Genomic DNA, 45735 nt, shown 5'->3' on the forward strand with positions numbered 1-45735 from the left:
ATTGTAAACTATATTGACTATTACAACAACAAACGAATTAAGGTAAAACTAAAAGGACTTAGTCCTGTGCAATACAGGACTAAATCCTTAACTTAAATTATTTGTCTAACTTTTTGGGGTCAGTACACTCTTGCAGTTGACAAAGAGTCCTTTTTACTTATTTTTCAATCATGCTCGAACTTTATCGAACCTTGACCATCCCGTTTTCTTCTAACATTTTTTTCGTTTTAATATAGTCAGTTAAGTCCTTCAATTTATTATTCGACTTAAAAGCTTTGTTCCAAGTTTTTAGGTCCAATTTTGAAAAATCTGTCACTATATGGATCTGCAAATGGCCTGACTTGGACTTTTCAACAGTATAGTCCTTCCCTTGATATGACCATAATTTTCAAGCAAACTATCCTTCGCTGAGTTAAATTCCAATGAATCAGAAGCATCAATATCGGGCAGTTCTTTCCAGAACTCCGTCTTAAGGATCTCATTGTTTTTTACAGTTAGAATAGTCGTCTCATCACCATTTCCATAAGATCCCTGATACTTTTCTTAACGTGTTGATTGACAGGCTGTTAAGAAAACAATGATGAGGCTGGTAAGCAAAAATTTCATCAAAACAGTTATTTTTCGCATATTCCCTACTTCCGTTTCCGCGCAATCAAATGGATTGGAGTTCCTTCAAAAACAAAGGCCTTGCGAATTTGGTTCTCCAAGAAACGGAGGTATGAGAAGTGCATCAGTTCTTCTTCGTTAACAAAGACCACAAAAGTTGGCGGCTTGGTTGCCACTTGTGTCGCATAGAAGATCTTGAGGCGTTTTCCTTTGTCGGTCGGCGTTGGATTAATGGCAATGGCATCCATAATCACATCGTTCAAGACAGCTGAAGGAATCCGTGTATTTTGACTCTCACTGATCTGTTTGATCATCTCTGGCAACTTGTGCAAGCGTTGTTTGGTTAAGGCAGAGACAAAAACAATCGGCGCATAAGAAAGGTATTGGAATTGATCGCGAATGTCATCTTCCCACTGCTTCATGGTATGGTTGTCTTTTTCAATGGTATCCCATTTGTTGACAACAATGATCATACCTTTACCAGCTTCGTGAGCAAAGCCAGCGATCCGCTTGTCATACTCCCGAATCCCTTCTTCGGCATTAATGACCATCAAAACCACATCTGAACGGTCGATGGCACGCATGGCACGCATGACAGAATATTTCTCAGTGTTTTCATAGATTTTACCAGATTTACGCATACCAGCTGTATCGATCATGGTAAATTCTTGGCCATCTGCATCGGTAAAATGGGTATCGATGGCATCCCGTGTAGTTCCAGCAACAGGGCTTGCGATAACTCGGTCTTCTCCAAGGATCGCATTGATCAAGCTTGATTTTCCAACATTTGGACGACCAATCAAGCTAAATTTAATGATATCTGGATTTTCTTCTTCTGTTTCATTCGGGAGATTTTCAATGATGGCATCGAGCACATCCCCAGTTCCGATCCCGTGGACAGAAGAGACCGGTAGTGGCTCACCCAGTCCTAAGGCATAAAAGTCATAGATATCATTGCGCATCTCTGGGTTATCCACCTTGTTGACTGCAAGAATGACCGGTTTATGGGTCTTATACAAGATACGAGTGACATATTCATCAGCGTCCGTGATCCCTTCTTTCCCAGAAACGACAAAGACGATCACATCTGCTTCGTCCATGGCAATTTCTGCCTGATGCTTGATTTGCTCCATAAATGGAGCATCTACGTCATCAATTCCCCCTGTATCAATGATACTAAATTTTCGATTTAACCACTCAGCTGTTGCATAAATGCGGTCACGAGTAACTCCTTCTACATCCTCAACGATGGAAATCCGCTCACCGGCAATCCGGTTAAAGAGTGTAGATTTTCCGACATTGGGACGGCCTACAATCGCAATAGTTGGTAGGGCCATGATTTCCTCTTTTCTAATGAAAGGCATAACTTCGGTTCAAGAACGCCTCTCTTCATTTCATAATAGTTTGTGTTTTTCTAGTAGTTTTTTGGTCTCTTCTTGTTCAGGTTGACCAAATTGAGCTGCAAGGCGCTCGCTCCAGCTATCTGTTGCACGCGCTCCAGCATAATCTGCCTGAACCTTGTCATAGGTAGTCACAACTGATAGGTCTTGTTCTTGGTATACTTCTTCAAAAACAACCTGCTCCAATGGCAAACGTGGTTTCACTGCATGTTGCTGGTTAGGTACTCCGAGAGCAATCCCAAAAACAGGGTAGGTATAGTCTGGCAGACGGAAGAGTTCTGCGACTTCCTCTGAACAATAGCGCAACATGCCGATAATGACTCCACCATAGCCGAGACTTTCAGCTGCCAATAGTGTATTTTGAGCTGCTAGAGCCGCATCCACTGAGGTGATCAGTAAGTTGTCCACCCCTTCAGGATGGAAATCCTGCTCATGAAGTTTGACAGCTTTTCCAGCACGGTTTAAATCCCCAACAAAGAGGAGAAAGACGGCTGATTGGCGAATCGCTTCTTGAGGAAGCAAGTCGTAGAGGGCTTCTTTCTTTTCCTTGCTTTTGACCACAATCACAGAATAAGACTGAAAATTTTTCCAACTTGATGCCATCTGCCCAGCTGATAAAATTTCCTTGAGGTCAGCTTCTTTGATGGCTTCTTTCTTAAAACGGCGAACAGAAAAATGAGATTTCATTAAACGGATGGTTTCATTCATCGGCGATTGACTCCTTCCAGATGGATTTCCTTGGCTAAAAATTTCACGCGCTCCATGACCCGTTTGGCCTGCCAGGTTTCATCCCCATTGCGCGAAGCTGCAAAATGACGTTCCAACTCTTCAAAATTAAAGTTAGAAGTAAAGAAGGTTGGGAGATTTTCCTGCATTCGGTGCTGCAAAATCACTTGTAAGATTTCATCTCGCACCCAGGCTGACATCTGTTCCGCACCGATATCATCGAGAATTAAAATTTCGGCTTTTTTCACCTGATCGACGGTTTCTTTGACCAGGCCTGAACTGATGGCATTTTTAACATCGATCGCAAAACTTGGAAAATGAAGTAGGGTAGTAGAGGCCTGGCGTTTTTCGGATAAATCATGAGCCAAGGCTGCCATCATGTAGCTCTTTCCTACTCCAAAATCACCATAGAGGTAGATCCCCTTTTGATATTCTGGATAGTTGGCCACAAAATTGGCTAATTCCTCAAAGGCCTCAAATCGCCCCTTATCATCGAGCTCTACCTTGGCTAGACTCGCTTCTTTCAAGGTTGAAGGGAGATTGATCAAGTTGAGACGTTGGTTGATCGCAGCTCGTTTTTGGGCTTCGATTAACTCTGGCGTTTCCTCATAAGCGACATCTGCATAGCCTTCATTCATGGTGAGGATGGGCTTATAACCTTTGGCAATATAATCCGGATCTCTCAATAAGAAACGGTTGCGTTCACTAATGTATTGATTAAATTTTGAAATACTCCGTCGAATTTCTTGTTCAGACAAAGACTGGACCTTGATAAAGGCAGCAACTTCTTGGTCTGCCAAGATCTGTGCGACCAAATCCTCATAGTTAAATTGATGCGCACGGTTCATGTGAGACATAGTTTGACCTACACTTTCCATCTACTCACCTCCTTGATTCAGTTTTTCTAACAGGCGTTGTTTCTCTTTAGCAAGATCCACCTTTTCTGCTTGACTGGTTTGATTTTGATAGTTTGGTTGGCTCCACTTGGGAACATTGCTGTTCTTGCCCTTGGCTGATGTAGGACTCGTCCCCTTGTTTCCTTGAGCCTTAGCTTGTTCCTGGCGTTCTCGAACTTTTAAAATCGCTAGTTCTGCACTGTTGACCCCTTGATAAGAAAAATCATTTCCTACCTTCAAAGCATACTTTTCATTGAGATTAGCAGACTGGGTCTTGTTAAAGGTCAACAATAAGATAATATTGATCACCTCATCTAGTAAGCCTAGATCAGCTAACTTGGATAAAGTCTTGCGTTCGCTCTGCGTAATGGTCGCATTGCGTGCCTTCTTAATCTCCGCTAGAAATTGTAGGCTGGATTTTGCCTTAGCTTCTCTCAGAATGGTTTCTTCCTGACGGCTATAGGACATGCGGGGTTGCTCTTGGTTGGCCTGAGCCAACTTTTGCTTCATTCTCTTTGGAGAGACAATCCGGTCTACAGCCGTTTCTTTTGCTAGGAGATAGGTTTCATACCAGGTCCATTGTTGCTCTTCTGCGATGGCAAAGAGAGCTAGGGTTGCTTCTCCTTCATCCGCAAAACGAAGTCCATCACGCACCATCATTCGCTTAAACATCTCCATATCGAACTGCTGTTTCTTACTTGGAAGAACGGTCGTCTCCCCAGCATCTATTCCAAAGACTTGCGAGAAGGAAACTTGCCGTCTAGTCCCTAAAGAGCGTACTGGGAGCAGATCTTCCACGGCCTTTTCCCCAATCTTTTTTTCAAGCAAGCGTTTGAAAACAGCATTCGAAAAAAATTCTCCTGCCTCAAGAGGAGCATGTAACTGAATGGTGATCCCAACTTCTTCCTCATAGAGATCGATCAACCCCATGGCAATTAACCGGTCAAAAGCCAGTAGCAACTGTGGAAATCCTATATTCAAATGATTGAGGATTTGAGCCAGTAAATATTGTTTTTCATCCTGATCATAAGAGGCCAGCAGATAACGATAAACCGTTACCGTTTCCATCTCCAAAATAGGCAGGTAATACTGCTCCAATGCAGCCCCTGCCGGTGGAAGAAGATTATTTTTTAAAAATGCGAAAGGCGTATTGGGCTTCATCTATTTTTCCTTTTTCTTCTTGGTTCCCTTCGTAATTTGTTTCAAGAGGGTTTCTAACTCACCGACATCCTTGAAACTCCGGTAAACACTAGCAAAACGGACATAGGTGATCTCATCTAAATCTGCTAACTCATCCATGACCAACGAACCAATATACTCACTGTTGATTTCATTATCACTTTGGCTGCGAACCTTTTGCTCGATCCGATTCACAATTTCTTCGATTTCATCACTAGAAACAGGCCGTTTTTGAGCTGAGCGGATAATACCATTAAAGATTTTATCACGAGAAAATTGCTCGCGTGTCCCATCCTTTTTGACAACCACTAGGGTCCGCTCTTCCACTCGTTCGTAGGTAGTAAAGCGATAATGGCATTCTTCGCATTCCCTGCGACGACGGATGGTGTTCCCATCTTCAGCTTGTCGACTATCCACCACACTAGACTTACTTCCACCACATTTTGGACAACGCATTTGCTACCTCCTTAAACTGTTTTAACACTTCATTTTACCATAAATTGAATCGTAAAGAAAGCAGAAGAACAGGAGAATCCCCTATGGTTGCTCCTCATTGATCCATAAAAAAGAGTCGAAGGACGATTGAATAAAATCGTTTTCCTTTCGACTCTCCATTTATATTAAAGTGATAATTCAGCTTCTAAGCCATAGTGATCACTGACATGGGGTTTGTTTTGATCATCAAAAATGACATGTAGACGCTGGATGTCCCATTCTGGACTTGCAAAGACGTAATCGATTCGCAATGGAACTTGATTATCCGTCCAGCCATCGATTCCAGGACCTACAGTATAAGTCCCCTTTGTTTCTTTGGCTTCGATAAAACTATCTTGAAGTTTTAGCGAACTGGATAGAATCGTTTCATACCCTTCTTGACCAGCAGGATTATTGAAATCACCAGCTAGAATAAAAGGTTTGCCTACTTGGCTGAAGTAGTTCTCAATGCGTGGCCACTCAAATTGGAAACCTTTGTCCCACCAAGAAAGATGGACGCTGGCAACAGCAATCTCTTTGCCATCTACACTTGTATGGGCAACAGCTACTCGGCGGGTATGGTAGTCCGTTGGATCATCCATATTGGATACCAAAATCTCATCCGCCTTCAAGGGTTGACGCGAAAGAACGGCCACACCCTCATTGAGGTGATCATAGCCAATATGGTTGTAGGCCCAAGTCCAGTAATAGTGAAGACCTTGAGCAGCCAACTCCTCAACCAATACGCGAACAAAGTGATCCTTGTGAATGGCTACAGCTGATGGCAAAGCTTGATAATACTCATCCGTTTTAACTGCTTCTGAGGCCATTTCTTGATTGACCTCTTGGAAACAGATCACATCATATTGTGCTTCTAAAATTTGCTCCTTGAGGGTCTCAAATTTTTGCTGGGCATTCTCTTCCATCCAACTATGGGAATTTAATGTTAAAAATTTCATCCCCTGATTTCTCCTTCTTTTCAAATCAAGAAACGGCAAGAGGCCGGGTACACTGCCCCAACCTCGTTTTCTTTGCCGACATCTCTTATAATTCTACTGTTGCAACAGGCGTATTTGCAGCCAATTTACCAGTATGTTCGACCTTAACTGATTTAATCGCATCTGCATTTGTGAAGACAACAATTGTTGAAGTTTCACGACCAGCTGCACGGATCGCATCAAGGTCTGCTTCTACCAAGAGGTCTCCAGCAGCCACTGTTTGACCTTCAGAAACTTTAACCTCAAATGGTTTTCCTTCAAGACTAACAGTATCTAGACCAATGTGAACCAAGACTTCCAAACCATTATCTGTTACCAAACCAAGGGCATGTTTGGTTGGGAAGACACTAGTAACTTTACCAGCAACTGGTGAAACGATGTGGCCATTTTCAGGCTCAACTGCAAATCCGTCTCCCATCATTTTTTGTGAGAATACAGGATCTTTCACATCTTCGATGTTGATCACTTCACCATCTGCAACAGAGTGAACTTCATCAGTTACCCCTTTAAAGGTTGCTTCAGCCTTTTGAACTGCTGTCATTTGGCTAGGAAGTGTTTCAGGAATGACTTCACCTGAATCAAGAACGTCTTGGATATCAGATTTCAATACGTCAGCTTTAGGTCCGTAGATCGCTTGGACCCCTTGTCCTTTCATGACAAGACCCATAGCGCCTTCAGCTTTCCATTGTTCTTCTGTTCCGACTTTTTCAGCGTCCTTAACGGTTACACGAAGACGAGTCATACATGCGTCAACGTCGACGATGTTAGCACGTCCACCAAGAAGGTTGATAATGTTAATGACTTGTGAGCTTGCTGAGCTTGTAGCAGCACCTGCTGCTGCACCATCTCCTGCAGGGGCATCATCATTTTGTTCATAGTTACCGTTACGTCCTGGAGTCGCATAATTGAATTTCTTAATCATGAAGTTAGCAATGAAGTACATGATAAATCCAAAGAGGACTGTTACCCATACAAAGTTAAAGATATCTAGTGCCAAACCAGCGTTGATGGCCATTGGTGTACGTGTCAAGAACTCGATTGAACCGAATGAGTGAACACGAAGGTGAACCAAGTCAGCCATTGCAAAGGCAGCACCTTGAACAAAGGCGTAGATCAAGTACAATGGTGTTGCAATGAACATGAACATGTATTCAATTGGTTCTGTAACACCTGTCAAGAAGGTTGCAAGAGCAGTCGCAACAAGCATTCCTTTGTATTTTTCTTTTTTATCTGGGTCCACATTGCGGTAGATAGCCACCACGATTCCCATCAAGATACCGAAAGATCCGATCATTTGACCAACTTTGAAACGAGCTGGTACGTATGCTTTAAGCAAGTGTTGATACTGACTAGGATCTGCTTTCTTCAAGTTGACAAGGTCTGTTACCCAAGCCAACCAAAGTGGATCTTGTCCAAATACAGTTGTTCCTTTGGCAGCACCTGTAAGAACTTGGTAGCTACCACCCAATTGAGTATAGTTGATTGGAATGGTCAACATGTGGTGAAGACCAAATGGCAAGAGAAGACGTTCCAAGGTACCAAACAAGAATGGTGCCAATACTGGAGCTGTTGATTGTGAGTTGGCGATCCAAACACCAAATCCATTAATTCCTGATTGAACTACTGGCCACAAGGCTGACAGAACCAAGGCTGTTAGAGCTGAACGAACGATAACAACGAATGGTACAAAGCGTTTCCCGTTGAAGAAAGAAAGGGCTTCTGGGAGTTTACGGTAGTTGTAGTATTTATTGAAGGCAGTTGCTCCAACGAAACCTGAGATAATCCCTACAAATACCCCCATATTAAGAGCTGGAGCTTCAAGAACACTGATAAAGTAGTCCGCAACTTTAATTGATCCACCGAAGATTGTGTGAACCGTAGCAGCCTTATCAGCTAACATTGCAGATGTCACTCCGAAAACTGCACCGGTAATACGGTTAATCAAGATGAAAGAAAGACCAGCTGCAAAGGCACCCCCTGCACGTTCTTTGGCCCAGCTACCACCGATAGCAAGGGCAAAGAGGATGTGAAGGTTTCCGATAACCCCCCAACCGATTTGTTCGAGAATTCCACCTGTAATAACAAGTGGAGATAAATTCGGGTTGATCATAGGGATAGATTTCCCGATTGAAATCATCAACCCAGCCGCTGGCATGACAGCGATAACGACCATCAAGGCCTTACCGAACTTCTGCCAGAATTCAAAGCTAAATAAACTTTTGAATGATCCTTTGTTCATCATTCAACCTCCTTATATTGTTTAAGGCTTTGTTTTAAGAAAACGTTTGCGCTTAATTTGTTTCTAGTATACCATATTTTAAAAATTTGTAAAGCCTTACATTCATTTTTTTCTCCAAATTTTATCTTTTTTTATCTTTTTTAAGCCAAATCCTTTTTAAAACCCATCCTTCCCGAACGCAAACGTTTCCCTTGAAGTATAAAAATATTCGAACCCTCTAAGGGTTCGAATATTTTATTCTAATGCGTCTTGCATGGCATAGCCAATCCCACGAACGGTCTTAATATAGCTTTTTTGACCGGGTAGATCAATTTTCCCACGGAGATAACGGATATAGACGTCCACAATATTAGTCTCACCTGTACTCTCGTACTTCCAGACACTTTCCAACAACTGATCTCGTGTCACCACCCCTTTGCTTCCCATCAGAGTCGCTAAGAGATCATACTCCCTGCGGGTCAAACTAATCATGTCTTTCCCACGATAGACGGTATGGTGTTCCACATCAATGCGCAAATTGCGGTATGATGTTGGGATTTTCATCTGGCTACAATGTTGGTCAATATAATCACGTCCTCTAAAAATGGCTGTGATCTTATCTACCAAATCGCTGATAATAAAGGGTTTGACCATATAGGAAACGGCAAAGCGCTGAATACTCTCTTTGTGCTCAGCAATTTTTTCGCGGCTATCCAAAACAATCAAAACAGAAGCTGGGCGAATCCGACTGATTTCCTCTGCGAATGTTTCACCAGACATATCTGACAAATCGTAATTAAACAAGATCAGATCATATTTGGTCGCAGCAATCAAGGACAGACCCGCTTTTCCATCCTCGACCACATCAACTTGATACCCCTCTTTTTGAAGTTCCAAATCAATGAAACGAGCGATTTGCTTCTCATTTTCTACTAGTAGAACTCGTTTGACCATAGAGCAAGATTATTTTTCGTCGTACCAAGAATAGTGGAAGGTACCTTCTTTGTCTTTACGTTGGTAAGTGTGAGCACCAAAGTAGTCACGTTGTGCTTGGATCAAGTTTGCTGGAAGATCCGCTGAACGGTAGCTATCGAAGTAAGTGATGGCTGCTGAGAAGGTTGGTACAGGTACACCTGCTTGAACAGCAAGAGCTACAATGTCACGAACTGATTGTTGGTACTTAGCAGTGACATCCAAGAAGTACTCATCCAATAGAAGGTTAGCAAGATCTGCATCGCGGTTGTAAGCATCTGTGATCTTTTGCAAGAAACGAGAACGGATGATACATCCATCGCGCCAGATAGATGCGATGTCCGCAAATGGTAAGTTCCAGTTGTTTTCTTTAGAAGCAACACGCAATTGCGCAAAACCTTGTGCGTAAGAGATGATTTTTGAGAAGTAAAGGGCTTGACGAATTTTTTCGATCAACTCAGCCTTGTCTCCTTCAAATTTGAAGGCAGCTGGTTTTGGAAGAACCTTGCTAGCGTGTACACGTTCTTCTTTGTAGGCAGAGATGTAACGAGCAAATACTGACTCAGTGATGAGTGACAATGGTACACCAAGGTCAAGCGCTGATTGGCTCGTCCATTTACCAGTTCCTTTGTTGCCTGCAGCGTCCAAGATGTAGTCTACGATTGGTCCATCTTGACCTTCGTCGTCTTTGCGTTTCAAGATATCAGCAGTGATTTCGATCAAGTAGCTGTCCAATTCACCCTTGTTCCATTCAGTGAAGATTTCAGCCATGTCTTCTGCAGAAAGACCAAGCAAGTGTTGCATGAGGTCATAGCTTTCTGCGATCAATTGCATATCACCGTACTCAATCCCATTGTGGACCATTTTCACGTAGTGACCAGCTCCATCAGGACCGATGTAAGTCACACATGGTTTTCCATCTTCAGGCGCTTTTGCAGAGATTTCTTCAAGAACGTCAGCTACCAAGTCATATGCTTCTTTTTGTCCACCAGGCATGATAGAAGGACCTTCAAGGGCACCTTTTTCACCACCAGATACACCTGTACCGATAAAGTTGATCCCTGAGTTCGCCAACTCTTCATTACGACGGATGGTATCTTTATAGAAAGTGTTTCCTCCGTCGATCAAAATATCACCTTTATCCAAATGTGGAAGAAGTGCTTGGATAGTTGCGTCTGTACCAGGTCCTGCTTGAACCATGAGCATGATACGACGTGGTTTTTCGATTGAGTTTACGAAGCTTTCGATATCATAGCTTGGCACAAAGTTTTTATCAGGATGGCAAGCAATCACATCTTCTGTTTTTTCTTTACTACGGTTAAAAATGGCAACTGTGTAGCCACGAGATTCGATATTAAGGGCAAGGTTACGACCCATTACGGCCATACCAACAACACCAAAGTTTGCTTTAGTCATGTGACACTCCTCTTTATAGTTTGCATTTATTCTACCATTTTTCCTCCTCAAAAGAAAGCAGAAAATAGCTTCCCGCCTTCTCCAAGAAGGAGAAGCTCCTGCAAATCATTTGATCTTCAAAATAAAAGTGCCCGAGAAACAGTTCTCAGACACTTTCTTAAGAATGGTATTAATCTTCTTTAGAAGCTAACTCCTCTGCTTCAATGACCGGTTGTTCTCCTTCTTTGAGTTTATTGACCGTCATATTGACCCCAAGAGCTCCTGCTAGCAATTGACGAATATCAAATCCAGCTCCTTGAGAGACTTGGTCGATACTTTGCATAATATCGCCCACCATCTTAGAAGCATTGCCTTCCCCGTACATGGTGATCTTATCCACCTTGGTTAATGGTTCAGCGACAGCACGCGCAATTTCAGGCAACTTGTCAACGACCATTTCAGTAATGGCTGCTTCTTGCATTTTCTTCATCGCTTCGGCCTTTTGGTCCAAACCTTTGGCTTCAGCTTCCAGTTTCAAGCGAATGGCTTCAGCCTCGGCACGACCTTTAGCCTCAATAGCTTCGGCCTCTTGCAATTGGGCAAATTTCTCAGCTTCGGCTTGGGCTTTTCGAGCTTCGGCTTCTTTTTGTGTTTCGAAGAGTTCTGCTTCCGCCTTGCGTTGGCGTTCAATCAATTCTGCTTCTGCAGCTTGTTGACGCGCATATTTTTCAGCTTCAGCTTGTTTGCGGATGTTGGCATCCAATTCTTGCTCACGAACCTTAACTTCGCGCTCTTTGACTTCCGCTTCTTTTTCCTGTTTCATGATATTAGCTTCGGCTGCCACGCGCTCTTGTTCACGACGTTGCACCTCTGCCTCAATCCCTTTAGCGGCATCCGCTTTTGCTTGGGCAATATCTGCTTCTTGCTTGAGGGCTGCTTGTTTGAGTTTTAATTCGTTTTGTTTTTGCGCAATTTCAAGATCGGCTGCGACGCGTTTGTCGTTGGCCAATTTATCTTGTTCTGCTTCAACTTCCTTGCGTTCGCGTTCTGCTTTGGCTTTGGCAATCAAGGCATCTTTCTTAATGGTTTCAACATTTTCAATCCCGAGGTTATCGATGACTCCCCCTTCATCAGAGAAGGATTGAACCGTAAAGGCGATGACTTCTAGACCCATTTTAGCCAAGTCTGGCGCTACGTTGTCTTGCACTTTTGAGGCAAACTCTTGACGGTCATTGACCATCTTACGGAGCTCCATCTGACCGATCACTTCCCGCAAGTTTCCTTCCAAGACATCTTGGACAGAATTGGAAATATCTGTCGTATTCCAGTTCAAGAAGTTTTCTGCAGCCCGGGCAATCATTTCATCGGTTGTACCGATTTTTAATTTAACAGCTGCATCGGCACGGACGTTAATGAAGTCCAGTGTTGGGACTGCTTCTGACGTCCGAACATCTGTCGAGAATTGCTCAATATCAAGATAAGAGCGTTGTTCGACAAAGGGAATCATAAAGCCTGCTTTCCCACGCAAGTGACGTTGCTTCCGAAGACCGGTAATGACCACGACTTCGTTGGGTTTAGCGTTGACATACCCTTTGACCAATAAGATCAATACAAGAATGGCTACGATTACAAAAGTAATCAACCAACCTGGAATAAATAAAGTATCCATACTTTTTCTCCTTTTTTAGAGGTCTCCCCTCTGTTGTTTATTAATCCTAGTATATCAAAAGAAGGCCTTTCCTCAAAGAAAAGACCTGTATTTATGTCTAAATTTATCAAATGCAATCTCTAGCTTATTCTTCGTCAAACAAGCCATTTAGACCAGCGAAAGGACTGTTTTCTTCTTTCTTAATCGCTTGAGCGGCTTGGTATTCTTCTTCGGATAGGATTTTCCAATCATTGCCTTCGATAAAACCTTGTCCAGCCTCTTCTTCTGGAGTAAGAACCTTGAGGGGAATATTGAGCAGGATATTATCCGCTACACTCTCACTCAGGTCAATCTTCCCACCTTCGATTGGAAGGATCAAGTCTTCCTCTAGGGCCTCGATGTCTGCGTCAGACTGTACATCCTCCGCAAACACCTCTGTTACAGGATAGCTCTCTTGAAGCTCGACAGGCTCCATGCTTCGGCTAGATGCCAAAACGATGGTGTAGCTCAACTGGTAATCCAAGATATAGAGGCCTGTATCATAGGCTACTCGTCCTGTCGCTGTCACATTCTTTAAATCAAGAATTTCTGGATTACGCTTTTGCAATTCCTTGAGCAAATCCAACTCTTGATCAAAAGCTAGTCCTTCAGGATTTTTACGGATTTCTTGTGTAAATAGGTTCATTCTTTTGTCCTCAAATCTTCTAGATACTACTAGTATATCATGAAGCTGCCCCTCAACCAAGAAGTCTCCTCAAAAATTTGTTATAATCATGAAAAAGATACAGTAACTAGGCCAATTGGTGTTGTACACAAGGTCCCACCATCTCTTGGACAAAAGAGGGTCACTGGCTAGGGCATTGAGCAATGTTAGATAGAGGAGAATTCATGAAAGAAATCGGAGCAGTTTTTCGGCAAATACGTGAAAGTCGTCACATCTCTTTAGAGGAAGCTACGGGTGGCGAATTTTCGCGCTCCATGTTATCTCGATTTGAAAGAGGGGAAAATGACCTGACGACCCAACGGTTTTTTCAGGCTTTGCAACAGATCAAAACCAGCCTCAGTGAGTTCTCTCATCTAGCTGGAATCGATCAGCACTCTTTTATTCCCAAATTGTTGAAAGAGCACTATGAAAACATGAGCTTGGAACACGATCAAGCCTTGTACCAAAACTACCAGCTAGCCTATCAGAAACATCACAAAAAAGAAGACCTCTTAGCCAGCATTATTCTCAAGGCCCAAATGCTTGGCTTCTATCCTGAGGTGGAGCTCACCGCTAGCCAAGAGGAACTGGATTTCCTCCATGATTATCTCTTCTCTGTCATGATCTGGGGAAATTTTGAATTGAACCTGTTCTCTCTGACCTCTCCTCTTTTCTCTAGTCAGCTTTATCGACAATACACAGAGGAGTTGGTTCAACGGGAGGATTTCAAACTTCTCCTAGATTCCTCTCGTCCTGCCCTTAACTCTATTTTTCTCAATGGCTTCTTTCTGGCCACTAGTTCGAATGAATTTGAAGACGCGATCTATTTTGATCAGTTGATCAAGGACCACTTTTACTCTGAAAATGAAGCCTACCATCGGACGGTTTATCTCTATGCCAAAGGAGAATTTCTCTATCGAAAGGGAGAAAAAGAAATCGGTCTTGAAAAGATGGAACAGGCCATCCAGGTTCTCTCTATTCTGGATTGTAAGGACAGTGCCAACTACTACAAACAGGGCCTGCAAGAACTGATCAATAAATCCTAAAAACTCACAGATCTACTCTGTGAGTTTTTGTTGAAAATATGCAACATTATTTTTTTCTTGCTTTTTAGGTTTACAATAGGACTATCAAGTAAAGAAAGAAGGTTCTTCCCATGATAACCAAACTAAAAAGCTACTTCCTCCGCTTTCTTCTCTCACATACCAGCATTTATCTGAAGGATCAGGAACTAGCTCTCTCTGAAGATGAGAAAATGGAGCTCTTCAAACAGATCTTTCGATCCATCAAACAAGTCCTACCCACTAATCACGTGAAGGAGGAAGGCTTATGAAACTCTTAGTCCGTAATAAGATTTTTGCCTTACTTAGTCTTTCTCGCTTTTTGAATACCCTGGGTGCTGCCATCTACAATCTGGTCTTTGTGGTCTTTGCTGCCAGCATGCCACAGCCGAGCCTAGCAGTTGGCATTGCCAATCTCATTGTATTTATTCCTAGCCTCTTTACCATTTTTGTCGGGATGAAGGCTGACCGCACGAAGAAAAAAGCTAACTGGTTGATCCGCATTGGCTATCTTCAAGCCATCCTCTTCATCCTTATTGCTCTCATGACCAAGATTCCAGGTTACCTAGCCTTTTCGATTGTTTGCTTTTTAAACATTGTTTCAGATTGTTTGAGCGATTATCGCGGAGGCTTGCAACTCCCCATCATGAAAAAGAACATCCCCGACGAGGATTTGATGGAAGCCTATTCCTTCAACCAACTACTTAGTATGGTCTGTTCGATTTCTGGACAAGCTCTAGGAGTTTGGTTGCTAACCATCAGCCATCAAAATTTTGCCCTGGTCGCTTCGATCAATGCAGTGACTTTTCTCCTGTCTTCTACCTGTCTCTTGATTAGAAAAAAGCAGCTGACACATGATCCCGTCATTGAGCCCAAAAGTAAGAATTCTTTGGTACACGAATGCCAAGAGATGTACCAGAACGCCAAAAGTATTTTTTCAGATGAGGAGGTTCACCACTTTGGCAAGTTGCTCTTCTCATTGGTTCTCATCAATGCCCTTGGGGGATCCATCTCAGGTATCTACAATTTACAACTGCTTCACTCCCCCTTCTTTCAGTTGAGCTTTAGCCAATCCCTCTTGATCTTAGAGGCAGTGACTATTTTAAGCATGGTCTGGGCTAGCCTGACACCCCATGACTATTTTTCCAAGCAATCGCTCCACCATATCCTCCTTTGGATCACAGGTGGGCTGACTATGCTTGGGCTCACAAATATTCTGGTGCACTGGGATTTCCTTTCCCTTCTACTCATCACTTTCCTTGGTTATCTTGTAGCAAAAATCAATCCAAAAGTTTCCAGTCTTTTAATGAGCAAATTACCCGCTGAAAAATTAGCTTCTACCTCTAGCTTTTTGGGACTGATGGTCAGCTTTGCTATGCCACTTGGAACAGCTCTCTTTTCTAGTCTAGCTATCTGGAGCCTTCCCCTAGCTTGGGGGATCTTTGCCATCCTTGGTTTCACTACCCTCCTCTTAACAACCAAATAAAAAATCCACCGTTTGGTGGATTGAGCTTGAGGACAAAGTCATCTTAAAAACTTTCCTTAGGTGAGGACGGACGTCAGCGAACTTCGAAGAAGTTCCATGACTAATTATTGAGTCTAAGGTCTCAATAATTCCGAGTGCCTGAAACTAAATAGCTTCAGGCACTTTTCTCACGGCGGAAAGTTTCAATAGATGAGTTAATAATTCTAAAGAATAAATTTCTTTTATTTGTATAGAATTTATTAGATTTATAAAGAAAAACAGTTTTCCCACACTCTCAATCCTGCTAATGATGGATTTTTTACATTTTTCTTAGGCGAGCCACTCGCTCAGCAATGGGTGGGTGGGTATAAAAGAGTTTTTGCAATCCGGATTCTTTTTTTGGATCGTTGATAAAAAGAGCACTGCTCGCATCATCGACATGTCGTTGCATGGGTTCGCTATTGTCTAGTTTTAACAAAGCATTGATCATCCCTTGAGGATTCCGTGTCAATTCGACACTTGAAGCGTCTGCTAGGAACTCCCGTTGACGAGAAATGGCTAACTGGACCAGGGTCGCTGCTAATGGCGCTAAAACGATGGCAAGCAAGGAAAGGATCAGAATAATAATTTCTAAACCACCGCTACCTTCTCGATCATCGTCCCGGCTACGGCCACCGCCCCACCACATCATCCGGCCACCAATGCTAGAAAGCATGGTGATGGCACTGGCAAGGGCCACTGCAATCGTAGAGATGCGAATATCGTAATTGCGAATGTGGCTGACTTCATGTCCGATGACTCCCTCCAATTCCTCACGGTTCATCACAGCTAGAAGACCTGTCGTTGCTGCAACAGCAGCATTTTGAGGATTGGACCCTGTCGCAAATGCATTCATAGAAGGATCATCTACAATATAGACCCGAGGCATGGGGATCTGGGCTACCATAGCCATATCTTGTACAATATGGTAGAGTTGAGGGGCTTGCTCTTCCGTTACCTCACGCGCCCCATTCATCCGCATGACAACTTCGGTGGATTGAAAAACCATGCTAAAGGCATAGATTCCACCAATAATCAAAGCTAGGATGACGCCACCAAAGGAGGAGCCTAACCAGAGGTAACCAACGGCTGCTCCGATAAGAGCTAAGAGTATGAAAAAAGCAATAAGGAGAATCCAGGTTCTCCTTTTATTGCTTGCAATTTGGTCAAAGAGCATATTAGTCTCCTAATCCGCTAAAGTCCACCTTTGGTACTGCTTTTTCTTCTTCAGGCACTTGAAGAAATTCAGCTTGTCTGAAGCCGAACATTCCAGCAATCACGTTTGTTGGGAAAGTTTCCAACTTGACATTGTAATTGCTTGTGACACTATTGTACAATTGACGAGCATAAGAAATTTTGTTTTCTGTGTTGGTCAATTCTTCTTGCAATTGCATGAAGTTGGTGTTGGCTTTCAAGTCTGGGTAATTTTCAGCCACCGCAAAGATGCCTGCTACTTGGCGTGAAAGAGCATCACTGGCTGCCATTGCTTCTGCAGGTGAAGAAGCTTGCGCTACTTGTTGGCGAAGTTGAGTCACTTTTGCTAGTGTATCTCCTTCGTACTTGGCATAGCCTTTAACGGTTTCGATCAAGTTTGGAATCAAGTCATTCCGACGTTTCAATTGCACATCAATTTGACTCCAAGCTTCGCGAGTCTGCATGCGGCTTTTCACCAAACCGTTGTAAACTCCTACTACAATCAACACAAGGACCACAATGATCCCAAGAATAATCCAAATCATTTTATTGAATTCCTTTCATTTCTTTCTACCAGTATATCAAATTTCCCTTATTTTGTGGTAAAATAAAAGCATGAAACCAGAAGAATTTTATGTCCGTTTAGCCGACCTCGGCTTTCCATTAACTGATCGTCAAAAAGAGCAATACGAACGCTATTTTGAGCTCCTCGTGGAATGGAATGAAAAGATTAATCTCACCGCCATCACCGAAAAAGACGAAGTCTATCTCAAGCATTTTTATGATTCGATCGCACCCATTTTACAGGGCCTGATCGAAAACCAACCCATCCGTCTCCTGGATATCGGAGCTGGCGCTGGCTTTCCCAGCCTACCCATGAAGATCCTTTTCCCTGAGCTGGATGTGACCATCATTGATTCCCTTAATAAGCGGATCAATTTTCTCCACTTGCTGGCTGAAGAGTTGGGCTTAAATGGGGTTCATTTCTACCATGGACGAGCTGAAGACTTTGCACAAGACAAGGCCTTTCGTGCCCAATTTGATATCGTAACTGCCCGCGCTGTTGCCCGCATGCAGGTCCTCTCTGAACTGACCATCCCTTACCTGAAAGTAGGAGGACGGCTTCTTGCTCTCAAGGCCAGCAATGCTCCAGAAGAGTTGGAAGAAGCCAAAAATGCCCTCAACCTGCTCTTTAGCAAGGTTGAAGACAATCTACAGTATGAATTGCCAAACGGGGATCCACGCTTTATCACTCTTGTAGAAAAGAAAAAAGAAACCCCCAATAAATACCCAAGAAAAGCAGGCATGCCCAATAAGCGTCCATTGTAGTAAGATACAAAGGGCTAAGCGGATAAAGTCAAAATAGGGAATTCGACGCAGAATCCAAAAGATTCTAGGAGGATTCATCTTTTTGACACAATCCGCAGCCCGTGTTCATTTCAGTAAGATACAAAGGGCCAAGCGGATAAAGTCAAATAAGAGGCTGGGACAAAAGTCCTAGCCTCTCAATTGTTTTTGGATTGTCGAGCAAGACGCAGTGGTTGAGTGGGCTCTACTACGCTGATTTCATCAGCTTTTACAGCCCTACTCAACTGTGCGGAGGTGGGACGACGAAATCGAATTCTAACGAATTACCGATTTCTGTCCCACTCTCTTTTTTATTTTTGTTTCAATTCTGTTCGCAGGGCTTCTTGTTGCTCTTTTGTCAGATGAACGCCCTTACTTGCAACAATCTGGCTAGAGACTTTGTTAGCAAATCTTAAGGCTTGCGTCATATCTAAACCTTCTAAACGAGCGGATATAAAGGCTCCCACATGGCTATCTCCAGCACCTACTGTATCGACAACTTCTGTTGGAAAACCGTCTGCTTCATACCAGTTGCCATCATAGGCAACCGCTCCGTTTTCACCCAAGGTGACAATGACTAATTGTCCCGTTCTCTGATACAAGTGTTCGATGGCTGGCTGGATCTCTCTACACCCTGAAAAAGCCAGTGCTTCAGCCTCATTAACATGGAGAATTGGATGCAGATCATAAATTGCTTCCAGTCGATCCTTTGGAATCAAGAGTCCGCGTGGCCCTGGTGCAAAAATCACCTGACCTTCTAGTTGCGAAACAGACTGGACCAATGCAAGACCGGTTGGCTCCTCGACTTCAAGGCCACATAAGTAGATGTAATCAAACCGATCTGTCTCGAGCTCTTTTAGCCACTCTGCTTGAAAGCTGTACTCCACTCCGTGATCCGATAAGAAGGTCCTCTCACCATCAGACTCTACAAAGCAGTAACAGCAACCATTGTCCCCTTCTAATGAGATGCTAGAGGAAATCCCTAATTGTTTTAGCTCTCTCCGAATAAAATCACCATATATTCCAGAACCGACTGGCGAGACAAACTGGTAGGGTTGCGACAAAAAATGAAGGATATTAACGACATTAAAGGCACAACCTCCCACAGACCATTGCTGGTGATCAATATGGGCATCTCCTTCACGACTCGGCAAACGATCCAAGTAAATCATCACATCACAAACTGTAGAACCAATAATTAAGGCAGCTGTCATCTTTTTCTCCTTACTTTGCCTTCTATTATACCAGAGGAAAGATAAAAAACAACCAACCCCATGTGGAGTGGTTGCTTCTCTTTTTAGTCACGATAAACAGGTTGAGGGCCAAAGGTTTGGGAAACCGGCATGATTTCAATCCGATTGACATTGACATGCTTAGGCTGTTGGATCAACCAAGCTACGGTGTTGGCAATGTCTTCCGGCTGAATGGCATGGGCACCTCGATAGAGGGCCTCTACCCGTTTTTCGTCTCCTTTAAAGCGAATAGAAGAGAACTCTGTCCCTTCGCAAAGACCAGGTTCAATATTGCTGACACGAATCTTCTTGCCAGCTAGATCCGCCCGAAGATTGAGGGAGAATTGCTTGACAAAAGCCTTGGATGCCCCGTAAACATTGGCCCCTGGATAAGGCACAGTCCCTGCTGTAGAGCCCAAATTGATAATATAGCCATCATTTCGTTCCACCATCTGGGGCAAGATTTTCCTTGTCAGATAGGTCAAACCAACAATATTGGTCTGAATCATGGTCAGCCAGTCTGCGACCTCTGCTTCATAAGCTGGGGCGAGGCCTAGAGCCAAGCCAGCATTATTGACCAAAACATCCACTTTCTCCCAATCTTTTGGCAAACTGGCAAGTGCATGATCTACCTGAGAAAGATCCGTCACATCCATTTGCAGGGGATAAAAGTCTTCTCCCAACTCTTCTTGGAGGGCCTGTAATTTATCGATGCGTCTAGCTGACCCGATCACACGGTATCCATCTGCTACTAAGCGACGGCAGATTGCTTGACCAAAACCAGCTGAAGCTCCTGTTACTAAAATCGTTTCTGACATGACATTACCTCCATGGATTGTAAAAAAATTCAGATTGAGCAGATCCATCAGGTTCTGTCTCTAATTAGAATCTAGATGAACCATCCCTCTCTTGCAAAATTACTTCTTGTATTGGAAGGAAAAATCCTTCAGTTCAATCATTGCTTCTTTCATTTAGTTTGCCTTTTCCCAAAAGAGCGCAAATTGGATGGCTAACTCCGCGATGCGATCCTTGCTATCTAAATCCTCATGACTAGATAAGGTTCGGATATCCCATTTTTCTTCCGAGAGGTGGTCTGCTGCATAGAAGAAATGGCAGAGCTCAAAGCCCCTATAAGCTGCTAAGGCTGCCACTGCCGAACATTCCATATCCACACAGATGGCTCCCGCTTCCTTTCGTCGCTTCATCTTGTCGATGGTTTCCCGGTAGGGTGCATCTGTCGTCCACACTTTTCCTGACTGATAGGAAACCTTGTGGCTTTCAAGAAAGGCTTGGAAGAGAGGAAGGGTTTTCTTGTTTACTTCCACTTCATCACTAGCCGGAAGATAGTGGTAACTGGTCCCCTCGTCGCGAAGAGCAGCCGTTGGAATGATGATGGAAGTCGCTTCGATATCACGGTCTAAAACCCCACAGGTTCCAAAGAGCACCAGTTTTTCCATCCCAAATTGAATCAGGTCCTCTATAATCCCCACACAGGAAGCAGCCCCAACTGGTGCATTAAAGGCACCAATCTGTTGGTCTCCAATAGTGATCCCATAGACCACGACTTCAAAATTGGCCATGGAGGTTCTTGCAATGACCTCATGTTCATAATTTTCAAGGAGGCGAGCAAAAGTTACTCTTGAAAAGCAAGAGATGACTACTTTGGGAAATCCTTCAATTGGTTGGTGTAAGTCTTGTGGATTGATAATCGCCTGTCGATTGGCATCAAATTCTTCTAACAGCATTTCGTGCACCTCTTTCATTCTACTTCTAGGCCCCTATTATACCACAATTAGCCTAGTCATTGGTTTTTGATCAAAGGAAGGGCATAAAAAAGAACTGCTCCCAGACGTTAGATTTTTCGGATCAAACGTCGGAGGGACAGTTCACTATGATATTTTTTACTTGTTCTCCAATTGCGCTAATTCTAGCAAGCGTTCTTTGGATAATTTTTTAATTTCAATTTGACTAGCATCAAGCAACTGGAATTCATCTGGCTCTAAGGCCTCCAGTAAGTCCTTCAGAGCAAGAGAACCAATTGGATGGTAATTTTCTGGCTTACCCGGATCTCCCTCGATCGCTACCAATAGCACCCGCCAATCAATGATACCCGCTAAGCCCACGATTTCTACATATTCTGCAGGAACATGTGGCACCCGTGGCAAGACTGTATCCGTATCTTCTGTCAAGCTATAGCTGGCTAAGAAGGCTCCTGTCTCCTCCTGTTGATAAAAACGGACTTGACTGAAATAAGCTGCACTATATTGAATCTTCTTGATAAAGGCAGAGTAGGCTTCTAGTGGATGGACATGGTTCAAGACTTCCTGCACTGTATCCCGATCCAAATAGACTGGATGAGCGAAGCCTTGTACTTCAAACTCTTTTAGATCTTTTTCTTTCGTCACATTACCCAGCGTTTCTAGGATGACGACTTCATAATCAAAATGGAAAACAGAATCTGGAGTATAGCTTACGCCGTCACTGGCCACAATCTCCGTTCCTAATACTTCTCCTAGGCGACTGATCCATCGAAGGGCCAACTGCCAATCTTCTTCTATCGCAAAAGAGGGCACCTGAATCTGATAAGACTCTTCCTCATCAAAATAGCGTAACTGCAGAGGAAGACCGCTCTTACCAAATACGATACAGTTCAAGCCTTCAAAATCATTTAAGGGACGATGAAGGGTGGCAGGACCATAGTTGTAGGTCATCAACCCTTCTACTAATTTAAGAACTTCCTGTGCCGCGAGTACTTTCTGATAGCCAAATAAGCTCTTTTTATTTTTGATTGAAAACACGATACTCATTTGTTTTCTCCTTTGTGAAATCGCTTACCTAAAGTATAGCACAATTTTCAATCAATTTCCATATAAAAACAGCCTGAGCTTTCAGACTGTTTGTTTCCATTATGCAGGTGCTCCATCAAGCGTCTCACCGATAAGGGCTAAACGCTCACGAACTTCTGCTTGTGACAAGTTGTGTTCTTCTACATAGCGATTGCGAGGGTGAACCCGGCACTCATGCGAACATCCGCGAAGGTACTTGTCTTCATTTTCTTCTGAAGTCAAGATCCGACGGTTACAGAAAGGATTTCCACAGTTGACATAACGTTCACATGGTGTTCCATCAAACCAGTCTTTTCCGACAACGCTTGGATCGACATGGTTGACGTCGACTGCAATCCGCTCGTCAAAGACGTACATTTTCCCATCCCACAGTTCGCCTTGAACTTCTGGATCTTTCCCGTAGGTTGCAATTCCGCCATGCAATTGACCAACATCTTTGTAGCCCTCACGCACCATCCAGCCTGAGAATTTCTCACAGCGGACTCCACCAGTACAGTAGACGACAACGCGTTTGTCCATGAATTTTTCCTTGTTATCACGGACCCATTGTGGCAATTCACGGAAGTTGCGGATGTCTGGACGAATAGCTCCACGGAAGTGACCAAGATCGTACTCGTAGTCATTCCGAGTATCAAGGACAACGGTATCTTCGTCGAGAAGAGCTTCTTTAAACTCTTTTGGTGACAAGTAAGCACCTGTTGTTTCAAGAGGATTGATGTCATTATCGAAATTATCATCTTCTAAACCAAGGTGGACAATCTCTTTCTTATAACGGACAAACATCTTCTTGAAAGCTTGCTCTTCTTCCTCATCGATCTTGAACCAGAGGTCTTCCATCCCTGGAAGGCTGTGAACGTAGTCCATGTATTTTTGCGTTGTTTCGTAGTCACCAGATACGGTTCCGTTGATTCCTTCATCAGCGACTAAGATACGACCTTTAAGGCCGATTGATTTACAGAAGGCCAAGTGATCAGCCGCAAATTGTTCCGCGTTTTCGATGGGAACATATTTATAGTAAAGTAATACACGAATAGGTTTTGCCATGTCATTCTCTTTTCTAAGATTAAATTATCAGAATTTTTCATTCAACTATACCAGTATACTCTCCCAAGAAAACGAATGCAATTTATTTGACTGAAAAATAAAAGCCTGGTTTCCCAGACTTTTATAGGACGAAACCAGGGTTTCAACTTTCTACTCTTCCTTTTCCAACTGGTCCAGATAGGCTTCATAGCGTTTTTTCTCTACTTTTGCAAGAAGCATCACAAGAGAATTCAGCCCCCATACAATCGGAAGATTCAGGAGAAAGGTGATGGGAAGCACTAGCAAGAATTTTGAATGGAAGGGATTTGAGTGATAGACAGCCTGGTTTAATTGAAAATTTTGAGCCCAGATGAACAAGGAAAGAACAAGGGTTACTGCTACAATTCCCGTCACATTTAGATAGCTATAACTGATAAATTTCACACCCAATCGTTGACAACGAACAGAGTAATACAATCCTGAGACGATGAGTAAGGCTACCACCATGATTGGACTGAGCCCCACCTTAGATGTAAAAATGGATCCCACACTAAAAACAGTTAAGGCAAGGAACAGGAAACCAGCCGTCTCAGCACCAGCCTTATTAGCTAAGCCTTCTTCTCGTTCATCTATGATCTGTTTGTTCAGCAATTGTAATCTCATCTCTTCCTCCTTATTCTTCATCCTCTAATTCTGCCTCGATCTTCTCTTGTTTTTTCCGATTGATAAGAGCAAGTGGTTTTTCAAGAAGATCTGTCAGGATGGCAAAGACTAGAATTTCTAATAGAATTTTGACCAGATACTTGGGACTCAAGATAAAGCTCATTGCTTCTCTCTTTCCAATCACATCCATAGCTGTCACAAGCACAGCAAAGAATAGACCTGACCCAAGGCGACTCAACCAGCTATCTTTTTCTAACATATCTCGGATATCAATCCCTGAACTGATCCTTCTTAGCAGAGCATAAATCCCCATGGCAATCAGAAGGAACATCTCAGGTAGATAAGCGACTAGATCTAAGTCCAGGATACTGGATTTCACAAAGGCAGATAGGGCAATAAAGCAGGTCATACCAAGGACAAGCTCTCCTGCGATTTTTCCATCAAGTAGCATGGTCCGTTCATCTTTTACAATTGGTTCTTTCTTTTGTTTCATATTCTTCCTCTTTCTATTATTAAAACTGTTACTCCCAGAACAGTTGATCCAGCGTCTTATCCAAGGTCTTACAGATGGCAAGACAGAGACTGAGGGTTGGGTTATACTTTCCCGCCTCAATCAGACCGATGGTCTGGCGCGTCACTCCAATGGCATCTGCAAGATCCCCCTGGGTCATATCATGCTCGACCCGGGCCATTTTTAATTTGAGATTTTTCGCCACATGATTTTCCTTTCTTGTTTTTATAGTTTTATTATACACTATATTTTCTATTTTGCAATATATATCTTACATTTTGTAAAAAATATTTTTGATAAAACAAAAAAAGCCTGGTTTCCCAGGCTTTCTTAGTTTCCTCTTCTTTTTGTTAGAAATGACTGTAGGATATATGATAGTCCCCATCCTAATCCAGCACCCAGTATGACCGTGAGGACAAACCAAGTGATGGTCGCTAGATCTGGTGATACCATCACCCGATTGACATAGTCTATCGATTTACCACGATCCAGTAACGACATGCGGTAACTGGCTGGATAGAACCACATCATAAGAATGGGCCCTGTTGTCGCAAAGGCAAAAATAACAAAAGACAAGACATTTCGTAAATTCGAGCGAAAACGACCACTTGAGGCGACCATCTCCGCAAAACTTCCGGCGATCAAGGCTGGAATAAAGGCCCCTGCACCATGACGCGAAAAGAGGAAGAAGGATCCGATCACGCAGCCAACTATAAAGATAGATCCAACTCCTTTTATTTTTTCTAGATAATAGCGGTAGATCGTCCCGCCAAACAGGGCTGAAAAGGCAGGAGCATAAAACATATTTCCTTGATGATCGACCAGATTTCCAACTAAGACCCCCAGTCCAATCGCAAGAAAATAGAGGAAAATGAAGGCTCCAACTTGTTTTATTTGATTCACATTTATTCTATTCATTGGACACTGATCCTAACGGTGGCTAATTTTCTTCGAAAGGAAGTCCCCGATAAATTGGACCAGAACGATCAGAATCAGGATCAATAAGGTCGCCACAAAGATGACATCATTGTTAAACATGTTTTTCCCGTAGTTGATGGCCAAGGTTCCTAATCCTCCAGCACCAACGGCACCTGCCATGGCGGTTTCTCCAATCAAGGAAATGATGGTCACCGTTGTTACACGGATCAAATCAGGAAGCCCTTCACGAAGGTAGACACCAACAATATCCCAGAAGGTTGCCCCACTTGCTTGTGCTGCTTCAATCACGCCTCCATCCAACTCGGACAAGACTACTTGGACTTGGCGGGCAAAGAATGGAAAGACAGCCAAAGACAGCGGAACAAGGGCTGCTGTAGGACCAATGGTATTTTTCAAGAGCAAGTAGGTCAAGGGATTAATAAAGGCCAACAAGATAATGAAAGGAATGGCGCGGAACAAGGAAGTAATCTTATCCAAAATTTGGAAAACGATTCTATTTTCGATGACACCACCTGGACGGGTCAAGACTAACAAAAGTCCTGTCATCAAACCTAAAAATCCACCAATAATGAAGGAAATAACGGTCATGTAAAGAGTCAAGTAAATAGCGGTTCCCCATCCATACTGGCCAGACCACCCTAATTTATAGACATTTGGTAAATATGTTTGAATTAACTGGATCATGCTTTTCTCCCATCTTTCACAATAGTCACGGAAACTCCTGCATTTTCTAACTCAGCTTTGGCCGTTTCCAGATTTTGAGTCTCACCTGATAAGATGACCACCAACTCTCCGACAGGCGTGTGATCAAGGATCTCGATGTTCCCAAATAAAATGTTGGCAGATACTTGGTACTGCTTGTAAATATCATTGATGATGGCTGTATCTGTCACAGAACCTGCATACTTGAGATGCGCCAACATCGAATCATCAGGCAAGTTCTTCACAATCGCTTGTTGGTTGATTTTCACCATGGCTTCATCGATACCTGTTGCAACAGTGATAAAGTCTTGGGTCAAGGCATTTTTCGGATTCGAGAAGATATCTAAAACAGATCCTTCTTCGATCAATTCGCCATTTTGCATGACAGCTACTCGGTTCGCTATATCTTTGACAATTTGCATCTCATGGGTAATCAAGACAATGGTTAAACCAAGTTTCTTGTTCAATTCTTGCAACAGAGCTAGAATTTGTTTGGTCGTCTTTGGATCCAAGGCTGAAGTTGACTCATCTGAGATCAAAATCTTTGGATCATTGGCAAGGGCACGCGCAATCGCTACCCGCTGCTTTTGTCCACCAGACAATTGGGCTGGGTAATTCTCTGCACGGTCAGCTAGACCAACTAGTTCCAACAATTTCGCCACTTTCTCATTCTTTTGTTCTTTGTTTAATTTAGAATGCTTGAGGGCGAAAGCAACATTTTCTGCGACAGTCATTTGAGCCATCAGGTTAAAGTGTTGGAAGATCATCCCGATATCCCGACGTTTCTCTCTTAGGGCAGCTGGTTTTAAGGTCACCTGATCTTGATAAATCACATCTCCATCCACAGTAATGGTTCCGGCGCTAGGCACTTGCAAGAGATTGATCACCCGAACCAAGGTCGATTTTCCGGCTCCGGAATAACCCACAATCCCATAGATATCGCCTTCATTGATCTGAATGGTCACATCTTTGACAGCTTGAATCTGACGTTTCTTTTGCTGGAAGGTCACATCAATGTGGTCCAGCTGAATCATTGCTTTACTCATAACTTGCTATTAACTCCTTTATCAATTCAATATGGGTGTAATAATCGGCGATTTTCACATTTTCATCGCCCCCATGGTCACGGCTATTGGCATTGCCAATTCCAAAGGCTGCCATCGGTACCTGCAAAGCCTCAAATACCGTATGCATTGGTCCTGTTCCCGCTGTTGTAGGAAGAACTGAAACCCCTTCTCTATAGAAATCTTTGGCCAGCTGAATAACATTTAAAATCGATGGGGCACTCATATCACTTCGGTAACTCATTTCACCGAGAGTGTAGACCAATTCGACCTGATCATAGCCATTTTTCTTCAATTGCTGCTTGATCTTTTCTAAGACATCTTTGGGATCTAGTCCTGGAACCAAGCGCACCTCCATCTTAGCACGTGCCTCTGCTGGAAGAATGGTCTTGACACCTTGACCTTGGTAACCAGAACCAAAACCTTCAATATTCAAGGCTGGTTCAAAATAGAAACGGCGCAGGAATTCTTTTCGATCTTCCTTCAAGATTGGAAGGGTTAGACCATAGGTTTCCGCTACATCTTCTGGTCCTTTGTTGGCATATTGCTCAATCAAAGCTAGCTCGCGTTCATTGGGTTCTTGGATCTGATCATAAATCCCATCCACCAAGATTCGGCCTTCTTTGTCACGAAGACTGGCGATAGCATTTAACAAATACCAAGAAGCAGAGTCCACCACGCCACCATAGCTGGAATGGATATCCACTTCTGCACTCTTCACCACCATATCAAATGTGACGATCCCTTTGCTACCACCGGAAATTTCCAACTGACCCTGATTATTTCGGGTACCTTGTTCCCAAACTAGGAGGTCCGCCCCACGCAAGTGTTTCTTATGTTTGGCCAAGTATTTATCCAAGTCAGTCGATGCGGACTCCTCTGCCCCTTCGATGATAAAGGTGATATTGACTGGCAAATCGCCACTTTCACGAATGTATTTTCGAAGAGCTGTGAGACGAGCTGTGATATGTCCCTTGTCATCATCAACCCCTCGACCGTACATGGTCCCGTAATGAACCGATAAGGTAAAAGGATCTCCCGTCCAAGGTTGGTCTCCATCCGCTGGTACTGTATCATAGTGGTTATAGAAGATGATGGTTTTTGCGTCTGGATTTGGGGAGAAAAATTTGGCAATCACAAAAGGGGCTGTGTAGCTATCATCAACTTCGACTTTGGCTCCTGCAGCTGTAAAAATTTCCCCCAAATAGTTGGCCACTTCCTTGAGACCTACTTGTTGAGCAAAGATGGATTTTTTTGAAATCAAGGTTCGCAACACTTCAAAATAATGTTGTGCGACCTCATCATTTTCAAATTTTCGAATTTGTTCCGCTTCTGTTGCAAAAGGCATGCATTCCTCCTAATACACGATAAGAGGTAGAGAATTGCTTCTCCACCTCCTTCATACACTTGAGATCGAATCTTAAAAGACTGGTTGGTCCATTCCTTCTGAAGATTCTTCGATCACTTTCTTCACATTGTCTTTGTGATAGGCTTTGATGATTTCTTTGATAGCTTTTGCTTTATCAGATTTTTCCCAATCTTTCTTAGCAGCGATCAAATTGTACCATTGTTTTGAGTTGTTGTCTTTCTTTTCAACATAGATAGCTTTTTTGAAATCAACGCCTGCTTCACGAACGAAGGTATTGTTGATGACAGCAGCATCTACTGATGGAAGAGCAGATGGTGTTTGTGAAGCATCCAATTCAGAGATCTTCAAATCTTTTGAATTTTCTTTGATATTTGATACGTTTGCCAATTGTCCATCTTTGGTATCCAATTTAATCAAACCTGCTGATTGCAAGACATACAAGGCACGGCTTTCATTTGTTGGGTCATTTGGTACAGCGATTGTTCCACCTTTAGGAATTTCTTTGATAGAAGTGTATTTGTTTTTACCGTTTTCTGTACCAGAGTAAAGACGGATTGGAGCGATGTAAGTATCTGCTACTGCAACAAGGGCTTTGTCGTTTTTAGAATTCCAGTTATCAAGGAAGTTGTAGTGTTGGAATGCATTGATATCTACGCTACCATCTTTTACAGCCACGTTTGGTTGTGAGTAATCTGTAAATTGAGTGAATTCCAATTTGATCCCTGTTTTAGCGTCATCCAAGTTCTTTTGAACTTGATCCCAACGAGCTTTTTCAGTGTCGCTCAAAGTCATGACACCCACTTTAACTGTTGTTTCACCATCTTTGCTAGATGAGTTTGAAGAACCACATGCTGCAAGAGCAAACGTTGCGATAGCTGCAAGAGCTGTTAAACCAAGAATTTTTTTCAATTTCATTTTAAAATCTCCTTTAAATAAATATTATTCTTTAATATCTTTTGCTTCTGGTAGGTAAGAACCACCGAAGTATTTTTTAGACAATTTTTCAAGGGTTCCATTGTCATAGAGTTCCTTGATGCGTTTGTTGACAAATTTTTGAAGGTCTTTATCCTCTTTTGCAATAATTGGATAAACATAAGGTTGTTGGTCGCTTGGAAGCTCAATGACTTTCAAGTTGTCATAGCCTTGATCACGAATGATGGTATCTACAGAAATCCGTTCGAAGATCTTGTAATCGGTACGACCATCCGCTAGATTGGCCATGATGGTTTGAATCGTTCCATCTGTGTATTGCAAGTCGGTTGGATTATCTGAATGTTTTTTATTGTAATCTTCTAATTGTTTAGCAGTAGATGTTCCTTGAACAACTTCTGTTTTCTTGCCACCAATGTCATCCAAAGATTTAATAGAAGAATCTTTTGGTACGACCAATACTAGTGGATTACGAGCATATGGATTTGGATAGAGGTATTTTTCTTCCCGCTCTTTTGAGTAGCTGATGTTGTTGGCACCGATTTGGAAACGGTCACTATCTAATCCAGCAAAGACTGAAGACCACTCTGTCTTGTTAAAGTTCACTTCGTATTTGTCTGAACCTTTAAAGATTTCACGCAAAACTTCGATTTCATAACCGGTTAGCTTGCCGTCTTTTTCTTCATAAGAGAAGGGTTTGGTTGTTCCAACCGTCCCAACTTCAATGGTTTTCTTCCCACTGGCTGATTTGCCAGATGAACATGCTACTAAAGCACTGGTTGCAAGGACTGCAACTAATCCTAAAGCAGAATACTTAATCATTTTTTTTAGATTCATAGGATCTCCTTTTTGGTTTCAGGCACATAAAACGCCATTTTAAAAGTATTTTTTAATTTTATCAAAAAAGCATTTACTTGCCTAATATATATTTTTTATGGAGGTGATAGTTTTTCTTTATCACACTTATTTTTCTTTAAAATACCGCAATAAAGCTTGCGCATTTTCAACATAATAGGGAACCGAAACCTCAAAGGCTGCATCATCGATGGTCATGTGATCATGATGGAGGTCTGGCGCATCCGGCTCTCCATTCGAACCAATAAAGGCAAAGACTCCAGGAATTCGCTCTTGGTAAAAGGCGAAGTCTTCTCCAGCTGTAGAAGGATTTGCTGGAATCACTTCAGCCAAGCCTTGTGAAGCTTCCCAAACCACTTTCGTCAATTCCTCATCATTAAAGGTAACGGGCGGTGTCACACCCCACTCAAAAGCCACATCTACTTCCAGACTTTCTGCAATGTGTCGAATGATGGAAATAAAATGTGCCTTCAAGTCTCTTTGCACACTTGGATTAAAAGAACGAATGGTTCCTTCAAAATAGCCTGATTTTGGGAGCACATTCCAGGTTGAGCCCACATCCAGGTGCGTAATGGACAAAACAGCTGTTTCAAAGGGAGAAACGGTCCGTGAAATTAATAATTGTACATTCTGAACCATGGTTGTGACGGCCGTTACAGTGTCAACTCCCAAATCTGGTCTTGCGGCATGACTACTAACCCCTGTCACGGTAACCTTGAATTTCTCAACCCCTGCCATCATAGCTCCAGCATTCAAAGCAAGTTGCCCTGCTTTTAGCTGAGGAATGTTGTGAAAACCAATAATTCCTTGAACATCCTCCAACAGTCCTGTTGCCAAAACATCAGAAGCACCTTCTGAGATTTCTTCTGCTGGCTGAAAGATCAAGCGTACAGTTCCTTCAAGCTGGTCTTCTTTTTCCTTGAGAAGAGCTGCTGCTCCCAGAAGACTGGTTTGATGAAAATCATGGCCACATGCATGCATGACTCCTGGATTCTGACTTTGGTAGGGCAGATTCGTTTGTTCCAAAATTGGAAGGGCATCGATATCTGCTCGAAGTGCCACCACCGGTTGGCCGGAACCAATTTCTGCAATCAGACCAGTTTTTAGTCCGCTCTCTAAAATACGGATCCCCAACTCTTCTAAACGCTCTTTTAGAAAGGCGGTTGTCTGGTATTCTTGACCAGACAATTCTGGGTGTTGGTGGATATAGTGGCGAATCTCTGCTAACTCTTCATAAGAAAAAGCCACAAGCCTTCATCTCCTTTCAAACTTAAAATTATTTTATCACTAATAGGTGTTTCCGTCTAATTCTTGTTTCTTGGGTTTTGATATAGTTTCAAACTATAGATAAAAACACTCCTAGATACATGTCCTTGGAGTGCCAACTTCCGCATTAAGAAAGATTTCCCTCGAATTTTTCCATTAAGCTATCACTATTATAGGCTTTTTCTACTTCCCATTTGCCATCTTTCTTAACAAAGGTCAACTGGTAGTCGTACCGATCCGGCGTCGTCAAGGGGCGATCTGCAAGAGAAGCCATCATTTCCTCTCTATAGGCTTTGTTTTGAGCCTGATTCGCCTCGATAATCCCTGGATAGTCTTTTCGATGTTCCTGATAGAAGGTCTGCATGTGGTTTAAGATCGTCTTTTCCATGCTGACCGTCTCAGGATTTAGACTAATGACCACCTTGTCCGGGAGATATTGTTTAACCTTATAGGTTAATTTCGCACGCTTAGCATTTTCTTTTTCGTAAGCATCGATAAACTGGTTCACTTCTTCTTCAGAGAATTGGTAATCATGTAGTTTACGAGTAAAGTCAGCGGCAAATTTCGCATGGAAATCACTGGCTTCCTTTTTCAAATCAGTTCCCAAAACAAAAGCATCGTCCTTTTTGACCTTTCGTTGGCCACTGAAGTAAACTTGATTGATGTATTCATCTGCTAGAATAGTGGAAGCTTCCACCTTATCCTCATACTGAGAAGAATCCACCGCAAATTTTAAAGGTTTGGATTTTTTATCAGAGCTATAGGTTTTTCGTTCATACTGCACTTCATATTTTTTACCTTTTTCGACTGGAAAAACGATATAGCCGGTTAATTTTTTATCCTGGGCCAACTGATCACTCTTGAGCAATTGGAAGGCTTCACTTTGGTCATAAATTCCTGACTGCAATTTGACCTTGTTATTATCCGCATCGTAAATGGTGATATCTGAATCTGACACGTTGATAGATTCTTTGGCAACATTTTTAAATTCTAATTGAAGGGCTAAATAGCTTCCGTCTTCTGAGTCATTGAGGACAGGTGGTTTGATGTATTGCCCTCCTTTTAAACTCACCTCGACTTGACCGTCAGATGCAGAGCTTTTCGCTGCTTTTTCTGTCTTTGCTTGCTGCGAATTTGTCTTTTGAGCACTGATTCCACAAGCCGCTAAACTCAAGGTCGCTACAGCAAATAGGGTCCATTTAAAAATCTTTTTCATCCTCATCTCCTTAAAAAAGTTTTGTTCTATTTTAACATCTTTTTCTAGCGATGTATACGCTATATAGTGATAACTCTCCCTCAGAGGGCGAGGATTACAAAAAGGCCAAGACCTTCGTCTCAACCTTTTAACTAAAATATGATTGGTTTTGGTTTTACAAGATTCCTTTTTCTTTTTGAATCATGAAATCCTTGAGGGAAATCAAGAGAACTGCAAGGAGGATCATGGCCATCCCAATCACATCAACCATAAAAAAATGCTCCTTCATAATGACAAAGGCAAAGAAAACTGCCGAAACAGGCTCAAAGGACGCCAGCAAGCTTCCTTTAACGGCTCCTACCAAAGAGGTTCCTTTCAGAAAGGCTGTATAGGCAAAAATCGTCCCAATCACCACCAAGCCAAAAAGGGCCATCCAGGTATCGAGTCTGTAGTTTCCAGAAGAAGAGAGAAGACCACTAAAAGGGAGCATTAGGATTCCTGGAATAGTCATCCCAACTCCAATCACCAGCATGCTTCCCCATTTTTGAATTAAGTTCAGAGGTAGAATGATGTAAAGGGCATAGGCAAATGCTGACACCACTCCCCAAGCCAAACCTTTGGGATTGATGGCCAATTGATTGAGTTGACCATGGGTTGCTATTAAGAATGTGCCACCAATCGCTAGAAGCATCGAAAACACTTCTGCTAGTGTAGGGGCCACCTTATCAATGATACAGGTATAGGCTAAAATTCCCACTGGACAGAGATACTGTAACACCGTAGCAGTCCCAGCATTGGTTTCAGCAATCGCCTCTAAATAGGTCAACTGAGTCAATAACAATCCTAAAAAGGCAAAAATAAGAAGGGGAAGGTAGGAAGATTTATCTTTGGCAAAGGCCAAAAACTTCTCCTTATCTGCAACGTAGGAAAGAAGAATAAGGACAATTCCAGAAAAAAGCAAACGGAGATTTGTTAACTCAATAGCCGAAAATCCATGAACCATTAAATATTGCCCGCTAACTCCGGATAGTCCCCAAGCGATCCCGGCGATCAAGGTCATGAGTGTTCCTTTCATCGTCTTTGACATAGTCCCCTCCTAAATCTGTTCCTTACTTTTATTGTATCATAAAAGGCCGAAACGAAACGTTTCAGCCTCATATATTTCATATAAATTTATTCGCTTATTCAGGTTGAACCAAAATCTTGATTTGAGATTTATCTTGTGTTAATTCAATAAATCCTTCTTCAACGATATTTTCCAATTTAATTTTCTTGGTAACCAATTTTTCAGCAGAGAAGTAGCCTTGTTCCATCAATTCCAATACTTTAGGGAAAATATGACGGTAGGCAATAATTCCTTTGAGAGATTTTTCTTGGATAGCGAATTCATTTGGATTGATGCTAGCTTCACGTTCCCAGATAGATACGACCATACATTCCCCAGCTTTATGAACAGCTGCAAGGGCTTGACCTAAAACAACTGGAACTCCAGTCACTTCATAAGAAACATCTGCTCCACCACCTGTCAAGCGATGGATGGCTTCGACGATTGTTTCTCCTTCTTCTGGGCGAACAACGATTGCTCCCAATTCTTCCGCTTTCGCTTGGCGTTCAGGAGACAATTCAACAGCATAGATTTTTGATGCTCCTGCTGCACGAAGGGCTTCAACGATCAAAAGACCAATTGGACCCAAGCCAAAGATAACAGCTGTATCTCCAGTTTTCAATGCAGATTGACGAACTGCATAAACAGCTACAGCAGCAGGTTCTGTGAGAGCGGCTTGTTCATAGCTCAAGCTGTCTGGAATCACATGAACCAAATCCCCATCAAGAACACAATATTTAGCAAAACCACCATCTGCAGCGAGGCCGACGAAGTTCAAGTTTGGATCGAGGTTATAGTCACCAATTAAGTTGTGCTCTGCAAGAATTGGTTCGATAGTGACACGATCGCCAACTTTGACACGAGTCACATCACTTCCGACTTCTACAATCTCACCAGAGAATTCATGTCCCAAAGTGACCGGTGCTTTTTGACCAGAATACACATGTTCTTCAGTTGGGATGAAGATCGGTCCATCCAAATATTCATGCAAGTCCGTACCACAGATCCCTGTGAACTTAACTGCCACTTTTACTTGATGTGGTTGTACTTCAGGTACTTCCACTTCTTCGATACGAACGTCTTTTGCTGCATGCCAGCGAGCTGCTTTCATAGTAGCCATATGATGATCTCCTTGTTTTCACCTTTTTTGTTTTCTTTTCAGGAAACTTTATATTTAAAATTGTAAACGTTTTCCTTTTGTTTGTCAAGGAAAAACTGAAGATGAAAAAGAGCAGCCCTTTGACTGCTCCTTCTTATTTCTTCTTGATACGAGAAGATTCCAATCTCCACCCAACAATCCAACCAAGGACTAGGAGATAATTTTCAAGCGCCCCGATCCCATTGACCGGCAGATGATAGTGAAAGTAACTGAAGAGATGATTAGTACCGATCCCAATCCCACCTAGGATCAAAACCAATAGAACCGTACGAAGATAAAACCAATCGTATTTAAGATTGACAGCAATCAAGATCACAAGAACCGCCACATTCCAAATCCCAATCTCCCGTTGCCAACCGACAGAAACACCATATCCTGAATGACTTCCCATATAAGATGGAAAGAATAACTGGAAAATAATCGCTCCAGTCATGGCGATGATAACTAGGACAAATAAGGCTCTTAAAAACTTGTTCATGTAACTCCTCCTAATGTCAGTTGATATGTAATGGTCTTTCCTATTCTAACACAATTTTATGGATAGTAAAAACCAACCTCTCGGCTGGTTTTTTATCTATTATTCTTCTTTCAACTTCGCCAATTCTTGGGCAAGTAACTTGAGGGCTACTTGTGGGTTGGCTTGGCCTTTGGTTGCTTTCATGAGGAAACCTGTGAAGGCCTTGTCTGCATTCCGTTTTCCTGACTTGAAGTCAGCTACGGCTGCTTCGTTGTCTGCAAAGACTTGGTGGATGATTGGGATCAAGACTTCAGGATCTGAAATCTGTACCAAGCCAGCTTTTTCAACGTATTCACGCGCTCCACCACCGTTTTTCGCCAAGTGAACGAAGACTTTCTTGGCAATCTTAGATGAAATCGTTCCATCTTCGATGATGGCAATCATTTCGACCAAGTTTTCTGGTGTCAATTGGATTTCTTCCAGCGTTTTGCCTTCTGCGTTCAAGAATTGCGCGACTTCCCCTTGGAGCCAGTTAGAGACTTGTTTTGCATCTCCGCCAAGGGCTACAGCTGCTTCAAAGAAGTCAGAAGTGACTTTCGTCGCTGTCAATTGGTTGGCATCATAGTCAGACAAGCCAAGCTCTGCCACATAGCGAGCACGACGGTCTTTTGGAAACTCTGGCAACTCTGTGCGCATTTCCTCGATCCACTCATCTGAGATTTCAAACAAGGGAAGGTCTGGTTCTGGGAAGTAACGGTAATCCGCAGCTCCTTCTTTGACACGCATAAGAATCGTGCTCTTGTTGGCTTCATCGTAACGACGTGTTTCTTGACGAATGACCCCACCTGAACGCAAGATTTTCGCTTGACGCTCAACTTCGTATTCAAGACCTTTACGGACGTTTGAGAAAGAGTTCAAGTTCTTCAACTCAGTCTTGGTACCAAATTCCTCTTGACCATATGGACGAAGGGAAATGTTGGCATCGACCCGCATCGATCCTTCTTCCATCTTGACATCAGAGATACCTGTGTATTGGATGACTTCTTTCAAAGCTGTCAAATAGGCGTAGGCTTCTTCTGGAGAACGCATATCTGCTTCAGATACGATTTCGATCAATGGAACCCCTTGACGGTTAAGGTCTACGTAAGAGAAGCCGTCTGTTCCGTGCGTGTTCTTACCAGCATCTTCTTCCAAGTGGGCCCGTTCAATCCCGATTTTCTTAGTTGAGCCGTCTTCCAATTGCACTTCAATCCAACCGTTATATCCGATTGGCTCGTCAAATTGCGAAATTTGGTAGGCCTTTGGATTATCAGGGTAAAAATAGTTCTTACGGTCAAAGTGCATGTGCTGATGGATATCCATATTCAGGGCCAAAGCAGCCTTGATACCAGCATCTACAACACCTTTGTTCAAGACAGGAAGCACACCTGGGAAAGACCAGTCAATCACATTAGTATTGGCATTTTGCTCGTTCCCAAATTGAGCAGAGGTTGGTGAGAAAATTTTTGAGTTTGTATTCAATTCAACGTGGACTTCAAGTCCGATGACTGTTTCAAAGTTCATTAATTGTCACCTCCGAAAATAAGGGGTTGTTGCTTGTGGTAATCCGTCGTTGCTTCAAAGGCAGCTGCAGCTTGGTAGATGGTTTCTTCAGAATACTTCGGACCAATCAACTGCAAACCAACTGGAAGACCTTGCGCAAAACCTGCAGGAATCGAAATCCCTGGAAGACCTGCCAAGTTGACTGGAATGGTCAAGAGGTCAGCCAAGTACATGGCAACCGGATCATGGTTGAGCGAATCCAAATCAAAGGCTACACTTGGAGCTGTTGGACCAAGGATAAGGTCGTAATCTGCAAAGACTTTTTCGAAGTCTTGGATAATGAGGGTACGGACTTGACCAGCTTTCTTGTAGTAAGCATCGTAGTAACCAGATGACAAACTAAAGGTACCCAGCATGATCCGGCGTTTGACCTCATCGCCAAAGCCTTGACTACGAGTGTTCACGTAGATATCATCCAAGTTCTTGGCATCTTCCGCACGGAAACCATAGCGAATACCGTCGAAACGTTGCAAGTTTGAAGAAGCTTCAGATGAAGCGATGATGTAATAAACGGCAACCCCGTATTTAGAGTGTGGAAGGCTGACTTCTTCGACAGTCGCTCCCAATTTTTCAAAGTGTTTGGCCGCATTAAGAATCGTTTCTTTGACTTCTGGGTCAATTCCTTCCCCAAGGTATTCTTTCGGAAGGGCAATCTTTATCCCTTTGATGTCTTGACCAATCTTAGAAGTAAAGTCTGCTACACGAACAGGTGCAGAAGTTGAATCCTTGGCATCTTCGCTGGCAATGACATTAAGCAATTGAGCATTTTCCTTAACCGTTGGTGAGAAGGTACCAATTTGGTCAAGTGAGCTACCAAAGGCAATGAGACCAAAACGGGAAACCGTTCCATAAGTTGGTTTGAGACCAACAATCCCGTTGAAGGCAGCAGGTTGGCGGATAGAACCACCGGTATCCGAACCAAGGGACAAGCGGACTTGCCCTGAAGCTACAGCTGCAGCAGAACCACTAGAAGATCCACCAGGCACCTTGCTGTGGTCCCAAGCATTCTTGGTTGGTCCATAGTAAGAAGTCTCACCAGATCCACCCATGGCAAATTCATCCATGTTGGTCTTCCCGATGACAATCATATCTTTGGCCTTGGCATTGGCAACAGCTGTCGCATCAAAGATTGGCTCGTAGTTATAGAGCATTTTTGATGCCGCAGTCGTCAAGATGCCATCTGTTGAGATATTGTCTTTGACAGCGAGTGGAATCCCTGACAGGAGGTTGTCTGCATCGATTCCTTTTTCATCAATAGCCTTGGCTTGTGCAAGGGCAGCTTCTTCGGCCACCGTTACAAAGGCATTAACCGCTTCTTCACGCGCCTTGATATCGTCAAGCGTCGCTTGTGTCAATTCCGTTGCTGAGATTTCCTTAGAGACAAGGAGGTCGTGCAACTCTTCAATGGTTTTATGGTTGAATGACATTAGGCATCTCCTCCATCTTCTAGGATAGCTGGTACCTTGATGTAGTAATTGTCTTTTTCAGGTACATTTTTAAACAAGCGGTCACGGTCAGTCCCTTTTTCAGCGATATCCGGACGCAATACGGTCTTACGATCCGCCATGGTCGTTGTTGGAGCAACACCTGTCGTGTCCACTTCTTCCAACAATTCCACCATGTCGACAATTTTAGACAAGGTTGTCGCAAACTCAGCTGTCTCTTCTGGAGAGAATTTCAATTTTGAAAGATTGGCAACGTGGGTTACCTCTTCTTGCGTAATTTTCATCTTGCTTCCTTTCGTGAAATGATGATTTTTCAATACCCTCTATTTTACCATAATTTAGCCCAATTTGCTTGCCTTAGAAAAAATCTGTAGGACTTTTTTGTCGCTACAGATTCTTCTTTTTATATTTCTTTTCCGCCGAATTGCCCCATCTCCATTAGAGTCTCTTTCCAGACTTCCTGGACATTAGAAGCGAGGTAAGAAGAGGCCAAGTCATAAGAAGCCTGGTGAAATGGAGCGAGGTCGCTTTCAAAGAGCTGGACCAGCTTGTCCGCCAACTCTTTCACCAACTCTTCTTCTGGCATTGTCTCGCTATAAGGTACCAAAAAGCCATTTTTACCCTCTTTTATAAAAGTTGGATTGCCATAACGGGCATCAAAGCCCAGCAAAGCCAAACCTGCTCCAGCAGCCTCCATCAAAGTCAAACCAAAGGTCTCCCACTGAGAAGTGGTGAGGTAGGCTTGGTAGCAAGGATAGATCTGCTGAAGATCCGCATGACCGCGTAGGTGAATATAATCTTGTGCTGCAAGCTCCTGAATCAGGTGTCGCAAATTGTCCGCTTCTCCCCCCTTCCCATAAATATCAAACTGAAGGGCTGGGAGTCGTTCATGAGCTTGGGCCACTACTCGAATGGCCAAATCGATGCGTTTTCTTGGATCCAAACGGGAAGCTGTGAGCACACTAAAGGGAGGTCTGTCTCCTAGTGATTCCGTCAATTCTTCTAGATGCCCTACTGGAATGCTATAGATTGGAATTCCTTGGCATCCTTGTTTAGCAAGTGTCTGCTCCAAGACTTCTTTTTGAAGATCCGTTGCTGTGATGAAATAATCGAAGCGTTTGGCATACTTGAACACATAATAATATTCATAATTGAGATGGCCATTTTCAAATTCATGCTCCGAATGAAACACCATGGCGAGCTTTGAAGGAGCAGCTTTCTCCAACAAAGGGCGAGCAAAATCCATGCGCGAAGCCCGGTCAAGCAGAATCAGATCTTCTTCTTTTAGCGACAGCTGCGACAAAAAACGTCTCATCACTTCTGTATGGTTGGTCAAAATCTCAGACCCCAGTTTATAGAGCCAGCTTCCACCTAACCTCGATTCTTCAAAAGCGATAGTCCCATCTTGATGGTGATAGATCCGTCTGACAACACTACCATACTGAAAATACTCTGTGACAAGTTTACAAGCTCCATAATACTCTCGCTTGATCCTATTTCCAGCCAAAAGATAGTCTACATAGCGGACACAGTTTGGATGATAGGGATCCAAATGAAAGCTCAAGGCGTTTCCATCCGCAAATTGGTAGCGAATGGCTCTTTCCGTTTTTTCAACAACATCCAGACGCGTCAGTTGAAACTCCATTTGCAAGGCCCCTACCGTCTTTTGAGGGACCGTAGTCTGTTGATCCGTAAAAGCTAAATGGGCAAAAAGCAGTTCCTCATCCCGGTGCCCCAATGAGAGGTAATAGGCCAATTTTTCTGGAGTGGGCCAAGTGGTAAAGACAAACTTCGCTGCCACTCCTAGTCTCCGGAGCATCTTTGCCCGAGAGGCTTGTGCAACATCAACCCCATTGGGTTCGAATCCCACTAATAGATTAAAGGTATAAATGGTCATGCGGTTCCTCCCTCTAATCGCTTAAACAGCTCTTCCAAAGCTTCTTTTTCAGGCAATTTCAAGATTCGTGCCTGCTCTCTTACCAATTCTTTGTAGGTCTCTGGCTGCTGGAGCAAGGTATCTAGTTGCTGTTCCATTTCTTCGACTGTATCTGTGATTGTGCTCAAGTTTTTATAGGCTTCCTGATGCACCGTGCTCTTCAAACCAAATAAGACTTGCCCATTTTCAAGAGCATGAAGGCTACTGCTCCACACTTCTTCTCCTCGGTTGCAATCCAGATAAATAGAGCAGCTGGATAACAAGTTCTCATATTTTTCTAGCGAAATCCCTGGATAGAGGTGCACGTTAGAACAAGTCTCCAAGTCTGTTAATTTCGGTCCCATGGCTGTCAAAGCAGCAATGTGAAAGGTTACTTGTGGGAATTGATGGGCCAGTCTAGATAAACCTTCAACCTCTTGAGAAGCCGTCATGACCAGGGCTTCTGGTTGAAAACTTTCCTGCTCCACATCTACCAGCCCTGACAAGGCTGTGATCCCGTCTTTTTTCTCCCTCAACAGACCATCTTCTACCAACAAAATCTGACTGACTTGTTCTTTGATTTCGTCTAGTTCATGAGCGTCATTGGCACAGTAGGCGAGTCTTTCCTTTGGTATCTCTGTCACAACATCTAGCAATGCCTTGTCCATCAAAAGAACAGCTTCATCTTCCGGTAAGACTTGTTCTAGGACAGCTCTCTGCAGCTCTTCCTTACTGGCATACAGGCGATCCCGTCCCTTAGGAGTTTGAAGCAAAAAGGTTCCTTGTGAGACAAAGTGAAGCAAGACTTCTTCTTGCTGACGGTTCAAATAAATGTCTAAATATGGTTGACCAGCTTCCGTAAGGAGACTCTGCTTGCTTCTCCAGCCATAGCGATTGTAGAAATCAATAGATGCGATCTCTTCTCCCTGACCAAACCACTCTACTCTGTCAACCGTTCGCGACAAGATATCCCCTCGTAAAACCACATTGGCACGACGTTCCTCCCCATCAAAAAGATAGGTTGTGATCCCAAGCGTCCAACATTCCCATAATTCTGGAACCTCTAAATCATTGAAAAATAATGGTTGCCCAACTGTTGATGCCGGGTCTGTTTGGGTAAAAAAGGTCGCCAGACTATCTGTCTGTTGATCCAAATCTGTTTCCAAATTGGTCACAAACACACGGTAGGGCTGGCCAAGTTTGTCCAATAATTTTCGCAAACGATCCAGCTCTCTGGTCTGCTCTGATGCAATAATGAACATGCTGATCCTTTCTCATCATTAAGTTCTTAGTCCATGGTTTCAACGAAACTGAGGTTGATCACCACACGCTCATAGGTTTCTGACTCTTGTAAGCCTGCTTCTTCTAGTTTTTCAAGAGCTCGTTTCAAGCGCGTTTTGTAGATATAGCGGTGCCAGGTCAGATCATAGCCCAACATCCCAAGAAGAGCCAATTTTTCTTGCTTGGCTTCCATCTCATCGAGTACCCGCTTTTCTGTCCAAACCTGGGACAGAGTATCTGAACGACCCACGCGATACCAATAAATACATTTCTCCGTATGGACCACCCGATTGGCTTTTAAGAAGAGCTTGTACATCAGGAAGTTATCCTCGACATTTTTTCCGACCGGAAAACGAAGCCCTTCAAATAAGTTACGCTTATAGAGCTTCATCATAGCACACGCCCAGGCCATATCTCTGGTCTCCTGAATGGCATCGTGGTCCATAATTGCTCGCCCCTCATAAAGGATCTCTGAATAATCATCGTCCGTTACCTTGATCAAGTATTTGCTACTACTGTCATCATAGAGGTTATAGTTGGCTACCGAGACATCCGCATCATACTTCTTCAGTTGGCGATAGAGCACTTCTACATAGTCCTCCGTCACCCAGTCATCTGGATCAATAAAGGTAATGTAATCACCAGTCGCCAACTCAATCCCTGTATTACGGGCAGCAGATAAGCCCCCATTTTCTTGGCGGACGTAGCGGATGCGTGCATCTTTCCTAAAAAATTCCTTACAGATCTCTTCTGACTGGTCTGGCGAACCATCATTGACCAGGATAATTTCCAAGTGAGGATAGGTCTGATGGATAACCGTTTCCAAACATTGTCTCAAATAAGCTTCTACATTATAGATGGGAATGATGATACTCACTACTTCATTTGTTTCCATGCTTCTTCTCATTTCTCTTTAAATAATCGCGAATCGCTGTCACCATCTCCTGCACCTGATCATCCCTAAACACCTGATTCTCACCATTCTCCACATGATTGGTTCCTTCAAAAGAAAAATAGGGAGACCTTGTTGACTGATCGTTTGCGTTATCTGATCGACCTCATCATAGGGATTGATATCCAGATAAACATCCAATTTTTCTAGGACTTTTCGACTGGTCAAGGGATCAAAAGAGGGATAAAGAAAGAGGTTAGGGTAGCGTTCCAATTGCACCAAGTTAAAACCAAAATGACTATGGGCAAGGACATGAATCGCTACGTCCGGCAACTCTTTTAACAACGTCTCCAACTCGTGGATATCTGCTGTATGGGTATAAATAGCCGCATGATAAGGAAAATCTCCCACTAGATCTTGATAGGTTTGCTTCAAAATCGGTTTTCGAAGTAAAATTTCCTCCCAAGAGAGGGCATAATAAAACCACCATAATTCACGAAAACGATTGAAACGTTTAGAGGTCCATGGTTTATTATGAGAGGTGTAGTGAACGACTGCTGGGATCCCTTGGAAGGCATCATACCAGTCCAAATCACCATAGAGATATTGATCCTTATCAGACCCTACTTGTAGATTATAGGTCCAAGGTAATGGATACCAAGCATCTTTGAAATACAGGTTCAAAATTCCTTGATCTCCGTAGACATGCTGATGGTGCTCGCGAGTGAGGTCAAAAAGAGCCTCTGTCACTTGGTGCTCTTGCCACCAAGCCTTATCAATTACCAAAAGTCCAGCATTAAAACCATCTGTCGTCGTCGGCTTATCTACCACTGCACCCAGTCCATAACCTTTTAGATCGACCTCAAATAAAGGCGATAAATCCTGTGTAAAGATCATATCACAATCCAGATAGAGGATTCGCTCTTCTTCCACCATCTCTGGAATAGCGTAACGGAAATAGGTTGCATAGTGAATATGGTCACTTGGAAGCGAAAAGGACTGGAATTGCTCGGGTGACATCCGACAATTGATCACTTCTGAATCCAACTGGCGCAAGCGCTGATTCATGATAGTAAACCACTCAGTTGGTAGATCTTCATTTAAAACATAAATTTTCAACTGGTCCTGATGGGCACACAGTGACTTCATAGCGGTTTCCAACTTTTCCATATAAGATAGATTGGCTGAAAACACAACAGCTTTTTTACTCATAACTTCCCCTTTTTTCTTTCATTAGAATACCATTTTCAAGAGAGGAAAACAATTTCTAACCCCAAAAAAGAGGCCTAGACAAGTGTCTATGACCTCTTTTACATCGGTTTCTTATTTTTGGTCTAATACAGCTAGTGTATCGTCTACCAAACTTGCCCCTAAGACATGCTTGAAGTGATTCAAAGCAAACTGGTGATTTTCAGGAGTGATCGATGCCACTGCAGGTTCCACAACCTCGATCTGATAACCCAGATTGTAGGCATCAACCGCTGTATGGAGAACACAGATATCGGTCAAGACCCCAGTCAAAATAACGGTATCTACATGGCGTTCCCGAAGTCGGATATCTAGATCCGTCCCTGAAAAGGCAGAATAATGACGCTTGTCCATCCAAAAGACACGTGGATCCGCTTGGTGCTCCCGATAAAAATCTGCTAAGGGACCGTACAAATCTCGTCCACTGGTCCCAATGATATTATGAGGTGGGAAGAGCTTGCTTTCTGGATGAAAGGGATCGTCCACATCATGCGCATCAATGGCAAAAAAGACATAGGCTCCTTGGTCAAAGGCCAATTGGGTCACCTGAGCAATGCTCTCAGAAATGGCTTGGGCGGGAGCCCCTGCCGTTAGCTTACCTTCATCCGCTACAAAATCAACGGTGTAGTCAATCGAAATTAATGCTTTAGCCATTAGTAGTCTCTTTTCTTAATTTCTTCAAAAATATCTGGTATCAACACTTTTAGATAGGTTCCCTTCATCCCAAGAGAACGACTTTCAATAATACCAGCAGATTCCAATTTCCGAAGTGCATTGACAATCACAGAGCGGGTAATGCCAATACGATCTGCGATGATAGAAGCAGTCAACTGACCTTCATTGCCTTTCAATTCACTAAGGATAGCAGATACGGCACGCAATTCGGAGTAAGACAAGGTATTGACAGCCATATTCACCGCTGTGCGACGACGAATATTCTTCTCGTCCTCCTCGCGTTGGTAGTTCAACATTTGAATCCCTACCACGGTACTAGCAATCTCAACCAAGATCAAATCATCATCCGCAAACTGTTTATCATTGCGCCAAATGATTAAGGAACCCAACCGAATCCCAGAAACATGAATAGGCGCAATGGTCGTCAAGCCATCAGGAAATTCAGACTTGGTTTCAACCGGAAAGATACTCAAATCATGGTCCACATCTAAATTAGCTTCTGTATCGTAGACCAAACTAGCCGCCTTGGCATAATCTTCTGGTAGTTTTTTATTTTGGAAGAAAGCTTCTACTCGGTCATTGTTGGTCTTGTATCGCATGAAATAACCAAGAAGAGTTCCCTTGCTATTAATGATACAGGCATTACAGTGAATAATATCCGCCAATTGCTGGGCAATATCATTGTAAGGCATCTCTACCTGTAACTGTTCATCAGTCCGTTTCAAAATGGATGTAATTTTACGTGTCTTTTCTAATAAGTTTGCCATAATAAACCTCGCATATAGTCAGCTCAAGTATATCATATAAGTGTGGGAATTTCAATCAAATTATCTGAAAATTATTTATTTTTTCTACAATTGTGCGCAATTCAGAAAAATGTCGTTTCGATGACATGGATTCTATAGAATGAATCAAAAAAAGAGAGTGGGACAGAAATCGGTAATTCGTTAGAATTCGATTTCGTCGTCCCACCTCCGCACAGTTGAGTAGGGCTGTAAAAGCTGATGAAATCAGCGTAGTAGAGCCCACTCAACCACTGC

45 protein-coding genes are annotated in these 45735 nt (G+C 43.0%); 4 read left to right on the forward strand and 41 right to left on the reverse strand.

Going from position 1 to position 45735, the window contains the following annotated elements:
* Positions 1 to 96 (forward strand): IS3 family transposase (locus PCY11_RS10070; RefSeq protein WP_301362722.1); only part of this gene is annotated, 96 nt, incomplete at its 5' end.
* A 536-nt stretch (positions 97 to 632) separates the two neighbouring features.
* Here the strand turns inward: PCY11_RS10070 and der are convergent.
* From der to PCY11_RS10125, 11 genes are all read right to left on the reverse strand, one after another.
* The gene (gene der / locus PCY11_RS10075) at positions 633 to 1943 is read right to left on the reverse strand and encodes a ribosome biogenesis GTPase Der (protein WP_003005632.1); all 1311 of its coding nucleotides are present in this window, start codon (positions 1941 to 1943) and stop codon (positions 633 to 635) included.
* 57 nt (positions 1944 to 2000) lie between these two features.
* On the reverse strand, positions 2001 to 2714 hold the full coding sequence (locus PCY11_RS10080; RefSeq protein ID WP_070845696.1) for a nitroreductase family protein: 714 nt from the start codon (positions 2712 to 2714) through the stop codon (positions 2001 to 2003).
* Entirely contained in the window at positions 2711 to 3610 is a 900-nt protein-coding gene (gene dnaI, locus PCY11_RS10085) for a primosomal protein DnaI (RefSeq protein WP_301362734.1), read from the reverse strand. The genes PCY11_RS10080 and dnaI overlap by 4 nt, the downstream gene beginning before the upstream one ends.
* Entirely contained in the window at positions 3611 to 4789 is a 1179-nt protein-coding gene (locus PCY11_RS10090; RefSeq protein WP_070845693.1) for a DnaD domain protein, read from the reverse strand.
* Positions 4790 to 5263 (reverse strand): transcriptional regulator NrdR, encoded by a 474-nt coding sequence (gene nrdR, locus PCY11_RS10095; RefSeq protein ID WP_003005476.1) that lies wholly within the window; start codon positions 5261 to 5263, stop codon positions 4790 to 4792.
* A 164-nt stretch (positions 5264 to 5427) separates the two neighbouring features.
* Positions 5428 to 6240 carry an endonuclease/exonuclease/phosphatase family protein gene (locus PCY11_RS10100; protein ID WP_070845691.1) on the reverse strand — a complete coding sequence of 271 codons (813 nt, stop codon included), beginning with the start codon at positions 6238 to 6240 and terminating at the stop codon, positions 5428 to 5430.
* A gap of 85 nt (positions 6241 to 6325) precedes the next feature.
* Entirely contained in the window at positions 6326 to 8518 is a 2193-nt protein-coding gene (locus PCY11_RS10105; protein WP_070845699.1) for a PTS transporter subunit IIBC, read from the reverse strand.
* A gap of 234 nt (positions 8519 to 8752) precedes the next feature.
* Positions 8753 to 9451: a response regulator transcription factor gene (locus PCY11_RS10110; RefSeq protein WP_070845689.1), complete on the reverse strand. Its 699-nt coding sequence runs from the start codon at positions 9449 to 9451 to the stop codon at positions 8753 to 8755.
* A 9-nt stretch (positions 9452 to 9460) separates the two neighbouring features.
* Positions 9461 to 10885 (reverse strand): NADP-dependent phosphogluconate dehydrogenase, encoded by a 1425-nt coding sequence (gndA, locus tag PCY11_RS10115; RefSeq protein ID WP_003008422.1) that lies wholly within the window; start codon positions 10883 to 10885, stop codon positions 9461 to 9463.
* Between the two features lie 169 nt (positions 10886 to 11054).
* Positions 11055 to 12533, reverse strand: a complete 1479-nt coding sequence (locus PCY11_RS10120; RefSeq protein WP_003017392.1) for a flotillin family protein — start codon at positions 12531 to 12533, stop codon at positions 11055 to 11057.
* Between the two features lie 124 nt (positions 12534 to 12657).
* Complete coding sequence (locus PCY11_RS10125) at positions 12658 to 13197, reverse strand: DUF177 domain-containing protein (RefSeq protein WP_003017358.1); 540 nt, start codon at positions 13195 to 13197, stop codon at positions 12658 to 12660.
* A gap of 203 nt (positions 13198 to 13400) precedes the next feature.
* Here PCY11_RS10125 and PCY11_RS10130 point away from each other — a divergent pair, with 203 nt between their 5' ends.
* On the forward strand, positions 13401 to 14261 hold the full coding sequence (locus tag PCY11_RS10130) for a helix-turn-helix domain-containing protein (RefSeq protein WP_070845687.1): 861 nt from the start codon (positions 13401 to 13403) through the stop codon (positions 14259 to 14261).
* Between the two features lie 283 nt (positions 14262 to 14544).
* A complete protein-coding gene (locus PCY11_RS10135; protein WP_070845685.1) occupies positions 14545 to 15762 on the forward strand; it encodes an MFS transporter in 1218 nt (405 codons plus the stop codon).
* A 298-nt stretch (positions 15763 to 16060) separates the two neighbouring features.
* Here the strand turns inward: PCY11_RS10135 and htpX are convergent, their stop codons facing one another.
* Both htpX and PCY11_RS10145 read right to left on the reverse strand, forming a co-directional pair.
* Positions 16061 to 16957 carry a zinc metalloprotease HtpX gene (htpX, locus tag PCY11_RS10140; protein WP_070845683.1) on the reverse strand — a complete coding sequence of 299 codons (897 nt, stop codon included), beginning with the start codon at positions 16955 to 16957 and terminating at the stop codon, positions 16061 to 16063.
* 1 nt (position 16958) lies between these two features.
* Positions 16959 to 17519, reverse strand: coding sequence for a LemA family protein (locus tag PCY11_RS10145; RefSeq protein WP_023918932.1), 561 nt, complete (start codon positions 17517 to 17519; stop codon positions 16959 to 16961).
* A 70-nt stretch (positions 17520 to 17589) separates the two neighbouring features.
* Between PCY11_RS10145 and rsmG the strand changes: the two genes are divergently transcribed.
* The gene (gene rsmG / locus PCY11_RS10150) at positions 17590 to 18303 is read left to right on the forward strand and encodes a 16S rRNA (guanine(527)-N(7))-methyltransferase RsmG (protein ID WP_070845681.1); all 714 of its coding nucleotides are present in this window, start codon (positions 17590 to 17592) and stop codon (positions 18301 to 18303) included.
* Positions 18304 to 18632: 329 nt separating this feature from the next.
* Here the strand turns inward: rsmG and PCY11_RS10155 are convergent, their stop codons facing one another.
* The 28 genes from PCY11_RS10155 to codY all read right to left on the reverse strand — a co-directional run bounded on the left by PCY11_RS10155 (position 18633) and on the right by codY (position 45462).
* The gene (locus tag PCY11_RS10155) at positions 18633 to 19535 is read right to left on the reverse strand and encodes a carbohydrate kinase family protein (RefSeq protein WP_049488424.1); all 903 of its coding nucleotides are present in this window, start codon (positions 19533 to 19535) and stop codon (positions 18633 to 18635) included.
* An 83-nt stretch (positions 19536 to 19618) separates the two neighbouring features.
* The gene (locus tag PCY11_RS10160) at positions 19619 to 20371 is read right to left on the reverse strand and encodes an SDR family oxidoreductase (protein WP_301362735.1); all 753 of its coding nucleotides are present in this window, start codon (positions 20369 to 20371) and stop codon (positions 19619 to 19621) included.
* 153 nt (positions 20372 to 20524) lie between these two features.
* Positions 20525 to 21298, reverse strand: coding sequence for a nucleoside phosphorylase (locus PCY11_RS10165; RefSeq protein ID WP_024056439.1), 774 nt, complete (start codon positions 21296 to 21298; stop codon positions 20525 to 20527).
* A gap of 156 nt (positions 21299 to 21454) precedes the next feature.
* Entirely contained in the window at positions 21455 to 22360 is a 906-nt protein-coding gene (locus tag PCY11_RS10170) for a DUF4299 family protein (RefSeq protein WP_024056438.1), read from the reverse strand.
* Between the two features lie 99 nt (positions 22361 to 22459).
* Positions 22460 to 23443, reverse strand: coding sequence for a rhodanese-related sulfurtransferase (locus PCY11_RS10175; protein WP_049488414.1), 984 nt, complete (start codon positions 23441 to 23443; stop codon positions 22460 to 22462).
* A 150-nt stretch (positions 23444 to 23593) separates the two neighbouring features.
* Positions 23594 to 24085 (reverse strand): DUF6773 family protein, encoded by a 492-nt coding sequence (locus tag PCY11_RS10180; protein WP_070845677.1) that lies wholly within the window; start codon positions 24083 to 24085, stop codon positions 23594 to 23596.
* Between the two features lie 10 nt (positions 24086 to 24095).
* Positions 24096 to 24578 (reverse strand): DUF6773 family protein, encoded by a 483-nt coding sequence (locus tag PCY11_RS10185; protein ID WP_042760246.1) that lies wholly within the window; start codon positions 24576 to 24578, stop codon positions 24096 to 24098.
* Positions 24579 to 24606: 28 nt separating this feature from the next.
* On the reverse strand, positions 24607 to 24801 hold the full coding sequence (locus PCY11_RS10190; protein WP_003005328.1) for a helix-turn-helix transcriptional regulator: 195 nt from the start codon (positions 24799 to 24801) through the stop codon (positions 24607 to 24609).
* Between the two features lie 125 nt (positions 24802 to 24926).
* Entirely contained in the window at positions 24927 to 25514 is a 588-nt protein-coding gene (locus PCY11_RS10195; RefSeq protein ID WP_024056435.1) for an MptD family putative ECF transporter S component, read from the reverse strand.
* Between the two features lie 12 nt (positions 25515 to 25526).
* A complete protein-coding gene (locus tag PCY11_RS10200; RefSeq protein ID WP_024056434.1) occupies positions 25527 to 26219 on the reverse strand; it encodes a methionine ABC transporter permease in 693 nt (230 codons plus the stop codon).
* Positions 26216 to 27283, reverse strand: a complete 1068-nt coding sequence (locus PCY11_RS10205) for a methionine ABC transporter ATP-binding protein (protein WP_070449870.1) — start codon at positions 27281 to 27283, stop codon at positions 26216 to 26218. Before PCY11_RS10205 ends, PCY11_RS10200 begins: the two co-directional genes overlap by 4 nt.
* Positions 27276 to 28649 carry a M20/M25/M40 family metallo-hydrolase gene (locus PCY11_RS10210; RefSeq protein ID WP_061591055.1) on the reverse strand — a complete coding sequence of 458 codons (1374 nt, stop codon included), beginning with the start codon at positions 28647 to 28649 and terminating at the stop codon, positions 27276 to 27278. The genes PCY11_RS10205 and PCY11_RS10210 overlap by 8 nt, the downstream gene beginning before the upstream one ends.
* A gap of 72 nt (positions 28650 to 28721) precedes the next feature.
* Positions 28722 to 29585, reverse strand: a complete 864-nt coding sequence (locus PCY11_RS10215) for a MetQ/NlpA family ABC transporter substrate-binding protein (RefSeq protein WP_070449873.1) — start codon at positions 29583 to 29585, stop codon at positions 28722 to 28724.
* Positions 29586 to 29609: 24 nt separating this feature from the next.
* Positions 29610 to 30437 carry an amino acid ABC transporter substrate-binding protein gene (locus PCY11_RS10220; protein WP_009731556.1) on the reverse strand — a complete coding sequence of 276 codons (828 nt, stop codon included), beginning with the start codon at positions 30435 to 30437 and terminating at the stop codon, positions 29610 to 29612.
* A 126-nt stretch (positions 30438 to 30563) separates the two neighbouring features.
* Complete coding sequence (locus PCY11_RS10225) at positions 30564 to 31703, reverse strand: amidohydrolase (RefSeq protein ID WP_070845675.1); 1140 nt, start codon at positions 31701 to 31703, stop codon at positions 30564 to 30566.
* A gap of 145 nt (positions 31704 to 31848) precedes the next feature.
* On the reverse strand, positions 31849 to 32937 hold the full coding sequence (locus PCY11_RS10230; protein ID WP_070845673.1) for a DUF4352 domain-containing protein: 1089 nt from the start codon (positions 32935 to 32937) through the stop codon (positions 31849 to 31851).
* A 154-nt stretch (positions 32938 to 33091) separates the two neighbouring features.
* Positions 33092 to 34003, reverse strand: a complete 912-nt coding sequence (locus tag PCY11_RS10235; protein WP_070449882.1) for a DMT family transporter — start codon at positions 34001 to 34003, stop codon at positions 33092 to 33094.
* Positions 34004 to 34097: 94 nt separating this feature from the next.
* Positions 34098 to 35141 (reverse strand): 2,3-butanediol dehydrogenase, encoded by a 1044-nt coding sequence (locus tag PCY11_RS10240; protein ID WP_003005506.1) that lies wholly within the window; start codon positions 35139 to 35141, stop codon positions 34098 to 34100.
* A 133-nt stretch (positions 35142 to 35274) separates the two neighbouring features.
* A complete protein-coding gene (locus PCY11_RS10245) occupies positions 35275 to 35658 on the reverse strand; it encodes a hypothetical protein (RefSeq protein ID WP_070845667.1) in 384 nt (127 codons plus the stop codon).
* A 99-nt stretch (positions 35659 to 35757) separates the two neighbouring features.
* Positions 35758 to 37200: an Asp-tRNA(Asn)/Glu-tRNA(Gln) amidotransferase subunit GatB gene (gene gatB / locus PCY11_RS10250; protein ID WP_070845665.1), complete on the reverse strand. Its 1443-nt coding sequence runs from the start codon at positions 37198 to 37200 to the stop codon at positions 35758 to 35760.
* Entirely contained in the window at positions 37200 to 38666 is a 1467-nt protein-coding gene (gatA, locus tag PCY11_RS10255; RefSeq protein ID WP_070845663.1) for an Asp-tRNA(Asn)/Glu-tRNA(Gln) amidotransferase subunit GatA, read from the reverse strand. Before gatA ends, gatB begins: the two co-directional genes overlap by 1 nt.
* Positions 38666 to 38968, reverse strand: a complete 303-nt coding sequence (gatC, locus tag PCY11_RS10260) for an Asp-tRNA(Asn)/Glu-tRNA(Gln) amidotransferase subunit GatC (RefSeq protein WP_070575453.1) — start codon at positions 38966 to 38968, stop codon at positions 38666 to 38668. The genes gatA and gatC overlap by 1 nt, the downstream gene beginning before the upstream one ends.
* A gap of 119 nt (positions 38969 to 39087) precedes the next feature.
* Positions 39088 to 40581 carry a glycosyltransferase gene (locus PCY11_RS10265; protein ID WP_301362737.1) on the reverse strand — a complete coding sequence of 498 codons (1494 nt, stop codon included), beginning with the start codon at positions 40579 to 40581 and terminating at the stop codon, positions 39088 to 39090.
* A complete protein-coding gene (locus tag PCY11_RS10270; protein ID WP_301362738.1) occupies positions 40578 to 41861 on the reverse strand; it encodes an accessory Sec system glycosyltransferase GtfB in 1284 nt (427 codons plus the stop codon). Before PCY11_RS10270 ends, PCY11_RS10265 begins: the two co-directional genes overlap by 4 nt.
* Positions 41862 to 41887: 26 nt before the next feature.
* Entirely contained in the window at positions 41888 to 42775 is an 888-nt protein-coding gene (locus PCY11_RS10275) for a glycosyltransferase family 2 protein (RefSeq protein WP_024054994.1), read from the reverse strand.
* 39 nt (positions 42776 to 42814) lie between these two features.
* Positions 42815 to 43984, reverse strand: coding sequence for a glycosyltransferase (locus PCY11_RS10280; protein ID WP_301362739.1), 1170 nt, complete (start codon positions 43982 to 43984; stop codon positions 42815 to 42817).
* Positions 43985 to 44095: 111 nt separating this feature from the next.
* Positions 44096 to 44674: a cysteine hydrolase family protein gene (locus tag PCY11_RS10285; protein ID WP_024054996.1), complete on the reverse strand. Its 579-nt coding sequence runs from the start codon at positions 44672 to 44674 to the stop codon at positions 44096 to 44098.
* On the reverse strand, positions 44674 to 45462 hold the full coding sequence (gene codY, locus PCY11_RS10290) for a GTP-sensing pleiotropic transcriptional regulator CodY (protein ID WP_045759799.1): 789 nt from the start codon (positions 45460 to 45462) through the stop codon (positions 44674 to 44676). The genes PCY11_RS10285 and codY overlap by 1 nt, the downstream gene beginning before the upstream one ends.
* Positions 45463 to 45735 lie beyond the last annotated feature (273 nt).

Source organism: Streptococcus sp. SP8 (assembly GCF_030440045.1).
Taxonomy (GTDB): Bacteria; Bacillota; Bacilli; order Lactobacillales; family Streptococcaceae; genus Streptococcus; species Streptococcus parasanguinis_I.

Excerpts from the sequence above, each read along its gene's own strand:
- PCY11_RS10155 (WP_049488424.1), bottom strand. The coding sequence starts at position 19,535 with ATGACAGCTGCCTTAATTATTGGTTCTACAGTTTGTGATGTGATGATT.
- gatB (WP_070845665.1), bottom strand. The coding sequence starts at position 37,200 with ATGAACTTTGAAACAGTCATCGGACTTGAAGTCCACGTTGAATTGAAT.
- PCY11_RS10270 (WP_301362738.1), bottom strand. The coding sequence starts at position 41,861 with ATGTTCATTATTGCATCAGAGCAGACCAGAGAGCTGGATCGTTTGCGA.
- rsmG (WP_070845681.1), top strand. The coding sequence starts at position 17,590 with ATGAAACCAGAAGAATTTTATGTCCGTTTAGCCGACCTCGGCTTTCCA.
- PCY11_RS10240 (WP_003005506.1), bottom strand. The coding sequence starts at position 35,141 with ATGGCTACTATGAAAGCAGCTCGCTGGCATGCAGCAAAAGACGTTCGT.
- PCY11_RS10220 (WP_009731556.1), bottom strand. The coding sequence starts at position 30,437 with ATGAATCTAAAAAAAATGATTAAGTATTCTGCTTTAGGATTAGTTGCA.
- PCY11_RS10235 (WP_070449882.1), bottom strand. The coding sequence starts at position 34,003 with ATGTCAAAGACGATGAAAGGAACACTCATGACCTTGATCGCCGGGATC.
- PCY11_RS10145 (WP_023918932.1), bottom strand. The coding sequence starts at position 17,519 with ATGATTTGGATTATTCTTGGGATCATTGTGGTCCTTGTGTTGATTGTA.
- PCY11_RS10120 (WP_003017392.1), bottom strand. The coding sequence starts at position 12,533 with ATGGATACTTTATTTATTCCAGGTTGGTTGATTACTTTTGTAATCGTA.
- gndA (WP_003008422.1), bottom strand. The coding sequence starts at position 10,885 with ATGACTAAAGCAAACTTTGGTGTTGTTGGTATGGCCGTAATGGGTCGT.
- htpX (WP_070845683.1), bottom strand. The coding sequence starts at position 16,957 with ATGCTCTTTGACCAAATTGCAAGCAATAAAAGGAGAACCTGGATTCTC.
- PCY11_RS10275 (WP_024054994.1), bottom strand. The coding sequence starts at position 42,775 with ATGGAAACAAATGAAGTAGTGAGTATCATCATTCCCATCTATAATGTA.
- PCY11_RS10130 (WP_070845687.1), top strand. The coding sequence starts at position 13,401 with ATGAAAGAAATCGGAGCAGTTTTTCGGCAAATACGTGAAAGTCGTCAC.
- PCY11_RS10210 (WP_061591055.1), bottom strand. The coding sequence starts at position 28,649 with ATGCCTTTTGCAACAGAAGCGGAACAAATTCGAAAATTTGAAAATGAT.
- PCY11_RS10285 (WP_024054996.1), bottom strand. The coding sequence starts at position 44,674 with ATGGCTAAAGCATTAATTTCGATTGACTACACCGTTGATTTTGTAGCG.
- PCY11_RS10200 (WP_024056434.1), bottom strand. The coding sequence starts at position 26,219 with ATGATCCAGTTAATTCAAACATATTTACCAAATGTCTATAAATTAGGG.
- PCY11_RS10170 (WP_024056438.1), bottom strand. The coding sequence starts at position 22,360 with ATGAGTATCGTGTTTTCAATCAAAAATAAAAAGAGCTTATTTGGCTAT.
- gatC (WP_070575453.1), bottom strand. The coding sequence starts at position 38,968 with ATGAAAATTACGCAAGAAGAGGTAACCCACGTTGCCAATCTTTCAAAA.
- PCY11_RS10110 (WP_070845689.1), bottom strand. The coding sequence starts at position 9,451 with ATGGTCAAACGAGTTCTACTAGTAGAAAATGAGAAGCAAATCGCTCGT.
- nrdR (WP_003005476.1), bottom strand. The coding sequence starts at position 5,263 with ATGCGTTGTCCAAAATGTGGTGGAAGTAAGTCTAGTGTGGTGGATAGT.
- PCY11_RS10185 (WP_042760246.1), bottom strand. The coding sequence starts at position 24,578 with ATGAAACAAAAGAAAGAACCAATTGTAAAAGATGAACGGACCATGCTA.
- PCY11_RS10230 (WP_070845673.1), bottom strand. The coding sequence starts at position 32,937 with ATGAAAAAGATTTTTAAATGGACCCTATTTGCTGTAGCGACCTTGAGT.
- PCY11_RS10280 (WP_301362739.1), bottom strand. The coding sequence starts at position 43,984 with ATGAGTAAAAAAGCTGTTGTGTTTTCAGCCAATCTATCTTATATGGAA.
- PCY11_RS10090 (WP_070845693.1), bottom strand. The coding sequence starts at position 4,789 with ATGAAGCCCAATACGCCTTTCGCATTTTTAAAAAATAATCTTCTTCCA.
- PCY11_RS10135 (WP_070845685.1), top strand. The coding sequence starts at position 14,545 with ATGAAACTCTTAGTCCGTAATAAGATTTTTGCCTTACTTAGTCTTTCT.
- PCY11_RS10205 (WP_070449870.1), bottom strand. The coding sequence starts at position 27,283 with ATGAGTAAAGCAATGATTCAGCTGGACCACATTGATGTGACCTTCCAG.
- PCY11_RS10265 (WP_301362737.1), bottom strand. The coding sequence starts at position 40,581 with ATGACCATTTATACCTTTAATCTATTAGTGGGATTCGAACCCAATGGG.
- PCY11_RS10165 (WP_024056439.1), bottom strand. The coding sequence starts at position 21,298 with ATGCTGTTAGAAGAATTTGATGCCAATCGACAGGCGATTATCAATCCA.
- PCY11_RS10160 (WP_301362735.1), bottom strand. The coding sequence starts at position 20,371 with ATGTCAGAAACGATTTTAGTAACAGGAGCTTCAGCTGGTTTTGGTCAA.
- PCY11_RS10195 (WP_024056435.1), bottom strand. The coding sequence starts at position 25,514 with ATGAATAGAATAAATGTGAATCAAATAAAACAAGTTGGAGCCTTCATT.
- der (WP_003005632.1), bottom strand. The coding sequence starts at position 1,943 with ATGGCCCTACCAACTATTGCGATTGTAGGCCGTCCCAATGTCGGAAAA.
- gatA (WP_070845663.1), bottom strand. The coding sequence starts at position 38,666 with ATGTCATTCAACCATAAAACCATTGAAGAGTTGCACGACCTCCTTGTC.
- PCY11_RS10175 (WP_049488414.1), bottom strand. The coding sequence starts at position 23,443 with ATGGCAAAACCTATTCGTGTATTACTTTACTATAAATATGTTCCCATC.
- codY (WP_045759799.1), bottom strand. The coding sequence starts at position 45,462 with ATGGCAAACTTATTAGAAAAGACACGTAAAATTACATCCATTTTGAAA.
- PCY11_RS10180 (WP_070845677.1), bottom strand. The coding sequence starts at position 24,085 with ATGAGATTACAATTGCTGAACAAACAGATCATAGATGAACGAGAAGAA.
- PCY11_RS10125 (WP_003017358.1), bottom strand. The coding sequence starts at position 13,197 with ATGAACCTATTTACACAAGAAATCCGTAAAAATCCTGAAGGACTAGCT.
- PCY11_RS10245 (WP_070845667.1), bottom strand. The coding sequence starts at position 35,658 with ATGAACAAGTTTTTAAGAGCCTTATTTGTCCTAGTTATCATCGCCATG.
- PCY11_RS10105 (WP_070845699.1), bottom strand. The coding sequence starts at position 8,518 with ATGAACAAAGGATCATTCAAAAGTTTATTTAGCTTTGAATTCTGGCAG.
- PCY11_RS10100 (WP_070845691.1), bottom strand. The coding sequence starts at position 6,240 with ATGAAATTTTTAACATTAAATTCCCATAGTTGGATGGAAGAGAATGCC.
- dnaI (WP_301362734.1), bottom strand. The coding sequence starts at position 3,610 with ATGGAAAGTGTAGGTCAAACTATGTCTCACATGAACCGTGCGCATCAA.
- PCY11_RS10215 (WP_070449873.1), bottom strand. The coding sequence starts at position 29,585 with ATGAAATTGAAAAAAATTCTTGGTTTAACAGCTCTTGCAGCTATCGCA.
- PCY11_RS10080 (WP_070845696.1), bottom strand. The coding sequence starts at position 2,714 with ATGAATGAAACCATCCGTTTAATGAAATCTCATTTTTCTGTTCGCCGT.